Source organism: Lactobacillus taiwanensis (assembly GCF_017894345.1).
Taxonomy (GTDB): Bacteria; Bacillota; Bacilli; order Lactobacillales; family Lactobacillaceae; genus Lactobacillus; species Lactobacillus taiwanensis.
This window is the reverse complement of sequence record NZ_CP059276.1, coordinates 230686-288356: the sequence shown is the minus strand read 5'-3', so window position 1 is coordinate 288356 and position 57671 is coordinate 230686. Positions and strand designations below refer to the sequence as shown.

49 protein-coding genes, 2 pseudogenes, 2 riboswitches and 1 other annotated feature (2 of these 54 only partly in view) are annotated in these 57671 nt (G+C 34.4%); of the genes and pseudogenes, 15 read left to right on the top strand and 36 right to left on the bottom strand.

What is annotated here, in order from left to right:
- Both H1A07_RS01370 and H1A07_RS01365 read right to left on the bottom strand, forming a co-directional pair.
- A protein-coding gene (locus tag H1A07_RS01370) for a hypothetical protein (RefSeq protein WP_210145160.1) crosses the window boundary here: on the bottom strand, positions 1–241 show its 5' portion. The gene continues 23 nt to the left of window position 1, outside the view; only the first 241 of its 264 coding nucleotides appear in the window; it begins with the start codon at positions 239–241; its stop codon lies beyond the left edge, outside the window.
- A gap of 67 nt (positions 242–308) precedes the next feature.
- The gene (locus H1A07_RS01365; protein WP_210145159.1) at positions 309–1490 is read right to left on the bottom strand and encodes an AEC family transporter; all 1182 of its coding nucleotides are present in this window, start codon (positions 1488–1490) and stop codon (positions 309–311) included.
- A 348-nt stretch (positions 1491–1838) separates the two neighbouring features.
- Here H1A07_RS01365 and oxc point away from each other — a divergent pair, with 348 nt between their 5' ends.
- The 3 genes from oxc (at position 1839) to H1A07_RS01350 (ending at position 5651) form a co-directional block, all read left to right on the top strand.
- Positions 1839–3575, top strand: a complete 1737-nt coding sequence (gene oxc / locus H1A07_RS01360; protein WP_004898837.1) for an oxalyl-CoA decarboxylase — start codon at positions 1839–1841, stop codon at positions 3573–3575.
- Between the two features lie 5 nt (positions 3576–3580).
- On the top strand, positions 3581–4939 hold the full coding sequence (gene frc / locus H1A07_RS01355; RefSeq protein WP_210145158.1) for a formyl-CoA transferase: 1359 nt from the start codon (positions 3581–3583) through the stop codon (positions 4937–4939).
- Between the two features lie 199 nt (positions 4940–5138).
- Entirely contained in the window at positions 5139–5651 is a 513-nt protein-coding gene (locus H1A07_RS01350) for a hypothetical protein (RefSeq protein ID WP_057718026.1), read from the top strand.
- Positions 5652–5760: 109 nt separating this feature from the next.
- Here H1A07_RS01350 and H1A07_RS10080 read toward each other — a convergent pair whose 3' ends face one another.
- On the bottom strand, positions 5761–5976 hold the full coding sequence (locus tag H1A07_RS10080) for a hypothetical protein (protein WP_235499834.1): 216 nt from the start codon (positions 5974–5976) through the stop codon (positions 5761–5763).
- Between the two features lie 146 nt (positions 5977–6122).
- The gene (locus tag H1A07_RS10075; protein WP_244974149.1) at positions 6123–6779 is read right to left on the bottom strand and encodes a YncE family protein; all 657 of its coding nucleotides are present in this window, start codon (positions 6777–6779) and stop codon (positions 6123–6125) included.
- Between the two features lie 291 nt (positions 6780–7070).
- Between H1A07_RS10075 and H1A07_RS01340 the strand changes: the two are divergent.
- A pseudogene (locus tag H1A07_RS01340) lies at positions 7071–7576 on the top strand (GNAT family N-acetyltransferase).
- Between the two features lie 65 nt (positions 7577–7641).
- Here H1A07_RS01340 and H1A07_RS01335 read toward each other — a convergent pair.
- Together H1A07_RS01335 and H1A07_RS01330 are read right to left on the bottom strand one after the other, a co-directional pair.
- Positions 7642–8859 carry a metal-dependent hydrolase family protein gene (locus tag H1A07_RS01335; protein WP_210145157.1) on the bottom strand — a complete coding sequence of 406 codons (1218 nt, stop codon included), beginning with the start codon at positions 8857–8859 and terminating at the stop codon, positions 7642–7644.
- 12 nt (positions 8860–8871) lie between these two features.
- Positions 8872–10500 (bottom strand): peptide ABC transporter substrate-binding protein, encoded by a 1629-nt coding sequence (locus H1A07_RS01330; protein ID WP_210145156.1) that lies wholly within the window; start codon positions 10498–10500, stop codon positions 8872–8874.
- Positions 10501–10562: 62 nt separating this feature from the next.
- Positions 10563–10807 (bottom strand) — a binding site (T-box leader).
- Positions 10808–11186: 379 nt separating this feature from the next.
- On the opposite strand from H1A07_RS01330, the gene H1A07_RS01325 reads away from it, so the two are divergent.
- Positions 11187–12098 (top strand): prenyltransferase, encoded by a 912-nt coding sequence (locus H1A07_RS01325; RefSeq protein ID WP_210145155.1) that lies wholly within the window; start codon positions 11187–11189, stop codon positions 12096–12098.
- Between the two features lie 53 nt (positions 12099–12151).
- Here the strand turns inward: H1A07_RS01325 and H1A07_RS01320 are convergent.
- Both H1A07_RS01320 and H1A07_RS01315 read right to left on the bottom strand, forming a co-directional pair.
- Positions 12152–12564, bottom strand: a pseudogene (locus H1A07_RS01320) (YjdF family protein).
- Positions 12565–12728: 164 nt separating this feature from the next.
- On the bottom strand, positions 12729–14501 hold the full coding sequence (locus H1A07_RS01315) for a DHA2 family efflux MFS transporter permease subunit (protein WP_210145154.1): 1773 nt from the start codon (positions 14499–14501) through the stop codon (positions 12729–12731).
- A 176-nt stretch (positions 14502–14677) separates the two neighbouring features.
- On the opposite strand from H1A07_RS01315, the gene H1A07_RS01310 reads away from it, so the two are divergent.
- Together H1A07_RS01310 and H1A07_RS01305 are read left to right on the top strand one after the other, a co-directional pair.
- Complete coding sequence (locus tag H1A07_RS01310) at positions 14678–15247, top strand: TetR/AcrR family transcriptional regulator (RefSeq protein ID WP_210145153.1); 570 nt, start codon at positions 14678–14680, stop codon at positions 15245–15247.
- Positions 15248–15392: 145 nt separating this feature from the next.
- Complete coding sequence (locus H1A07_RS01305) at positions 15393–15485, top strand: putative holin-like toxin (RefSeq protein WP_080558334.1); 93 nt, start codon at positions 15393–15395, stop codon at positions 15483–15485.
- A gap of 159 nt (positions 15486–15644) precedes the next feature.
- Here H1A07_RS01305 and H1A07_RS01300 read toward each other — a convergent pair whose 3' ends face one another.
- Together H1A07_RS01300 and H1A07_RS01295 are read right to left on the bottom strand one after the other, a co-directional pair.
- Positions 15645–16154 carry a YbhB/YbcL family Raf kinase inhibitor-like protein gene (locus H1A07_RS01300; RefSeq protein WP_210145152.1) on the bottom strand — a complete coding sequence of 170 codons (510 nt, stop codon included), beginning with the start codon at positions 16152–16154 and terminating at the stop codon, positions 15645–15647.
- Positions 16155–16315: 161 nt separating this feature from the next.
- Positions 16316–16948 (bottom strand): TetR/AcrR family transcriptional regulator, encoded by a 633-nt coding sequence (locus tag H1A07_RS01295; RefSeq protein WP_210145151.1) that lies wholly within the window; start codon positions 16946–16948, stop codon positions 16316–16318.
- Between the two features lie 206 nt (positions 16949–17154).
- Between H1A07_RS01295 and H1A07_RS01290 the strand changes: the two genes are divergently transcribed.
- Positions 17155–17547 carry a hypothetical protein gene (locus H1A07_RS01290; RefSeq protein WP_210145150.1) on the top strand — a complete coding sequence of 131 codons (393 nt, stop codon included), beginning with the start codon at positions 17155–17157 and terminating at the stop codon, positions 17545–17547.
- Positions 17548–18019: 472 nt separating this feature from the next.
- On the opposite strand, the gene H1A07_RS01285 is transcribed toward H1A07_RS01290, so the two are convergent.
- Positions 18020–19045 carry a zinc-binding alcohol dehydrogenase family protein gene (locus H1A07_RS01285; protein WP_210145149.1) on the bottom strand — a complete coding sequence of 342 codons (1026 nt, stop codon included), beginning with the start codon at positions 19043–19045 and terminating at the stop codon, positions 18020–18022.
- A gap of 147 nt (positions 19046–19192) precedes the next feature.
- Here H1A07_RS01285 and H1A07_RS01280 point away from each other — a divergent pair, with 147 nt between their 5' ends.
- Positions 19193–19528 carry a winged helix-turn-helix transcriptional regulator gene (locus H1A07_RS01280; RefSeq protein WP_210145148.1) on the top strand — a complete coding sequence of 112 codons (336 nt, stop codon included), beginning with the start codon at positions 19193–19195 and terminating at the stop codon, positions 19526–19528.
- 244 nt (positions 19529–19772) lie between these two features.
- On the opposite strand, the gene guaA is transcribed toward H1A07_RS01280, so the two are convergent.
- Positions 19773–21326, bottom strand: a complete 1554-nt coding sequence (gene guaA, locus H1A07_RS01275) for a glutamine-hydrolyzing GMP synthase (RefSeq protein WP_210145147.1) — start codon at positions 21324–21326, stop codon at positions 19773–19775.
- A gap of 187 nt (positions 21327–21513) precedes the next feature.
- Here guaA and H1A07_RS01270 point away from each other — a divergent pair, with 187 nt between their 5' ends.
- The 3 genes from H1A07_RS01270 (at position 21514) to H1A07_RS01260 (ending at position 24411) form a co-directional block, all read left to right on the top strand.
- Positions 21514–22290: a beta-carotene 15,15'-monooxygenase gene (locus tag H1A07_RS01270; protein ID WP_210145146.1), complete on the top strand. Its 777-nt coding sequence runs from the start codon at positions 21514–21516 to the stop codon at positions 22288–22290.
- A 43-nt stretch (positions 22291–22333) separates the two neighbouring features.
- Positions 22334–22432: riboswitch (purine riboswitch) on the top strand.
- Between the two features lie 71 nt (positions 22433–22503).
- Complete coding sequence (locus H1A07_RS01265; protein WP_210145145.1) at positions 22504–23079, top strand: xanthine phosphoribosyltransferase; 576 nt, start codon at positions 22504–22506, stop codon at positions 23077–23079.
- Positions 23080–23082: 3 nt separating this feature from the next.
- Positions 23083–24411: a nucleobase:cation symporter-2 family protein gene (locus tag H1A07_RS01260; RefSeq protein WP_210145144.1), complete on the top strand. Its 1329-nt coding sequence runs from the start codon at positions 23083–23085 to the stop codon at positions 24409–24411.
- A 93-nt stretch (positions 24412–24504) separates the two neighbouring features.
- Here H1A07_RS01260 and H1A07_RS01255 read toward each other — a convergent pair whose 3' ends face one another.
- From H1A07_RS01255 to lysA, 7 genes are read right to left on the bottom strand one after another with little or no spacing between them, the layout of a single operon-like run.
- A complete protein-coding gene (locus H1A07_RS01255; RefSeq protein WP_210145143.1) occupies positions 24505–25563 on the bottom strand; it encodes an aspartate-semialdehyde dehydrogenase in 1059 nt (352 codons plus the stop codon).
- Complete coding sequence (locus H1A07_RS01250; protein WP_094503334.1) at positions 25556–26740, bottom strand: aminotransferase class I/II-fold pyridoxal phosphate-dependent enzyme; 1185 nt, start codon at positions 26738–26740, stop codon at positions 25556–25558. Before H1A07_RS01250 ends, H1A07_RS01255 begins: the two co-directional genes overlap by 8 nt.
- 15 nt (positions 26741–26755) lie before the next feature.
- A complete protein-coding gene (gene dapB / locus H1A07_RS01245; protein ID WP_210145142.1) occupies positions 26756–27535 on the bottom strand; it encodes a 4-hydroxy-tetrahydrodipicolinate reductase in 780 nt (259 codons plus the stop codon).
- Positions 27528–28466, bottom strand: a complete 939-nt coding sequence (gene dapA, locus H1A07_RS01240; RefSeq protein WP_210145141.1) for a 4-hydroxy-tetrahydrodipicolinate synthase — start codon at positions 28464–28466, stop codon at positions 27528–27530. The genes dapB and dapA overlap by 8 nt, the downstream gene beginning before the upstream one ends.
- 2 nt (positions 28467–28468) lie before the next feature.
- Positions 28469–29617, bottom strand: a complete 1149-nt coding sequence (locus H1A07_RS01235) for an N-acetyldiaminopimelate deacetylase (RefSeq protein ID WP_153938826.1) — start codon at positions 29615–29617, stop codon at positions 28469–28471.
- A gap of 2 nt (positions 29618–29619) precedes the next feature.
- On the bottom strand, positions 29620–30330 hold the full coding sequence (gene dapD / locus H1A07_RS01230) for a 2,3,4,5-tetrahydropyridine-2,6-dicarboxylate N-acetyltransferase (protein ID WP_094498920.1): 711 nt from the start codon (positions 30328–30330) through the stop codon (positions 29620–29622).
- A gap of 18 nt (positions 30331–30348) precedes the next feature.
- Positions 30349–31653 carry a diaminopimelate decarboxylase gene (gene lysA, locus H1A07_RS01225; protein WP_210145140.1) on the bottom strand — a complete coding sequence of 435 codons (1305 nt, stop codon included), beginning with the start codon at positions 31651–31653 and terminating at the stop codon, positions 30349–30351.
- A 93-nt stretch (positions 31654–31746) separates the two neighbouring features.
- A riboswitch (Lysine riboswitch) is annotated at positions 31747–31928 on the bottom strand.
- A 155-nt stretch (positions 31929–32083) separates the two neighbouring features.
- Here lysA and H1A07_RS01220 point away from each other — a divergent pair.
- On the top strand, positions 32084–33436 hold the full coding sequence (locus H1A07_RS01220) for an aspartate kinase (RefSeq protein WP_210145139.1): 1353 nt from the start codon (positions 32084–32086) through the stop codon (positions 33434–33436).
- 15 nt (positions 33437–33451) lie between these two features.
- On the top strand, positions 33452–34453 hold the full coding sequence (gene dapF, locus H1A07_RS01215) for a diaminopimelate epimerase (RefSeq protein WP_210145138.1): 1002 nt from the start codon (positions 33452–33454) through the stop codon (positions 34451–34453).
- A 190-nt stretch (positions 34454–34643) separates the two neighbouring features.
- Here the strand turns inward: dapF and H1A07_RS01210 are convergent, their stop codons facing one another.
- The 4 genes from H1A07_RS01210 to H1A07_RS01195 form a co-directional block, all read right to left on the bottom strand.
- A complete protein-coding gene (locus tag H1A07_RS01210; protein ID WP_057718054.1) occupies positions 34644–35909 on the bottom strand; it encodes a UDP-N-acetylglucosamine 1-carboxyvinyltransferase in 1266 nt (421 codons plus the stop codon).
- A gap of 133 nt (positions 35910–36042) precedes the next feature.
- Positions 36043–37665 (bottom strand): CTP synthase, encoded by a 1623-nt coding sequence (locus H1A07_RS01205; protein ID WP_210145137.1) that lies wholly within the window; start codon positions 37663–37665, stop codon positions 36043–36045.
- Positions 37666–37795: 130 nt separating this feature from the next.
- Positions 37796–38338, bottom strand: a complete 543-nt coding sequence (rpoE, locus tag H1A07_RS01200; protein WP_057718056.1) for a DNA-directed RNA polymerase subunit delta — start codon at positions 38336–38338, stop codon at positions 37796–37798.
- Positions 38339–38386: 48 nt separating this feature from the next.
- Positions 38387–38806 (bottom strand): YwiB family protein, encoded by a 420-nt coding sequence (locus H1A07_RS01195; RefSeq protein ID WP_210145136.1) that lies wholly within the window; start codon positions 38804–38806, stop codon positions 38387–38389.
- Between the two features lie 113 nt (positions 38807–38919).
- Here H1A07_RS01195 and H1A07_RS01190 point away from each other — a divergent pair, with 113 nt between their 5' ends.
- A complete protein-coding gene (locus tag H1A07_RS01190) occupies positions 38920–40284 on the top strand; it encodes an HD domain-containing protein (RefSeq protein WP_094498914.1) in 1365 nt (454 codons plus the stop codon).
- A 39-nt stretch (positions 40285–40323) separates the two neighbouring features.
- Here the strand turns inward: H1A07_RS01190 and H1A07_RS01185 are convergent, their stop codons facing one another.
- The 13 genes from H1A07_RS01185 to purR form a co-directional block, all read right to left on the bottom strand.
- The gene (locus tag H1A07_RS01185) at positions 40324–41940 is read right to left on the bottom strand and encodes a glycoside hydrolase family 13 protein (RefSeq protein WP_210145135.1); all 1617 of its coding nucleotides are present in this window, start codon (positions 41938–41940) and stop codon (positions 40324–40326) included.
- 69 nt (positions 41941–42009) lie between these two features.
- Positions 42010–42867, bottom strand: coding sequence for a sugar ABC transporter permease (locus H1A07_RS01180; RefSeq protein WP_210145134.1), 858 nt, complete (start codon positions 42865–42867; stop codon positions 42010–42012).
- Between the two features lie 2 nt (positions 42868–42869).
- Complete coding sequence (locus H1A07_RS01175; protein ID WP_210145133.1) at positions 42870–44225, bottom strand: carbohydrate ABC transporter permease; 1356 nt, start codon at positions 44223–44225, stop codon at positions 42870–42872.
- A gap of 36 nt (positions 44226–44261) precedes the next feature.
- Entirely contained in the window at positions 44262–45479 is a 1218-nt protein-coding gene (locus H1A07_RS01170) for an extracellular solute-binding protein (RefSeq protein ID WP_210145132.1), read from the bottom strand.
- 112 nt (positions 45480–45591) lie between these two features.
- Entirely contained in the window at positions 45592–46695 is a 1104-nt protein-coding gene (locus H1A07_RS01165; RefSeq protein ID WP_057718063.1) for an ABC transporter ATP-binding protein, read from the bottom strand.
- Between the two features lie 20 nt (positions 46696–46715).
- The gene (gene pgmB, locus H1A07_RS01160) at positions 46716–47378 is read right to left on the bottom strand and encodes a beta-phosphoglucomutase (RefSeq protein ID WP_210145131.1); all 663 of its coding nucleotides are present in this window, start codon (positions 47376–47378) and stop codon (positions 46716–46718) included.
- On the bottom strand, positions 47363–49633 hold the full coding sequence (locus H1A07_RS01155; RefSeq protein ID WP_210145130.1) for a glycoside hydrolase family 65 protein: 2271 nt from the start codon (positions 49631–49633) through the stop codon (positions 47363–47365). Before H1A07_RS01155 ends, pgmB begins: the two co-directional genes overlap by 16 nt.
- A gap of 152 nt (positions 49634–49785) precedes the next feature.
- The gene (locus H1A07_RS01150; protein WP_210145129.1) at positions 49786–51510 is read right to left on the bottom strand and encodes a glycoside hydrolase family 13 protein; all 1725 of its coding nucleotides are present in this window, start codon (positions 51508–51510) and stop codon (positions 49786–49788) included.
- 19 nt (positions 51511–51529) lie between these two features.
- Positions 51530–53185, bottom strand: coding sequence for an alpha-glucosidase (locus H1A07_RS01145; protein WP_210145128.1), 1656 nt, complete (start codon positions 53183–53185; stop codon positions 51530–51532).
- 104 nt (positions 53186–53289) lie between these two features.
- Positions 53290–54234, bottom strand: coding sequence for a LacI family DNA-binding transcriptional regulator (locus tag H1A07_RS01140; RefSeq protein WP_210145127.1), 945 nt, complete (start codon positions 54232–54234; stop codon positions 53290–53292).
- A gap of 151 nt (positions 54235–54385) precedes the next feature.
- Positions 54386–55357 carry a ribose-phosphate diphosphokinase gene (locus tag H1A07_RS01135; RefSeq protein ID WP_004898715.1) on the bottom strand — a complete coding sequence of 324 codons (972 nt, stop codon included), beginning with the start codon at positions 55355–55357 and terminating at the stop codon, positions 54386–54388.
- 109 nt (positions 55358–55466) lie between these two features.
- Positions 55467–56852: a bifunctional UDP-N-acetylglucosamine diphosphorylase/glucosamine-1-phosphate N-acetyltransferase GlmU gene (gene glmU, locus H1A07_RS01130; RefSeq protein WP_210145126.1), complete on the bottom strand. Its 1386-nt coding sequence runs from the start codon at positions 56850–56852 to the stop codon at positions 55467–55469.
- 48 nt (positions 56853–56900) lie between these two features.
- Positions 56901–57671: the 3' portion of a pur operon repressor gene (gene purR / locus H1A07_RS01125; RefSeq protein ID WP_210145125.1), read on the bottom strand. The gene runs 66 nt beyond the window's last position; 771 of the gene's 837 nt are visible here — the last part of the coding sequence; the start codon falls outside the window, past its right edge — the gene reads right to left on this strand; it ends in the stop codon at positions 56901–56903.

Here is a 57671-nt window from a genome sequence, read left to right as displayed (position 1 = left end):
TATTACTTCTAGGAAATTCTATTTTTTGCAATTTTTTTATTCTTTTTAAAACTTCTGCTTCAGTCAAATTATTCCAAACAATTTTGTAATAGCCATTTTCAACAACTCGAAAATTATCCCCATTCTTTTCCACAAGAATGCTGCGATCCTTTTTATAAGTTAAAAATTTAAGTTTGTTACCATTACTCATCTTTCGCAATTCAATTCGTAAAAGTTTCAATAAATTTTTATTATCAATCATTTTTTATTCCTAACAAAAAGAGACAGATTATCTTCCTGTCTCTTAATTATATATACAAAAATTTTCTTTAAAACATATGTGCCAAGATTGGTAATAGCCAAATCCAGAAAATACAGCTTACTGCAAAGAATACAGTTGAAACTGCGACTGAACTTGCACCTTCCTTAACATAAATGTTGTAGCGACTAGAAATAATAATTCCAGAAAATGCTGGTGGCAAACCAGTTGCCAAACAAAGCATTGAAATCTTAGTAGGATCAGATCCCATACCACAGATATAAGCAGCTGCAACAATTACTGCAGGTGTTAAGAATAATCTGAAGAATGTGTTCCAGATAACTTCTTTATCAATTGAGAACTTAACTGTAGATAATGCCAAACCTGCTGCTAAGACGGCAACACCAGCGTTAGCCTTAGCAATTAAATCAAAAGTTGGAGCCCAAGAAGTTGGAATTCTAATACCAATTAAAACTAAAATAACTGCAATCAATGGAGCAGCAGCAACTGGTTGCTTAATTGCATTAATAACAGACTTCAAAGTTGGATTCATTGACTTATGAGGCTCATCTGCATGATCAGCAATTTCTGCTCGAGCTAAATCAATTTCACGCTCTATACCTTTTTCTTTCAAGGCCTTTGCTTCAGCATCAGTAACCGGAATACCATCAGGAATAGTCACCATAACCTTCTTTTTGGTTTTCTTTATGCCTTTGCCTTTTATATCCTCTACTTCTACTTTTGTTCCCTTATTATTAGGATTTGAAGTTGCCTGCTTCTTAGTAGCTGCCTGTCCTTTATTAATTAGTGCTAATCCTAAAGGAATAGTAATTGCATTAACTACAATAGATACAATACCAATAACTAAGTTAGTCGTTGCATTATTTCCATAAATAGGGTCCAAAACAGCAAAACCAAGGAATCCAATTGTTGGAGAACCTGCAATCAAGGCACAAACTGCAGCTTGTTGCGTAGTTCTGTGGAACAACAATTTATCTAAGTAGTAGCTCAACATAAATAGACCTACCACACCAACAATAGAAATTAACGTTAATATGATATCTTGCGCAAACATTTTTCTGGTAGCTTTAACAATTGAAATGAATAAAGCTGCTGGTAATGCGATATCAAGAACCAATTTGTTTAGTCCTTGTCTCTGATCATTATCAAAAAAGTAAAACTTTCCGCAGAGATAACCTAGTAACATAATCACCAAAATTGGGATTATGTCGTTAATTAGGATACTAATCATCTCTAAACCTCTCTTATAATCAGTTCACGGTAAATATTCCTGACGAAATCTTCTTCATCATATAAATATAACCTTAATATAAAAATTAGCAAGCAAAAATTTCCGTATTCAATTAAATTAATTATTTAAATTACGATTTATTTGAGTATCAATTTATGAATTAATATCATAGAGAGCTTATTAAAAATAATATATATTTAAAAAGCAATTTTCCCTATATATAAAAAATTTTTTATCTTTTTTCTTGCTAAACCATTCAAAAAAGTCTATAAATTAACTGAACCCATTCTCATTAAGGGACGGCGTTCTTATATAATAAAAAATTATCATTACCATGGAGGTTACGTTATGGTAGATGACTCTTTAAATAGAACCGGTGCCAGTTTATTAATTGACGCTTTACAAAAAAATGGTATTAATAACCTATACGGGGTTGTGGGGATTCCAATTACAGATTTAGCAAGATTAGCTGAATTAAGGGGAATGAAGTATTATGGCTTTCGTCGCGAAGACTCGGCCGTAAATGCTGCCGCAGCTGCAGGATTTTTAACCAAAAATCCTGGTGTAGCAATGACTGTATCGGCTCCAGGATTTTTGAATGGACTAACTGCCTTAGCTCAAGCTACTAAAAACTGTTTTCCATTAATTATGATCTCAGGATCTTCAGAACGTCATATTATTGACTTATCTCAAGGTGATTACGAAGGATTAGATCAATATAACGTTGCTAAACCTTTCTGTAAGAAAGCTTATCGTGTTGATAGAGCTCAAGATGTTGGTTTAGCAGTTGCACGTGCAATTCGTACTGCAGTTTCTGGTAGACCTGGTGGTGTTTACCTTGACTTACCAGCTGACACTATCGCTCAACTTAATGATGATCTTGGTGAAAAGAACATGGGTGTTTACAAGTTAGTTGACCCAGCTCCATTACAAGAGCCAAGTGATGACGCAATTAATCGTGCCGTTGATATCATCAAACAAGCTAAGAAGCCTTTAATCATTCTTGGCAAAGGTGCTGCTTATGATAGAACTGAAAAACAAGTTCAAGAATTGATTAACAAGACTGATATTCCATTTTTGCCAATGTCCATGGCTAAAGGTGTTGTGCCTGATGACGATAAGCACTCTGCATCTGCAGCTCGTTCATTATCATTAAAGGGTGCCGACGTTGTTATTCTAATTGGTGCTAGATTAAACTGGATGCTTTCATACGGAAACGCACCACAATTCAACCCAGATGCTAAATTCATTCAATTAGACATTGATGCAACTCAATTTGATTCTGCACAAAAGATCTCTGCCCCACTTCAAGGTGACTTAACCTCTATCTTAAACAAATTAGTTCCAGCTCTTACTGCAACTGGATATAAGACCCCTTCCGACTGGCTTGATGCAATTGCTCAAGATACTGCAAAGAATGATGCTAAGTTTGCTAAGAGAATTAAAGCTGGCGAAACTAACCCAGAATTCGGTTACTATGGTGCTATTGAACCAATTAATGACTACTTCCAAGAACACCCTGATACTTATCTGGTAAGTGAAGGTGCTAACACACTTGATATTGGTCGTGACATGATCGGTATGAAACTTCCTCGTCATAGACTTGATACTGGTACTTGGGGAGTTATGGGCGTTGGCATGGGTTATGCTATCGCAACTGCTATTGAAACTGGCAAACATGTTGTTGCCTTAGATGGTGATAGTGCTTTTGGTTTTGACGGTATGGATGTTGAAACAATGTGCCGCTACAATCTCCCAATTACTGTTGTAGTTATTAACAACGGTGGTATTTACAACGGTGTTGATAATGTTGTTCCTGATCAATTAGGTCCAACTACCCTTGATCCAACTGCTAGATACGATTTAATTGCTAAAGCTTTTGGCGGTGACAATTACTACGTAACTAATTATCAAGAAATGAAAGATACTTTTGCTACAGCTGTTGAATCTGGTCGTCCAAGTATCATTAATGTTCAAATTGATCCATCAATGGGTAAAGAATCTGGTCACATTGGCAATTTGAACCCATCCTTAAACTTAAAGCCGCTTGAAGAAGCTGAACAAGAAAAAATTGATAAGGAGTAATTAAAATGAGTGAAAATGAAAAAAACGAACAAAATGAATATGCTCCATTAAAAGGAATTAAAGTCATCGACTGGACTCAAGTACAATCTGGTCCTTCATGTACGCAACTTTTAGCATGGTTAGGTGCTGAAGTTATTAAAATTGAACGTACTGACACTGGTGACCCAACTAGAAACGAATTACTTGATATTAAAGATTCTTGGAGTCTTTACTTCTTACAATTAAACGCAAACAAGAAGTCTTTAACTGTTGATATCAAGGCTCCAGAAGGTAAGAAGATTATGTACGACTTAATTAAGAAAGCCGACGTATTCGTAGAAAACATTGCTCCTGGTTCTGCTGATAGAAATGGGTTTGGCTGGGATAAGCTTCATGAATTAAATCCTAAATTAATTTATGCTTCATTAAAAGGTTTCAACCAAGGTTCACGTTTTGAAAACGTTAAAGCTTTTGAACCAGTTGCTCAATCTGCTGGTGGTGCTGCCTCTGCTACTGGTTGGAACAAGGGGCCTAACAACGTTCCTACTCAATCAGCTGCTGCTTTAGGTGATTCAAACACTGGTATGCACTTAGCTATTGGTATTTTGGCAGCTTTACTTCAACGTGAACATACTGGTGAAGGTACTTTTGTTTACCAATCAATGCAAGACGCTGTATTAAACCTTTGCCGTATTAAATTACGTGACCAAATCATGTTAGATAACTTAGGTGCTCTTCCTCACTATGCAGTCTATCCTGACTGGAAATGGGGCAAAGCAATTCCTCGTGCTGAAAACACTGAAGGTGGTCAAGTTATTGGCTGGACTTACAAGGCCAAAGGTTGGGAAACTGATCCTAACGCTTACGTTTACATTGTTATTCAAAACGAAAACAAGAATTGGGATAAACTTTGCGAAGCAATGGGTCACCCAGAATGGGAAACTGATCCAAGATTTGTTGATTGGCAACACCGTCAATTACACAAAGAAGAACTTTACCCACTAATCGAAGAATACACAAAGCAATACGATAAATACACTCTAACTAAAGAACTTGGTGCTGCTGGTGTTCCTGTTGGTCCTGTTCTTGACTGGCATGAACTTGAAAACGATCCAGACTTAAACAAGGATGGCGCTATCGTTACTATCAATCAAGGCGGTAATCGTGGCGACTTTAAGACCATCGGTTTACCATTTACTCTTTCAAACTACAAGCCAGTTTACGATAAGGCTCCTGACCTAGGTGAGAACAACAAAGAAATTTTGTCTAAGTTAGGTTATGACCCAGATCAAATCGAAGATTTAGTTAACAAAGGCGTTATTTCTAAGGCTAAAGGTCCTAAGAATCCACGCGTTAAAGTAATTATTGATGGTAAAGAACAATAATTAATATTTGAATACATACAATAAAAAGCGGTTAGAATTGATTTCTAACTGCTTTTTATTGTATCAATTGTTTCCAAATTTTAATAAAGATTAACTAATTTTATAATTCATTAAAACCTTGACTTAATCACTATACTTTCTTTTAAAATGTAGCTATAATATCATTCAGATATAAATAAAAGAGGTGGATATTTTAGTCATGAAGGATAATTATACAATTGACCATGATATGTATCTTATGAATCATAAAAATGGCGATGTTCTAAAGGTAACTGTTGATAATAAAGATAAGTCATTAAAGAATTTGCAGCTTTATCGTCAAGATGGCCTTGGAAATTACTACTATGACAAAAATTCGCAGTTAAAGCATCAAGATAATTTAGCCACTAAAAAAGACATTGTTAAGGCAAGTAAAGAAATTGGTGCACATAATACCCACCATATCGATAAGTGGCATCACAAAGTTAAGCCAGTATACAATGCTGAACATAAAATCACTGACTTTGAACCAAAACTAGCCTTAGAGCATCACACTAAGATTAAAAATGCCAAAAGATATCTGCGTCATTTGAATCATCATCATGCAGATTTCTTATTTAGAGCTAATAAAGGATTGTTAAGACAACCTTTAAATTATCTCAAAGATGCAATTTACACTGACCGTAATAAAGAAATGGTTATTGCACATAAGGTACATAAGATTGCTAAATAGCAAAAATCCCAATGAAATGTATAAAAGCATTTCGTTGGGATTTTTTGTTAATTATAAACTAATTCTCCGTGCATTCATATTTTTTACACTAAAATTGATACATATCCTACTATTTTTCAGAAATTATGCCATCATTATATTTAACTTTTAGCTTAATAACCCGATCCATATGGACCAAGTTAGGATTTTGCCGATACAAAGCTGTCGCAGATTCAAATAACAGATACACTTCTCCATCTTTACCAATAATCTGCTCTAAATATGGCGGTAAAATAATAGTCTTATCGGCTTGATTTAAATCAAGATTATAGTTTGGTTTGTTCAACTTATTTCTAAAAACTAGCAGCTGAGAATTGAAATCGCCATATGACTCAGATAATAAAATATCTTTTCTATCAAAACTAATTCCTTGTATTTGAGAATAGGTTGACCAATTTTCATCCGGAATAGCTAAATCATTCTCATTCTTATCTATTTAAATAAGCCCTTTTTGTTTAATTTATAGCCAAAAAGTTGACCGCCATGAATTTTATCAAAATATCCTACATAGATTTTATTTTTATGATATGTCAAATAAGATGTTTTTAAAGGTGCTGCTAGATTAGTCCCATGTTTAAATTTAATAGGTCTTTTCTGCTTTTTGAAATTATATCTCTCTAATTCCTTTAAATTCAATGATTGAACCTGAGCACGTTGATATTGATTAATTGTTGCAACCCATAGTCTATCGTGATCATCATCATAAGTAATACCACCTACATGATCAATATTATTCAGGGCAATAGTTTTTATAAAACGTCCAGTTTTAAAATCTAAGATCCATAGAACTGAATCAAATGTTTTACTTTTACTATAAGCTGAAATAATCAAATATTTATGATGAATTATAGCTAATCCTTGTGGATCCATGTCATATGCTATTCCAGGCCGACCTCGATTGGGCGGAGTATATTTAATAGCAGCAGATTGAATTAGTCCCGGAATCACATAAAAGATAGGCTTTTGCTTAAAATTCAAATTTTTATAGACATCAGGATAAGTTTCAAATAGTACTGATTTGAAATCCTTAGTAGAATAAGCTGCAGGACGAGTACTAGTATTGGCAACTAACGCGGGCTGCGATTTCATAGAGGGATGACGGCGCACTTCTTTCTTTTTATAATTAGTCCAAAGTATAAAAAATATTACACATGAAGTTAAAATGATCATTAAAATAATCCAACAATAACGCCTTTTGGATATATTTTTATTTAACACCCAATATCCCTCACTTTAGTTTAATAGTCTTTATTACCTATTCTAAAATATTCTTTTCTTACTATCATTTTAATATGCTGATTCATGTTAGAATCTAAAGAGTTTAATTTAACTTTATAATCGGCACAAATCTTTCAAAATAAATATGAGGCTTAATTAATTATGATCGAAATCAAAAAAATAACTGTAAATAATAAAAACGATATTAACTTACCCAATCAACCATTCAAAATTTGGGGCAAATTAATTCCAAGTCTTAATAATGGAAAATGGGATTACAAAATTCAGAAGTTTGCCAAAATATCTCAATAATGTTTTCCAAATGAAAATTATCAATATAATTCAAATTTAATTTATATTGGTGCTTATGATAATAGCCGTTACATCGGACTAGCTATTTTTAGTAAATCTATGTTTAATTACTTATTTAGATGACCTAAAAATTGATATAGATTACCGCAGACGTCATATCGGTAGTCAATTAATTGAAACTGGCCTAAGCGAAGCAAAACAGCTAAATTTACATAATCGCTCAAGATAATACCCTATCAGCTTGTCTTTCTTATTTAAATAATAAGTTTGAAATTGGCGGCTTCAACAATCGCAATTATCGCGGAACTGCTCAAGAAAGAAAAGCAGATATCTATTTTTATCGAGATTGTAAATAAAATTTAATGAAATAACAGTATAAAAAAGAGTCCGCATTTGCGAGCCCTTTTTTATAGTCGGATTTCTAAAATTTTCTTACACCATGTTGATATACCATTTTATCTTTTTGTTCAACAGCATTTACATTTTCAAGTGGATTTTCTTTTAAAACTAAAAAATCAGCGTATTTTCCTTCTTCAAGAGATCCATACTCATCATCAATCTTCAATAATTCTGCCGATCCTAGTCCTCCTGCACGAAGAGCTTGATAATTAGTAGCACCTGCACGTACTAATTCAGTCAATTCTTTTGCTGTATTTTCAAGTGGATTCTTGAACGTACCTGCGTCTGTTCCCAAAGCTAGTTTTACGCCAGCTTTAATAGCTTTACCAACATGTGCATAAAACGCATCTACATGCTGACACATTTTTTGATATGAAAAGTCTGTCATCTTCCCTTTACCATAAACTGCAATTTGATGACCAGCAATTAAAGTTGGCGATAAAAATGTTCCTTGTTTTTTCATAAGATCAATATCTTCATCACTAACATAAAAGCCATGTTCAATTGAATCTACGCCAGCAACCACAGCATAGTGAATACCTAGCTTGCCTTCTGCATGAGCGCACACAGTCATATGCTTAGAATGCGCCTCTTCTACCGCTGTCCTCATCTCTTCTAAAGATAATTCCGTATCATCGATTTGATCACCTTGAGACATAATGCCACCAGTTGCCATTAACTTAATATTTTTGGCTCCCTTTTTAAATTGTTCACGGACAGCCTTACGAACATCATCAGCTGAATTAACAAGGTGAGAATAATTAGGCGTACCATGATCATATTCTGGGGTTCCCAAAGGTCGATCAGAATGTCCACCTAAAATAGAAACTGGCATTCCTGCTGGTTTCATCCCTGGACCTTCGAATGGAAAATCTTTTCGAATATTATTTAATTTTACATCCACATCATAAGGAGAACCACATCCCCGAAGATATGTAACTCCTCCTCTAAGTCCATTTTTTAAATCTTCTAATGCTTTATATGTGATCAAGGCCTCTGTTTCAGGATAATGATATTTACTTACGTTAACATAACCAACATGAGTATGCGCATTAATTAACCCAGACATAACATATTGTTTTTTCAGATCTACATGATGTTCAACAGAATCCTCCATTTTTCCCGAACCAAGCGCCAATAACTTGCCGCTTTCATTATCGACCGTAAACCAAGCATTTTCTAGTAATTTATCTTCAATACCTACAAATAGATTACAATTTATAAAAGCAGTTTTTGTCATCTTTTCCTCCATTTATTTAGTTACATAAGTGTCTTTAAAGTTAAATTTCCCAAGTGAAAAGCCTAAATCATGTACGTTTTGTCTTACCATCCAAGCTTGACCATCATGAAATAGTGGAGTTAGTGGTTGTTCATTGTCTAATACTTGTTCTGCTTTAACTAAATATTGCAATCTCTTATTAACGTTCATTTCTTTACTTGATAGATCTAATAAATGATCATATTGCTTGTTAGACCATTTACCAAAGTTATAATTTTGTCCAGTTGCCATTACACTAAGCATTGCATAAGGATCAGTAAACGCAGGATTTAAACCAGTATAGTCTACATCATAATCCCTATTAAGCATCTTACTTACTCTCGTAGTTTTTGGCATTGATTGAACATGAACTTCTACTTTATCACCAAAACTATTCTCAAATTGACTTTGCACATATTCTAAAACTTTTTTAGAAAGATCATCGTCATCCCCACCTAAAGTGAATTCAACTTTTGATTTGCCAAGTTCCTTTAATCCTTTGTTAAGCAAATTACGTGCTTCTTTTTTATTAAAATCAGTATACTTACTTGTAGCTTTCTTCTTTGCAAAATAATCATTGAAGTTTACACCATTAACAGTCTCTTGTGGACCTGTAAAAGTTGTAGCAACAGTATTTGCACCACCAATAGTAGAGGCTAGCTCTTTACGGTTTAAGGCCATTGAAAATGCTCTTCTTAAATTGACATTAGCCATGTCCTTATTTTTTGAAACATTGTAAGTTAAATATTCAGTTCTATCTAGTTTAAATACTCGGTATCCTGCTTGATGCTTTAATTGCTTGGATGCTTGCGTATCAAGAAATGCACCATCTAGCTTTCCACCTTGATAAAGATTGTAGTCAGTTGAAGGTGTTTTAATTACTGTGTAATTAACAGTATTTAATTTAACATCCTTTTTATCCCAGTAATAATTATTCTTTTTTAGTTTCCAGCTAAGATTTGTACCAGTCCATCCATCACTAACAAATGGACCATTATAAAGCATATACTTAGATGCAGTCCCATATTTTGAACCATACTTCTGAACTGCCTTTTCACTAACTGGATTCCAACTTGAAGCTGTCAATGTCTTAAAGTATGGAACGGGATGAGTCAAGTGAACTACCAAAGTATGTTTATCTTTTGCTTCTACTCCTAAAGAACTTGGATCTTTTTTCCCTGTCACAACTTCTTTGGCATTCTCAACTGCTTGATAATTATTTTGTTGCTGTGATTGAGTCTTAGGATCCATCATTCTTCTTAACGAATAAACAAAATCTTGCGCTGTAACAGACTCACCGTTGCTCCATTTAGCATTTTTTCTTAACTTAAACGTCCAAGTAAGTCCATCCTTACTTGCAGTTGAAGTTGTAGCCACGCCTGGCTTTACCTTTCCTTTATTATCTACACGATTTAATCCTTCAAATACATTTCCAGCTTGTTCTCCACTAGCTGTATCAACCATTTTATTCTGGTCTAAAGTTTGTACTTCTGAAGTTGTCATCCATGATAAAGATTTTTCATATTCTTTTGTATTATTTTTTCCATTAGAACAAGCAGTACAGAGTGTTGCCGCGCTCGCCATCATTGCTCCACTTGTCAAAACTTTCATCCACTTTTTCATACTAATATCCCCCTCGGATTAGCTAAGATAAACAAAAAACGCCCTACTAGATCAACTTGATCTAATAGGGCGTTTATTACGCGGTACCACCTATTCTTCGTTAGCAAAAAATACTAACCTCATGCACGTGCGGCCAATCAAATGATTAGCGATACGTCGCCGCTATAAAGGGCGGCCCCTGAAAATACTAATTGTCGTACTTTCCGCTCAAAGGTGATTTTCACGTAAAACTCGGCCGTCTTCTCACACCAAACGAAGATTCTCTGAAGACCACATTTCATGTTACTTTCCTTATCAAAGCTAAACTGTTATTTTTGTTAAAAATAATAATATCAAAAACAAATTATATGTCAATATAAATTTAATAAAAAAATAATTTTAATGTCATTTAGATATTCTCTCGTTTCTTTCGATTAACTATGTAAATACAAATTCTTTTTAGTAATTGTGGACGTTTTTTATTTTATAACGAAGTATTTGATTTCTGTTTCTTGCTTTTTCAATTAATCTCATACTTTGTGATATTTCTACTTATAAATCTATTCAGAATAGTCGCAAGTGCTTCCGCTATCCAAACTTTAGATTATCTTTCTGGTAGGTTCCCTTCATAATAATGTAAAGTATTTTTTCAACTAAGCAAAATTTATATTATAATTTTAAGTAATCACTATTTAAGGTAATTACTTATGAAAAAATACTCTATAATTCAAAAATTTAACGCACTTGTTCAAATACAAACAATTATCATTTCAGCCTTACCATATATTATCGGCTCATTAATGGCTAGTTATTATTATCATCATTTTAATTTAGTCTATTGGCTTTGGCTTTTTATAGCCGTAATTTCTTTTCATTTAGCCGTTAATGGTCATAATCAATATACTGATTATCTTCGCTATAAGAAAAATCACGTTACCAGTTACAATAACATTTTAGAAAAATTCGACATTTCTCGAAAATGGGCTAGAAATGTAATTATCTTATTAATTCTTGTTTCTGCCACTATTGGTATCATACTAAGCTTTAAAGTTGGCTGGATAATTCTTTTAATTGGTTTCTTCAGCTACTTAATTGGTTATTGTTACTCAGGCGGCTCTTATCCTATTTTAAAAACTCCCTTCGGCGAACCAGCTTCTGGGATTACAATGGGTTATAACATCACGCTTTTGGGGCTCTATATCAACATTTACAATATTCATCCCTTTGATGATTTTTTCTGGGCTAAGGCAATAATTGTTGCCTGCCCGGCGATATTTGTAATTGCTAATGTAATGCTAGCCAATAATATTTGTGACATGGAAGAAGATGTTAAAATTGGTCGTAAAACTCTTCCATATTATATTGGTCATAAGAATGCTTTGATTGTTTTATGCACATATTACGCTTTAGCATATATCTTTTTAATTCTAACCATTGTCTTGCACTATCTCCCTACTCTTGCTTTATGCAGTTTACTTACCATTCCATTAGTTTATCATTCAACTAGAACCTTCGTTACGGATCCTCATAAAGAAACTACGTTTAAAGGAATTTTAATGAATGTTTTGTTAGTACTAGTCAGTGAAATCATCTTCTCGCTTATAGGATTAATATGGTAATAATTAATCTAAGCATAGTAAAAAGCTCGCAATTAATTGCGAGCTTTTGTTTATTAATGACCTCGATGTTTTTTTCGACGTTTAATTTGTTTTTGTAAAAAGCGCTCTTTTTGCATTTCACGTTTTTTATCTTTATTCATCTTTTTTCTAGTTATTTTCGATTTCTCAAATTGCTTTTTAAAGCTTGTTGAGCTTTAGTGCCAATTCCACGTTCCCGAACTTCTTTATGCGCTAATCTTTGAGCTCTTTTCGGGTTAATATGATGCATTACTTCCTTATCTCGAGTTGATTTGCTAAATTGTAAGTCAGAATAATGCTCATTCACCAAGTTAATTATTTTTGGCACCGTTGGCAATGAAGTTCCCATATTAACTTGAGCCACTTTATACTGAGTACCATCGAATTGTTCAAAAATCGCTTTATAGAATGGTTCATCAAAAATAATAGTTAATACACCTTTAATCATTATGTCCCCTCCTAAAAATAAGAGGAAAGAGGGACATCCTAGGAGGGAAGGTTACTGATATAAATAAATTATACATTCGGACTACCAACCGAATTGTGTTTTTACTTTCCTTAGATCAAATTATATTAAAATTAATTGCTATTATCAAAATAGTATCCCTACCACTAGTTACTGGCTTCTTTTCGATCTGCAAACCAACATAAAGGCAACCAAATAATCGTTAATAAACTAGTTAGGATGAACACCTGCGCAAAAGCATTTGCAAGTTCATTATTCTTCTTAGCTTGAATTTTATTTAACGCAGAGATCAATTGTTGCTTTTGAGCCAATAATTTAACAGCTATTCCTATTTTTCTTTGTCCTTTACTTAAAGTATTTATACTTTGCTTTAATTGAGGTACTGGTAATACACCTAATTTTTCGGTTCCATGATTTAGCTTTTGACTCGCTAAATATAATTTTCTATAAGCCGTTCCTTTCTCTGGTATTGGTAAATTAGCCGTATCTTTAGCAGCTTGCCTTATTTTAACTTTCATCTGCTTTTGCTTACTATTTATCTTATTATCATTTTTTGAGTTTTTAAAAACTAAGCTAATCTGTTGTCGAGCCACTTTTTTAACTTCTGGAGAAAGATTTTTCTTATGAATTTGAGTATATGCAGTTTCTCGAATATTATTTTTAGCACTTACTACGTTATTATTAAGTACAGTCACTAATAATGCCATTCCTATCGCTTGACCAACATATCTAGCAGCATTAACTACCCCAGATCCAATACCAGTTTTTTCGACTGGTAAATATTTAACTGATGAAGTTAAGGCTATAGCAGTAAAGCCAAGTCCTATACCAATGATAATATTACAACTAACAATGATATCCTGGTTAGTATTGATTTTAATCATACCTAGCATTGCTAGGCCACCCGCAGTAACAACTAAGCCGATTCCAATTAACATCCTAGCACTAATAGTTCTATACATTTTTGTTGCTAGAGGCATCCCTATTGCGATGGCTAATGATGCTGGAATAATTAAATAAGCTGAATGTAATGCTGAATAGTTTTTAACGTTTTGCAAGAAGTAGTTCAAAATTAAGGATGGTCCTATAATTGCAAAACCAAAAACCATATAGATGATACAAGAAGCTGAAAAAGTCTTCTCTTTAAATAAATTTAAATTAACAATAGGTGATTGAACCTTCACTTCTACCATGATGAATAATATTAAGCTAATCAAACTTCCAACAAAACATCCAACAATAATATTTGAATTCCAGCCATACTCTCTACCCTCTAGTAAGCCAAAACATAGTGAACCCATAAATCCGGTTAAAAAGATCACTCCTAGCCAATCGACAGATTTACTAATTGACTCATCATATGATTCATTTGTTCCAAGCAAAATTAGTAAGAAAGCAATAAGTGAAATTGGAATATTAATTCCAAAAATCCAATGATAACTTTGATAGTTAATGATTACCCCACCTATTGCAGGTCCACCAGCGGCAGCTAATGCGCTAAATGCTCCCATTAACGCAGTAATTTTACTAGTATTTGCTTTTCCAAATAACTCAATACCCATTGGTAAAACAATAGGCGTTAAAATTGCTCCTCCTATTCCCTGAAAGAAACGATAAGCGATTAACAACTTTAACGAGTCTGCTGTCATACAAGCAAAAGAAAATCCGCCAAAGATAATAACTCCCAACAACATAATCTTTTTACGACCAAAAATATCTGCTAATTTTGATGCAGTAATAATAAATGCTGCCATTGCTAAAACATAGATTGTAGCAACCCAACTAGTATCTGTTAATCCGGTTTTTAAGTCTTTCATAATGTCGGGTAAAGCAATATTAACAATTGTTGCATCTAATGCTCCCATGAACATTGCAAGTATTAAACCAATAAAGCCAATAATTTTTCTTGTTTTTGACATTGTCTATTCCTCCCGTTTTAACTCTGTCATTTACAGTTAAAAATTATTGACACACGTGTGACATTAACTGTAATATCACCATACAAAGAAATTTTTTATTTGACAATAGATTCAGTGAAAACTTAAATTATGTCTCACTTTAAATAGAAGTGTGTCAAAATTAGGAGTAATAGGCGATGACAAATAGAATGTCCAAGCAAAATAAAGAAAAAATTTTAAAAAGCTTTTTTAAACTATTAGAGGAAAAACCATATTCTGAAATTACGATTGTGGATATTTCGATTGATGCAAGTGTGTCACGAAAGACCTTTTATCGTTTATTTAAAAATAAAGAAAATTTATTAAATACATATATTGATCAGATACTTAATGATTGGATTACTTATGCTAATAAAGAGAATCCTCAAAATTATGAAGATCTAATCACTTTACTTTTTGAATTTTGGAAACGATACATTCCTCAATTAACTATTTTAGTTAATGCAAATCTATCGCCGGTAATTTTAAACAAATTCAATTCTATTTTTCCACAGTACTTCATGGATTTTCATAACCAGCATCCCTCTATTTCTTACCCAGGCAACGAATATGAATCAATCCAAATGAAATATATTGCTCTTTTAAGTGTTGGTAGTTTATGGAATGCATTTTCTACTTGGTTAATCAATCCTACTGAAATCTCACTATCTAATTTAGCTGCTTTGGCCAAGAACAATTTTTTGTACACAAAAAGCCCGCGAAATTAATCGCGAGCTTTTTGACTAATCCATATTCTGTTGCAAACAAATTTTCGTTATAATTATATCCGCAGAAAGTTTTATGAGCGGTGGCTGTTTTTCCTCCTGGAGGTGAGTCCTATGGACCGACATCAATCAGAAAGGGTTCAGCCACATGAGCGTGTACGAGGCTATCTCGTTAATGCTGTTGTTTGGTACTTTTGTGTTAGCTTTGCTAACATATATCGACAACCACAACAAAAAATAAAAAACGCCGCTCAATTCATAACTTTGGCAGGTTTATTGAGTAGGCGCATGTCAACTTTATAACTTTAGCCGCCGCTCTTAAAGCGGGCTGCATGGGAGATCTTCGGATCTCCCTTTTTCTTTATCTAAATTATAGCATATTTATTAGTAACTTTGACTTTTACTTTGCTCTACTTGGAACTGAAATAGTCGCACTATCAATTATATGACCTTCCATTTTATGCAAAAAGTCGTTTAACCAATAGCCTTTTTTTAGATCAAGTTTTGTATCTAATGCATACACGGTTAAAGTGTAATAGTGCGTTTTATCAGGAGGCATCGGACCTGTATAGCCTTCAACTGGGCCAGAATTTTCACCTAAAAACCTGCTAATATTGCTATTATTTCCTTGGACGAAATCAAGGCTGGTATTCTTAGAATGACTAATATTAGCTGGAACATCTTGAACCGGAAGATTGGCAGCTAACCAGTGAATCCAAGTAAATCCACAGACTGGAACTGAATCAAAATCTCTAAAATATACAGCTAAAGTTTTTGCATTATCAGGTGCATCAGTAATGAAAATTGGGAAAGATCTACTAGGCTTTCCTTCAATCTTTTGATCAGCATTGGCAAATTTACTGTAGCAATCTAGAATAAACCCATTCATAGTTGGAATTTCGATTTTCATTGACGTATCCCCTAAAACTATGTTTTTAATTATTAGTCTTCTCATGCTACTTCCTATTTAAGTACAATTATTTCTCAATTGCCAACAAAACTACTTAATTCAATGCTTTAGCCAGTTATCGTGGAGTTCAGCCTAATATACTGTAAATTATTTTGTTGTCTCTATTTTTTATTTATATTCATAGAAGCTACTGGTGACTCACGTAAAAATGTAAGTATACTCTGACGAACGTCATATGGAGCTAATCTATCACTGTATTCAAGCAAAACTCTTACCATGCCAATGATACTATGTACAAATACCTGCACACTAATCATCATTCTCATTTGCCCTTTTTCGTCCATTTTTAACTCATCAATATTTTTCATCTGGCTCATACGCTTCATAATTTCCTCACAACCAGTCTGGAAAATCATATTATAAAAACGCGTATCTCCATTATCCGATAACAAGACTTGTATTTCTTTTTTATGTGCATAACAAAACTCAATGGTATTTTTTGTTGCATTTAAAATAGTTTCTAACTGATCTTCAAAAGGTGTATCTAAATCAAGCTCTCCTAGTGAATCACGATCTTTTTCAACATTTTTTAGATACTCTGCAACAAAGTTATCTTCTGTATCTCTTAGTAGATCATTGACATCTGAATAATATTGATAAAACGTTCTAGTACTTACGCCAGCTTTATCAATAATATCTTTTACTTTTAGCTCATGCACACTCTTATTTTCTAAGCAGCCTAAAAGAGCAGCAATTAAATTATTCTTTGTATTCTGTACTCTAATATCACTCAAACTTGTTCCTCACTTCTCTTTCCTAGATATTTATCATCTGTAACTTTCTTTTACTTAATTATTAAAAATATTATATCAAAAGTAAAATAACTTTTTACTTTTGATATAAAAAATTTTTCTTTTTCAACTTAGTTAATATTCATTGTTTTTACTTTTTTCAATTTATATACTTTAGGTGCTACAGTTAGAACAGGAATTGATATACGATGATTAATTTAAACAACAATGATTATCAAATTAGTAAAAAAGATAAAAAATTACTTAGACAATTTGAAAAACAAGTATTAAATTCTCAAATTTTATATCCTTTTCATCCGATTAGACATATCAATTGCGAATTTTTTCACTTTATTAAAAGTTCCGGAAAAGATCTATTAATTGATTTCGTTATGCAGCCACAAAAACGTAATTTGATTTTTTCAGAGCTACTATTTATTAGCTACAAATACTTAACTAAAGTTAGATACGGCATTGACGACTATTTCCTTAGAAAAAATTGGGTTAATCTGATTAATGTTTCATACACCAACGACATTATTACTAATGTCTCATCTTTCCTAACTAAGATCGATGAAGCAAATAAGCTTGAGTTTAATTAAATATTATAAAAAGCCTATTAAATCTGAAGTGCCATAGAAAAGTTAGCAGAACACAGAGTTAGGAAAGGAAATCGTCTTCTTCAAAGATTCAATCGACACAGTGAATGATATTCTGATAACCAAAGAATCAATACTTTTATATCAATACTAACTAAACTAATCGACTCTCTTTCATAAAAAGTCTAATATGAGTCATGAGGAAATAACGGTTAGACCGTTAGCTAATTAAGATATTAGTTAAGATTGGTTATAGAAAAAAAGCTCCAACAAAAGTTGGGGCTTTTTTGCTTAGTGTATTTTACGCTAGGTTTGCAAACATATAGTGATTAACACAACTAAAAATAATTAAAATGCTATTTACTGTTTTTATTAATTTCTACCAGTCTAGCATTAGTCTTAAAAAAGCAAAAAAAGGCCCCTAGCTTGTAAACTAAGGGTCACTGGCAAACAATTAATGCTTGTAAGAACTATCTTAATTATTCTCCCAGTCAGAAACCACAACTTTTCCAGTCATGTGACCACTTTCCACTAATTTATGAGCCTTGCGTAAATTTGTTGCATTCAAAGGTGTTAATGACTTAGTCATAGTGCATCTAAGTTTACCACTATCTAACATTTGCGCGATTTTGTCTAAAATATCATGCTGAGTAATCATATCATCTGTTTGATAATAGGATTTTGTATACATCCATTCCCATGAAAAGTGTGCTTTCTTTTTAGTTAACAATCTCAAATTAATTAGACGATGGTTTTCAGTAATTGAAACAATGTGTCCTTCAGGCTTAATTAATTCACACATTTCTTTCCAGTGACCATCTAAATCTTTTAATTCCAAAATATAATCAACATACTTGAAACCTAATTTTCTCACTTGTTTTACCAAATCTTCACGGTGATTTACTACATAATCAGCACCATGATCTTGTGTCCATTTGATACTGTCTGGGCGAGATGCAGTAGCAATAACTGTTAGCCCTGCTAAATGTGCTAGTTGAGTTGCAACAGACCCTACTCCTCCAGCACCATTAATAATTAAAATTGTTTTATGTTGATTATTCTCTTGATTCCAGGTTAAATCCATTTGTTCAAATAAGGCTTCGTACGCGGTAAGAGAGGTTAAAGGCATTGCGGCTGCTTCATTATCTTTTAAAGTTTCTGGAGCATGACCACCTATTCTTTTATCAACCAGTTGATACTCACTATCACTACCTGAGCGAATAAATGAACCTGCATAAAATACACGATCACCAGGTTTAAAAAGGCTAACCTTAGATCCTACTTCTTCAACTACACCACATGCATCCCAGCCAATTACTTTTGGAGTCTTTAAAACTGAATGTCCTCCTTTTCTTACTCCAATATCTACTGGATTGACTGATACTGCATTTACTTTTACCAGCAAATCATGTCCCTTAGCAGTAGGCTTTTTCATTTCAAAGTCAATCAGGCTTTCAGGATCATCAATTTTCAAATGTTTTTTAAATCCAATTGCTTTCATTTTTATCTCCTTTTCTATTTACTAATTAATTGTAAGTGTAATATAAATAAAAACAAGAAGTGAATTTTTTCTTACTAAGTAACAAATTCTTCCCTAGCTCGATCCAATATAAAGATTTAAAATGAATTATTATATCGAGGTGAGAGAATGCCACATCATATTTATAATTGTGCCGAAGGTTGTCCTGTTGAAAGCACACTTCAAATTATCTCAGGCAAATGGAAAAGCGTAATTATCTATCATTTAATCAAAGAAAAGAACTGTCGCTTCAATGAATTGCAGAAGTTGATGCCTAATTGTTCAAGACGAATGTTATCACTGCAATTAAAAGAATTAGAAAACGATCAAATTATTGCTACAACGATCTTTCCAACCGTGCCGCCTAAAACCAGTTATCAATTAACATCATTAGGTAAAACTCTTACTCCATTAATTCTAGAAATGGAAAAATGGGGAAATAGGTATAATCAATTACATGAATAAAAGCCCTTAGTTTTTATACTAAAGGCTTCTTATTTTGGCATACTTTGGCAAACATGATACTTCTTCGAATCAAATATCATCTTCTCCAATTACTGCTATTACAAAGGTTTTACCATGCATCCCTATTTATATTTTTGGCATACATTTTGGCATACAACCTTATCTTTTTTTATTATTTTTGAGCTGGTTTCATTCCTTAAAATGCTTTTAAATCAAGGTTTACCATTCAAATTACATTGTCCGCTTATTCCCATTCAATAGTGGAAGGTGGCTTACTGGTAATATCGTAAACTACGCGATTAATGTGGTCACATTCATCTACAATTCTAGTAGAAATCTTGCTCAAAACATCCCATGGTAATTTAGCAAAATCAGCAGTCATACCATCAATTGAAGTTACGGCACGAATACCGATGGTGTAGTCATAAGTACGGCCATCCCCCATAACACCAACTGAACGAATACCTGGAAGAACAGTGAAATATTGCCAAACATCTTCTTGAAGTCCTGCTTTTTTAATTTCATCACGTAAAATTGCATCACTTTCGCGCACAATCTTAAGCTTATCCTCAGTAACTTCGCCAAGAACGCGAATTCCAAGACCTGGTCCTGGGAATGGTTGACGCCATACTAAATCATGCGGAATGCCTAATTTTTCGCCAAGAACGCGAACTTCATCCTTGAAAAGCTTACGAAGTGGCTCAATCAATTCAAAATGCATGTCTTTAGGAAGTCCACCAACATTGTGATGAGATTTGATTGTTTGTGCAGTATTAGTACCTGACTCAATGACATCCGTATATAAAGTACCTTGAGCTAAGAAATCAACATCCTTTAACTTCTTAGCTTCTTCATTGAAGACCTCAATAAATTCCTTACCAATGATCTTACGCTTTTGTTCAGGATCAGTTACTCCCTTGAGTTCGTTCAAGAAACGTTCTTGTGCGTTAACGCGAATAATGTTAACTCCAAGATCCTTATTCAAAGCTTTCATTACTTGATCGCCTTCATCTTTACGAAGCATCCCGTGATCAACAAAGATTGCAGTTAACTGATCACCAATTGCTTTATGGAGTAGAGTTGCCGTAACACTTGAATCTACCCCACCAGAAAGTCCCAAGATAACTTTCTTATCGCCAACTTTTTGACGAATTTCGTCAACTTGCATATCAATAAAGTCATCCATAGTCCAGTTAGCTTTCGCACCACAAACTTTAAAAGCGAAGTTCTTTAAAATATCTAAACCATATTCTGAATTACGAACTTCAGCATGAAATTGAATACCATAGAATTTCTTTTCATCATTGGCTATTGCAGAAATTGGACAATTCTTACTCTTTGCAGTAACCGTAAAACCTTCTGGAGCCTTAGTTACTAAATCTCCATGACTCATCCAAACGTATTGTTCTTTAGGCAAACCTTCAAATAACACTGCATCGGAATCCGTTACTTCAATATCAGCACGACCATATTCTGAATTATCAGCTTTTTCAACGTTGCCACCTAGGTCATAACTCATTAATTGCATCCCGTAACAAATACCCAAAATTGGAATGCCAAGCTTAAAAATTTCAGGATCAACTTTTAATGCACCATCATCATAAACACTGTTTGGTCCACCAGAAAAAATGATTCCCTTTGGATTCATTTTCTTGATCTTATCAATGCTTAAATCATGTGGTAAAAGTTCTGAATAAATACCAAAGTCACGGATTCGACGAGTAATCAATTGGTTATATTGACTACCAAAATCAAGAACAATAATCTTGTCAAAATCGTTTAGATTAGTCTTAGACACAATTTTCTCCTTCCAAAAAATAATTCATCCTTATTTACTAGAAACTTTACTAAGAAAAATTCAATTGGTCAATCATTAATTTATAATTTAATTTCACAAGCATTAAAATATCGTTCTCATAGTCTGTTATATAAAATTAAAGTAAAACTATATTACTTCAGCTTTATATACAAAAGAGGTGACTTTTATGTCTGAAAGAGATTATCTATCTCAGTCTTCTGTTCAAGAATTCTTAACTGCAAGAAAACGTAGCTCAACTTTTATTGCTACTGGAGTGATGCTTTGTATTTTTTCACCGATCACTTTATTGCTTTTAATTAGTCTAACCAAATTAGGTACTCTAACTTCATCCATCAACTTTGCAACCGGAATTGGAGTAATTGCTATACTAGTTCTCGTTGCCATCGCTGCTGCCTGCTTTATTGCCGGTAATTACTGGCTAAAAGTAAACGAAAATTATGAATATGAAGATTGTAATCTTTCTGAGGAATTGCATAAAAAAATTCTCAAGGAAAGTAGAGATTACGAAAACAAACACTGCATCTTTAAAATTATTGGTATCGCTTTTTGTATTCTGTCTGCTATTCCTCTTATGAGTGGTGCTTTATTCACTGATGCTCTCTCCAATAGTCGATTAGATGATTTTATGACTGGTCTTTCTTCAATTACAATTTTTCTTGTTGGTATTGGTGTCTTTTTCTTGGTTAAAACTAATATTGTTCACGATAGTTTTAATATTATTTTGCAAATAGATGATTATACTACAGAGAAAAAAGCTAGCAAAAAAGTCATTGAAAAATATACAAGCATTTATTGGATGATAATTGCTTTTATCTACTTAACCTACAGCTTTCTGAGCAATAACTGGCAACAAAGCTGGGTTATTTGGCCACTCGCAGGCGTGGCATATGGAATTTTCGAAGCAATTTTATCTTTAAAAAAGAAAAAGGCAATTTCAGAGTAACAGCTTCTAAAAAGCTACTTGTGTTCGGAAAATGATTCTGCTACACTCTAAATATCAAAATATCTATATATCGTCGTAATAAGGTCGACAGTTTCTACCCGGAACCAATTAATTCTGGACTATAGGTAATCGATGTCATAAGTAGCAGTACAAAGGACTTCTTTTACCCTAATTCACGGGTAGAAGGGGTCTTTTTTATGCAGGAGGAATAAATTGAAATTACTTGAGGAACGGATTCGCAAAGATGGAGAGGTATTGGATGGAAGCGTTTTAAAAATTAACTCTTTTCTTAATCATCAAGTCGATCCGGAACTTATGATGCAAGTAGGCAAAGAATTTAAGCGTTTATTTGAAAATGAAAAGATCACTAAAGTTCTTACTTGCGAAGCTTCAGGAATTGCACCTGGTATCATGGCAGCTTATCAATTGGGCGTTCCAATGATTTTTGCAAGAAAGAAAAAGCCATCTACTCTCAACGATGCTGTTTATTGGGCAGACGTATTTTCTTATACCAAAAAAGTTAATAACAAAATTTGTGTTGAAAAGAAATTTTTAAGTAGTGATGACCATTTATTAATTATTGACGATTTCTTAGCACATGGTGAAGCTGTTAAGGGAATGCTTAATATTGCCAAACAAGCAGATGCATCTGTAGCAGGTGTCGGCGTAGTGGTAGCTAAAGAGTTTCAAGGTGGTAGTGACTGGGTTAAAGAACATGGTTATCGTCTTGAAGCCTTAGCTAGAATTGCCCACTTTGAGAATAATCAAGTGTATTTTGTAGGAGAATAATAAATGAAGCATATGCAAGTTAACCACAAAAAAGCAGCTCTATTAGGTTTGCAGCACTTATTAGCAATGTACTCAGGAGCGATTGCAGTTCCTCTTTTAATTGGAACAGCTTTAAAATTCAACTCCACACAAATGACTTATCTAGTTTCAATTGATATTTTCATGTGTGGTTTAGCCACTGCGCTACAGCTCTTCCGTAACCGTTACTTTGGAATTGGCTTGCCAGTTGTCTTAGGATGTGCAATTCAAGCAGTTGCTCCTCTTCAAATGATTGGTAAAAAATTTACTATCGGTGCAATGTACGGTGCTATTATTGTAGCCGGTATTTTCGTATTTTTAGTTGCTGGTTATTTTTCAAAAATAAAGAAACTCTTTCCGCCCGTTGTAACAGGAAGTTTAATCACAGTTATCGGGCTTTCCTTAATTCCAGTTTCTATTCAAAATCTTGGTGGCGGTAATTCTGCAGCTAAAAATTTTGGTGATCCTAAAAATCTTTTAACTGGCTTTATAACTGTAGCAATTATTCTTGCCCTTCAAGTTTGGGGAAAAGGATTTATCAAATCCATCGCTGTTTTAGTGGGGTTAATTGCAGGAACTTTAATTGCAAGTACACTTGGGATGGTATCACTAACACCAGTTGCACAAGCTTCTTGGTTCCACTTACCTCAACCTTTTTACTTTGGAATGCCACAGTTTGAGTGGTCATCTAGTTTAACAATGATCATTATTGCTCTCGTTTCAATGGTTGAATCTACTGGAGTATTCTTTGCTATTGGTGATTTACTCCACAAAGATATCACAAGCGATGACCTCAAAAAAGGTTATCGTGCTGAAGGGCTCGCACAGATCCTTGGCGGAATCTTTAACACATTCCCCTACACTACTTTTTCACAAAATGTTGGTTTACTTGAATTATCAGGTATCACTACTAAAAGACCTATTTACTGGGCATCAGGCTTTTTAATGTTAATGGGATTATTGCCAAAATTTGGTGCCTTAGTAACTATTATTCCAAACTCTGTTTTGGGCGGAGCAATGTTAGTAATGTTTACTATGATTGCCGTTCAAGGGATGCGGATGCTTAAACGCGTTGATTTTGAGGATACTCGCAATATTTTAATCGTTGCTATTTCAATTGGCCTCGGCTTAGGCGTTACTGTTTATCCACAAGTTTTCCAAGCTTTACCTGAAACTGTTCAGTTACTCCTCGGAAATGGTATTGTTGTAGCTAGTTTAAGTGCTACTATCCTCAACCTATTATTTAAAGGAAAATCCGGTTTAGAAGAACAACATATCCCTGCTGCACCAGAAAAGATTGAAATACAACATTAATTAACAAAGTCTTAATATCCCCTCTAGGGTGTATATCTATAAATAAAAAGATTCGAGAAAATATCCTCGAATCTTTTCTATTGCTATTTTAGTTTATACTAAGTTCATTTTTACCAAATATTCTGCATTTTCAACAGTATTCCATGCAGCGCCTTTCAACAAGTTGTCCGCAACTACCCACATATTAAAAGCACCCTTATTTTCATAGTCAGGTCTTATCCGGCCAACAAATGTATCACGTGATCCTTCCGCAGTAATCGGCTGTGGATATATTTGATTCTTAATATCATCTTGCAAAACAACCCCTGGAAAATCTGCAATTGTATTCATAATATCTTGCGCAGTAGCAGTTTCATCTTCCACTGTAAAGTAAACACTTTCTCCATGCGCAATCGGTACTGGAACACGAACACAAGTAGCAGTCACCTTAATATCTTGCGAATTCATGTCATTAAGCATAATCTTCTTAGTTTCATGAATCATTTTCCATTCTTCATGAGAATAACCGTTATCTTCTAAAACATCAATTTGTGGTAACAAGTTAAATGCTAAAGGATAATGTTTTTTATCACCTTTAGTTGGTAAAATTTTTGCACCGTTTTGCATATCTTTACCATCTAAATAATCTTGAGTTTCCCTTTTTAATTCTTCAATTGCAGCTTGTCCAGCACCAGAAGCTGCTTGATAAGTAGAAACAATGATTTGTTTCAAGCCAAACTTTCTACGTACTGGTTCAAGTGCCATTACCATTTGAATAGTTGAACAGTTAGGATTAGCAATAATGCCATGGTGATTTTTTAAGGCTTCTGGATTAACTTCTGGTACTACTAATGGTACATCTTCATCCATTCTAAAAGCACTAGTATTATCAACACAAACCGCTCCACGTTTAACTGCTTCTGGCAAGAACTTTTTAGAAACTCCACCACCAGCTGATGATAAAACTAAGTCTATTCCATCAAAAGATTCTGGAGTAGTTTCTTCAACAGTTAATTCTTGATCTCTAAATTTAAGTACTGTTCCAGCTGATCTAGATGAAGCAAGCAATTTAACGCTTTTAACTGGAATCGTTGACTGAGCTAATTGTTCAATCATTCTTCTACCAACAGCACCCGTAGCACCTAAAATCGCAACATTATATTCTTTAGTCATCTTCATTATCCTCTTTCAAAAATTCGCTAATCCTTTTCATAGCAATACGTAAGCTATCATCTGACGAAGCATATGATAAACGTACATATCCTTCGCCACCTGGTCCAAAAGCACTACCAGGAGTAACTCCAACTTTTTTCTTAAAAGCTAAATCAAGTGCAAATTGCATATCATCTTTACCATATTTTGCTGGAATTTTAGCAAAAATATAAAACGCTCCTTGTGGATTAACAACATCAAAACCGAGATTGGTTAATTCATTAAATACAAATTTACGTCTTTTTTCATAAATTTTTCGATATTTTTCAACGTCTTCGTATCCATTATTTAATGCTTCAATAGCGGCAGCTTGAGAAGAATCAGTTGTTGTAGTTACCATCAATCCATGAACTTTACTTACTTGTTCCATTACCTTCTTAGGGCCAGCAATATAACCTAAACGATAACCAGTCATTGCATGAGATTTTGATAAACCTGAAATATATAAAGCACGCTCAGGAATTTCAGTAGCAATTGAATAATGATCAACGCCGTAGGTTAAAGAACTATAGATTTCATCGGTAATTACATAGAGGTGATATTTTCTAATAATCTGAGCTAGCTGTTTAATTTCTTCCTTTGTATATTCAACTCCAGTGGGGTTAGTAGGATAATTCAAGATAATCGCTTTTATATTAGGCTCTGTTTTAAGGGTCGTTTCTAATTTTTCAGCCGTCAATTTAAAATTATCGGCAGCAGTATTTACAAGTGAATATTGCACGCCTGCCAAGTTGGCAACAGGCCAATATAAAGAAAAGACTGGTGTTGGTACTAAAATTTTATCTTCGGGATTAAGCAGAGTAAAAATAGCTGCATTAATTGCTTCAGTAGCTCCAACTGTTGCTACAATCTCACTTTCGGGATCATATTTAATTTGAATTTTTTGCGCTAAAAAATTACTGATAGCTTCCAAAAGCTCCTTTTTTCCTTTTTGAGGAGCATAATGTGAATCATTATTTTCAATACTTTCAATTGCGGCTTGTTTCACGTGTTCTGGCGTATTTAAATCTGGCTCACCCAAAGTTAACTTAATAATACCTGGGATTTTTGAAACTTTATTATCAAAAATTCTAATTCCTGATGGCTTTAAATTCTGAACTTTTTCACTAAAATGAAGATCATTAGCTAATTCTGGCATTTTAGTCCTCACAATCTATAAAATATTCTCTAACCCAATTACCAGTTCATTCAAAGCTGATACCTTTTCAAGAGCAACTTTTACCCCACTCATAAATGATTCACGGTCGAAAGAATCTTGTCTGATCGTTAAAGCTTCACCATTTCCTCCAAACAGTACCTGTTCATGAGCAATATATCCTGGTAAGCGCACTGAATGAATCTTAATTCCTTGATAATCACCACCGCGAACATTTTTTAAACTTTCAACTTCATCAGGAGCTGTTTCATGTTCAGGACGATTTTCTGCAATTAACTTTGCGGTACTTAAGGCAGTACCGGACGGAGCATCTTTTTTATCTGCATGATGCATTTCAATAATTTCCACATCTGGAAAGTATTTTGCTGCTTCTTTAGCAAATTTCATCAATAAAACTGCTGACATTCCAAAGTTAGGCGCAATTAACCCGCCTACTTGCTCTTTTCTAGATAAAGCAAGTAATTCTGTTTCTTGATCATCACTTAACCCGGTAGTACCAACAACCGGCGAAATATGATAGTTTAGCGCAAATTTAACATTTTCATATACTGCAGTTGGTGTTGTAAAATCAATCCAAATATCAGCTATGTCTTCTGGAATTTCACTTATCTGTTTAAAAATTTGAGCATCTTTTGGTAGAGAATATTTTTCTGGATCATTTTTTGCTATCGGACTAAGACCTGCTACGATTTCAAAATCTTCCATTTTATTTACCAAATTAACGGCTTTTTGTCCCATTGCGCCGGTAAAACCTGCAATTAATACTTTTTTAGTCATCTTTTTCAACTTCTTTTCCTAAATCCAGTGCTAATTTATTCATCAATGCATCATCACTTAACCCTAATTTTTGAGCAAGGATAACTTTTTCTTCATTATTTAAACTAACTAATGGTAAACGGCAATCTCCAGTATTAAATCCTTGCGCATTTAATACTGCTTTAACTGGCGACGGTGATGGATACATAAAAAGAGCTGCCATTTTTGGTGTAAGCCAGCGTTGTAATCGAGCAGCTTCAGGATAATTACCTGCATATAGGTTATCGTACATTTTTCTCATTTGTTTTGAATAAATATGAGAAGCAACTGAAACAACCCCATTAGCCCCAAGCAATCGAGCAGTTAAAGCTTGACTATCTTCACCAGTAAAGACTTGGAAGTCACTATCTTTGTGGTCAATAATATATTCCAATTCTTCTAAACTTGCACATTGCTTAATTCCCTTAATATTTTCTACATGAGAAAGTTGTACAATCGTTTCTTGATTCATCTTTACACCAGTTCGACCAGGGATATTGTAAATTAAAATTGGTAGATTTACATTTTCTGCTACTGCCGTAAAGTGAGCTACCATACTACGTTGATTAGGTTTGTTATATGGCGGTACCACGATCAAGGCATAGTCTATCCCCTTAATTTTAGCCACTTCATTGGTAAAAGCAACTGTTTCAGCTGTATTATTACTTCCAGTCCCAGCAATCACTGGTACTCGTCCATTAACAATTTCACCAAACTTTGTGTAAAGTTCAATTTTTTCATCATGAGACAATTCAGGTGTTTCACCTGTCGTACCACCAATGACAAAACCATTAGTACCTTGATTAATTAAATAATTGGTTAACTTTTTCAAGCTATCAAAATTAATTTTTTCATTTTCACCAAATGGTGTCACAATAGCCGTTAACAAATCAGCATCCCTTAATCTTGTCATTTTTAATTCTCCATTCTATTAATCAAAAATCCCTTAACTGCGTCAACTCCGCGCATAATGCTCTTTTCATTAGGTGTTAAAGTAGCTGAATGAAGTTCTGAATCATCTTCTACTCCCAGCCAAAACATTACGCCTGGAAACTTAGCCAATAAAAAGCCAAAATCTTCTCCTGTCATTGCTGGTGGAGTTTCAATGTATTTAACTTCAGGATTATTTTTCATATATGAAATAAACTTTTTAGTTAATTCAGGATCGTTCTCAACTGGCCAATAACCGCCTTGATTTAATTTCAACTTTACTTCCATATTGTAGCTGCGAGCAATTCCCTGACATATATCTCTTAAACGATCATCAATTTCTAGAATCATTTTTTGAGTTAACCCCCGAATAGTGCCCTCAATACGTGTATGACCTGCAATTACATTTCGAATCGTTCCTGCTTCAACCTTACCCAAAGTGATAACACCACTTTGAATAGGATCAATACTACGCGAAATAATTGTCTGGATTTGCATAATTAAACTAGCACTTGCTACTACGGTATCATTAGCATTTTGTGGAAAAGCAGCATGTCCACTTTTACCATTTACATCAATATTAACTTCTGTTGTTCCAGCAAATAAAGTTCCTATCCGACAGCCAATTGCGCCCGCTGGTAAATTAGGATTATCATGCAATCCATAGAATTCATCAGGTTTAAATTGATCATGAAAGATTCCTAGTTCATAAGCCTTTTTACCGCCGCTCTCACTTTCTTCAGCTGGCTGAAAAAAGAACAATAAATTATCTTGGGGTTGATTTTCACTAAAATAACTCAAAAGTCCTAAGGCAACTGTCATATGAATATCATGTCCACAAGCATGCATTATATTTGAATGTTTTGAGGAATATGATAGGCCTGTCTTTTCAGTTACAGGTAAAGCATCAATATCTGTACGATAACCAATTGTTCGCTTAGGATTACTTCCTTTAACCAAGACTAATATTGCCGTTGGTAATTTTTGGGGAATCTCTATTTCTAAATAGTCTTGTTTTAATTGATCAATAATACTTAAAAGATAATCATGAGTTTGAAATTCTTTTAGCGCAAGTTCAGGAATTTGATGTAAATGCCGTCTAATTTCAATTAATTCTGCTTCACTTAAAATCATCTTTATATCTTTCTTAAATTATCTTCAAGGCCCGTTTTACTTTTAGTCTTTTCGTCAATATTTTTAATAAACTTAGCAGGCACTCCGGCCACCATTGTATGAGGAGCAACATCATGCGTTACAATTGCACCAGCTGCAATTACTGCACCTTCACCCACATGAACGCCTTCAATTACAACAGCGTTTGCGCCAATTAAAACATTATCGTCAATTCTGACTGGTTGAGCTGAAGCTGGTTCAATTACACCCGCAAGCACGGCATTTGCACCTATATGACAGTGCTTACCAACAATTGCACGTCCACCTAAAACAGCACCCATATCAATCATTGAGTTATCACCAATTTCAGCACCAATATTGATAATGGCACCCATCATAATGACTGCATTTGCACCAATTTCAACTTGATCACGAATAATTGCTCCTGGTTCAATGCGAGCATTAAACTTTTTCAAATCAAGCAAGGGAACAGCGGAATTTCTAGCATCATTTTCAATCACATAGTCGACTATTTTATCTTTATTATTATCTAAGACTGTCTTAACTATTTTCCAGTCTCCAAAAATCACACCACTATGATCTTCAATAAATGTTTGAATACCTTCAGGAAATTCAATTTCACTTAATTGTCCTTTAAGATATACCTTAACAGGGGTCTTTTTAGGAGCATTGCCAATGTAGTTGATAATACTTTGTGCATCTAATTTCGTCATATTAATCTCTTTTCTAAATTAAACATTATAGCTTTGGTCTAAATAAACTAGATCTACTAAAGACTCACGTTTAATTACAACTTGAGCCTGACCATTTTCAGCAAATACAACTGCTGGTCGAGGATTTCGATTATAATTTGAAGCCATTGAATAACCATAAGCACCTGTATCTAGCATCGCTAAAATATCTCCTGGCTTTACATCTGGAAGTTCTGCATCAGCCAAAATATCTCCAGACTCACAATATTTACCAGCAAGGTGAACCTTTTGAATAGTCTTTTTTCTAGGATCATTAGCTAAAATAGCTTCATATTTTGCTTGATAAAGTGCAGGACGAATATTGTCGCCCATTCCTCCATCAACTGCTAAATAAGGAATAAGGCCAGGAACATCTTTCCTACTGCCTACTGTATATAAATTGTATCCAGCCGGACCAACAATTGAACGTCCGGGTTCAATATCAATCTCAGGAATTGGAAAATTATTTTTAGCAGCTTCACTTTTAATTGTTTTAATGATTGCTTTAACAAATTCTTCTGGCTTTAATGGATGATCTTCAGCAACATATTTAATCCCAAAACCGCCACCCACATTAATAACTTGGGCAGTATAGTCATGTTTCTCACGCCAAGAAACTGCAATTTCGATTAGTTTGGACGCTGCCATTTCAAAGCCATTCAACTCAAAAATTTGTGAACCAATATGAGCATGTAATCCAAGCATGTGCATTCGCGGATTAGCTAAAACTTTTTCTAAGGCCAAATCTGCTTGACCAGATTCAATGTCAAAACCAAATTTGCTATCAACTTGACCGGTTTGGTCATATTCATGAGTATGAGCTGAAATTCCTGGCGTAACTCTAAGCATGACATTAATCTCACTATTATTTTCTTCTAGCACTTCATTAAGTAAGTCAATCTCATAAAAATTATCAATCATAATCTTGCCCACATGATTTTTTACGGCCATTTCTAATTCTGCTTTAGACTTATTATTGCCATGAAAACTAACACGCTCCATTGGAAAGCCAGCCTTTAGTGCTGTATAAAGTTCTCCAGCAGATACAACATCCGTAGATGCACCTTCTTCACTTGCTACTTGATACATTGCAATTGCCGCAAAGGCTTTGCTGGCATAGCTCACAGCATAATCAACTTGTTCTTCTTCAAAAACTTTCTTAAAAGCTCTAATTTGATGACGAATTTGATTAACATCGTACACAACAAGTGGTGTCCCGTATTCTCTAGCTAAATCTATACTATCTACACCACCAATAGTTAAATGACCTACTTGATTAATTTGATTTGTTACTTGCGAGTTCATCTTTCTACCTACATTTCTAAAAAAGTAGAAGCGCTAACAAAAAAGTCCATTGTTTGCGCTAAACAAACAATGGACTAAAAAAGCTTTTAATCTTATGATCGATAGCGCTCCGCGAATTTTGATTTTCGCGACAGTTTGCAGTCTCTTAAACTACAACCCAGCAAATAATATTTCGGCAAGATATTATCACTTCGGCAACTTTCCCTTTCACAATTAATCATAGTTTTGCCAAACTCATAATTGCTACTATTGTCAGTTGCGCCTCTTCGAATTTAATTAAATTGTATATTTTATTAAAAACACAGTCAAGCTTTTACATGAATCTTTAATTTTAATTGCAAGTTTTAAAAATAATGTTAAACTTGCAATTAAAATATTTTAACTAAAGCTATCAAAAATAGTTTTAAATAAATCTAAAGGAAGTAGTAATGTGAAAGTAGTAAAATTTGGTGGCAGTTCACTAGCTACCGGAAAGAGCGTCAATCAAGCAATTAATATTATTTTAGCCGATCCTAGTCGGCAAGTAATGGTAGTCTCCGCACCAGGTAAAAGAAAAAACTCCGATACCAAAGTTACCGATCTTTTAATCAAATATGCTAAAAAAGTTCTTAATCATGAGGATTTCAAACAAATCGTAGATGAGATTTTTAGTCGTTATCAAGATATTGGTAAATATTTTCAAGTTGAAGATAAAGAACTTGAGCAACTTAAAAATGCTTTATTATCCTTACCAACACAAATTTATCCAACTGATGATTATCTTATTGCTGCTTTCAAAGCTCATGGTGAACGCTTGAACGCTCGTTTGATTACAATGATCCTAAACAAAAAGGGGCTAAAAGCTAAATTTCTCGATCCTTTTGATGTCGGCCTAACTGTAACTGGCGAACCAAACGATGCTATTGTCAGTCCTGAAACCTATATCAATCTTGATAAAGTTGAGTTATCTTCAGAAGAATATATAGTCTTTCCTGGATTTTTTGGACTGACTCCTTCGGGACATATTGCAACTTTTTCTCGAGGTGGATCTGACATTACAGGAGCAATCTTAGCACGCGGATTACATGCTGATCTATACGAGAATTTCACTGATGTTAATGGAATATTTGCAGCTAATCCTAGCATTATTGAACATCCCGATTCAATTAAACAAATGACTTACCGTGAAATGCGAGAATTATCGTATGCTGGATTTTCGGTTTTTCATGATGAAGCTCTAATTCCTGCAATTGAAGGAAAAATTCCAATTAACGTAAAAAATACTAACGACCCTAAAAATGCAGGCACTTTAATTGTTCCTAATCAAAAATTTAAACCGACTAATCCAGTGACGGGCGTAGCCAGCCAAAAACACTTCTCTGCTCTTTACTTGCATAAATACTTACTCAATAAAGAAGCTGGCTTTACGTTACGAATTTTGCAAATACTTTATAAACACAATATTCCATATGAACACATGCCTTCTGGAATTGATGACATTACTATTATTTTCAATCGTCAATTTTTAAATGATCAACTAATTGATTTAATTTGCAATGAAATTCAATCTTTAATTAATCCTGATCAACTAGAATGGATTGATGACTACGCTATTATCATGGTCGTTGGAGAAGGTATGAAATATCAAGAGGGCATTAGTGCGCAAATTCTTTCTGCACTTAATGAGCAAAACATTTCCCCACAAATGATTAATCAAGGGGCTTCTCAAATTTCAATTATGATTGGTACTAAAAAAGAAGAAGCCGATCAAGTTGTTAAAACTATTTATAAGCAATTTTTCTAGAAAGGATGATTTCCCATGACTACTTTATACAAGGTTCACGGTTCTCAAAATCATTTCTTTATTCTTGACCAAACTGAACTTAATACTCCTCTTTCTGAATCAGAATTAATTGCATTAACTAAAAAAATAACCAATCCACAAAATGGCCTTTTAAATGGAGCCGATGGGGTTTTAGTTATTAATAAGGCAACTAGAGATGGTGCTTTGGCGCAAATGCGGGTAATTAATGCCGATGGTAGTGAGGCATCAATGTGTGGTAATGGCCTTAGAACGGTAGCGCGTTATCTATCAGAAAAATATCATCAAGATAGTTTTTTAGTTGATACGATGAATTCTAATTTACGCGTTCGAAAATATGATGATTTAGCGGTAGGAGTACATGCTTTTGCCGTTGAAATCTCACCTGTCTTATTTAATAAAGAAGCATTACCCTTTCAAAATTTGGGTCATGATCGAATTATTGATCAATATTTACCAGAGATTTATCCGGGATTGCGTTTTACATCGCTAGCTGTTCCCAACCCTCACTTGATTAGTTTTATGAATCAAGCACAAATTGAAAGTAATATTTTAAAAGAGGTTGGCGAATATTTAAACAATGAGAATCCTTATTTTAGTGATGGGGTTAATGTTAATTTTGTCCAAATTATTGGTGAAAATCAGTTGTTTGTCCGTACATATGAACGCGGTGTTGGCTTTACTAATGCTTGCGGTACAGGAATGTCGGCAAGTTCCTTAGCTTTTTGTTTAACACATCCTAAGAAAGGCATTTTTAATCAAAAAATTGATGTATACAATCCTGGAGGAAAAGTTCAAACTATTGTTCATCACGAAAATCATCACTACTGGATTGAATTAATTGGTAATGCAACTTTTACTGATCAAATTGAGATTAGTGAGTCCGATTTACATCAAGCAGAATTTGCTAATGTCAAAGTCAAAAGTACTGATGAGGAAAAATATTATCAACAATTTAGTAACCATCTGCCACTCTTTAATAATTTACAAGCAAATTAAGATATTTCACTTTTTTTAAATTCGAAAATTATTTAATAATCAACAAAAAAACTATGAATTACCAAAATGATAATTCACAGTTTTTACTTACTTAAATTAATCCTACGATCAAATAATTGAACCATTTCATCAGTTAAATTATGCGCGATAAAGATTATCGTTGCAGGTTTTTATTATTAGAAATTTAATCTTAAACATCAATTACAGATACTTCTGCACCTAATTGACGCAATTTTTGTTCGATTCTATCATAACCACGCAAAATATTACCTGCGTTCGAAATAATAGTCTCACCATCAGCCATTAAGCCAGCGAGCATCAAACAAGCTCCTGCCCTAATTTCACCAGCACTAACATGCGCCCCATGTAAGTGATGTGTTGGATGAACTAAAATAATATTATCTTCAACATGAATATTGGCACCCATCTTTTGAAGTTCAGGAATATGTCCTACTCGCTTAGGATAGATCTGATCAATTACTACACCTTCACCAGTTTTAGCTGTTAAAAGAAGCGGAGTAACTGGTTGCTGCAAATCAGTTGCAAAACCTGGATAAACGTCAGTTCTAACCTGAACCATCTTTAAGTCACCTGCTGGATACACATAAAGTGAATCTTCATCAGAGTCAATTACTACACCCATTTCCTCTACTTTTGCCAAGTACGAATCAAGGTGTTCTTCAATGATATTATGAATTCTAATTCCATCACCAATACATGCAGCTAAAGCCACGTAGGTTCCAGCTTCAATTCGATCGGGGATAATAGTATGGGGAGTTTGAGCTTTTAACTCTTCCACTCCCTCAATTCGAATCACATCAGTACCAGCACCACGAATAACGGCTCCCATATTATTTAAAAATGTCGCTAAATCAATAATTTCAGGCTCTTTAGCTGCATTTTCAATAACGGTTTGACCCTTAGCCATAACGCTAGCCATAATTATGTTCATTGTTGCGCCTACAGAAGGCATCTTTAAATGAATTTTTGCACCACGAAGCCCAGTTTTAGGGGCTGTAATAATAATTTGATCATTTTCATTCTCAACAGTTGCGCCTAATGCCTCAAAGCCCTTAATGTGTTGATCGATAGGACGAGGTCCAATATCGTCGCCTCCTGGGAAGCCCACCACAGCTTTGCCAAAACGACCTAACAATGCGCCCATAAAGTAGTAAGAGGCTCTCAAGCTCTTAATCTTTCCTGCTGGAAGAGGACTACGCTTAATGTCATCTGGATTTATTCGTAAAGTAGTTTCGTGAAAATCACACTTTACATCCATTTCACTAAGTAGATCCATCAAATTATCTACATCAGCAATTCGCGGAACCCCTTCTAGGGTAACAGGAGTCCGCGAAAGTATTGACGCTGGAATTAATGCTACAGTAGAATTTTTAGCTCCACCGATCCATACGTCGCCCTTCAAGGGCTTTCCACCATGAATAATCATCTGTTTCATTGGGGAAACAATCCTTTTCTCTATTTGTAATACCCAAATGTATCACAAAATATATTAAATGAAAAACGTAAAAAAAACAAGAGAACCCGTATATTATGACTCTCCTGTTACCGAAATTTAATTTTTGAAAAGCCTAATTAAAATGTTGTGCTGGAAGACCACTTGCTGCACCAATAAAAGCTTTGAACAAACCTTCTGGTCTTTGTGGACGACTCAAAAATTCTGGGTGATATTGAGCTGCAATAAAGAACTTTTTATCTGGAATTTCAATAATTTCTACCAAGTGGTTGTCTGGAGAAACACCGGAGAAGACCATGCCTGCTTTTTCAAATGCTTCACGATATTCATTATTGAATTCATAACGGTGACGGTGTCTTTCTTGAATGACATCTTGATCATCGTAAGCAGCGCGAGTCTTAGTACCCTTCTTCAATGTAGCTGGGTACAAACCTAAACGAAGAGTTCCACCGATATTTTCTTCATCACGCTTGTCAGCCATGATATCGATAATATTATCCTTAGTTTCTGGATCAGCTTCTGCGCTATTTGCATCTTTTAATCCAAGTACATTTCTAGCAAATTCAACACTTGCCATTTGCATTCCCAAGCAGATACCTAAGAATGGAATATCATGTTCACGAGCATACTTAATCGAGGTAATCATTCCTTCAAGGCCACGAGTACCAAAACCACCAGGCACAATTAAACCATCTGAATCCTTCATAATGTCTGCAATGTTATCTTCAGTAATGTCTTCTGCTTGGACCTTATTAACTTTAATCTTGGTATCGTATAAGTAACCTGCGTGTTGCAAAGCATCAGTAACTGAAATATACGCATCTTCAAGTTCTACATACTTACCTACTAAAGTAATTGTAGTCTCATGCTTTAAGTTCTTTGCACGTTCATCAAGTTTCTTCCAAGCTTCCATATCTGCTTCTGGTTTTGGACTTTCTAAGTGAAGGAAATCGCAAACCTTTTGATCCATGCCTTGAGATTGGAAAGCAAGTGGTAAATCAAAAAGTGAAGGAGCATCAATTGATTCAATAATACGATCTACTGGAACATCAGTAAAAGTAGAAATTTTATTCTTCAATTCTTGTGCTACTGGCTTTTCAGCTCTTAAAACAAGCATGTTAGGCTGAATACCAATACTTCTTAATTCAGCAACAGAGTGTTGAGTTGGCTTAGTCTTCATTTCATGAGCTGCGTGAAGATAAGGTACTAAAGTACAGTGAATGTACATTACATTTTCTTCACCAACTTCACGACGCATTTGACGAATTGCTTCCATAAATGGCGTTGATTCAATATCACCTACAGTCCCACCAATTTCAGAGATAATAACATCTGAATCAGTTGTTAAGGCAGCACGCATGATTTTTTTCTTAATCATATCAGTAATATGTGGAATCACTTGTACAGTTGCACCATGATAATCACCGCGACGTTCTTTATCAAGCACTTCTTGATAAATTTTACCAGTAGTAACATTAGAATATTTACTTGTTCTAACATCAACAATTCTTTCGTAGTGACCTAGATCAAGGTCAGCTTCGGTACCATCATCAGTTACATAAACTTCACCGTGTTGATATGGATTCATTGTACCTGGATCGATGTTGATATAAGGATCGAACTTTTGCATAGTAACTTTTAAACCACGATTTTTAAGTAAACGTCCTAAACTTGAAGCTGAAATACCTTTACCTAGTGATGAAACAACTCCACCAGTTACAAAAATATACTTTGTCATGCCGTGCTTCCTCTCTTTTCTTTAAATTATTCATTAAAATCAAAAAAAGCTCCCAAATACATGGGAGCTTAATTGCACATAGAGTGCCCATACAAAATACTAAAGGGAAATTCTCTTTCCGTCAAGTACTTTACTCATCATCGTCATCAAGATCATCTTGGTGAAGCTCAGATAATTGACCTTCAATTCCGTCATCTAATTCATTGTCATCGGCATCGTCTAGATCATCATCTGAATAGTCATCTTCATTGTTGTCGTCTTCCTCAACGTCCAAATCTTCATCTTCTGGATCATCAGAATCGTAGTCGATAATATCATCATCGTCAGAATCACCAATAAATGCATTAACTTTCTTATGGTGCTTCTTACGTGGCGCATCTTCTTCATCTTCTGGATGGTTTACTTCTTCATCAACAGATTCATATGGGAACCAAGAACGCAATGCCCAAACATTATCACCCATTGAAATGAATTCACCATCAGTGTTCATATCAGTGTAAAATTGTGGCAAACGTTCACGAATTTCTTCGTCACTCTTACCCAGAAAGTTCTGGACGGCGTTAACGATATCAGCAAAGGCCATCCGCTTGCCGCTATCTTGTAAAATTGCACGAGCAACTTCGATCATTGACAATTCGTCTTTATTTTGACCTTTAAAATCATCTAACCCCACAGTGGCACGTCCTTTCACGTAATCAAGTTATCTAAATTTGCTAAAGATTTATTCTATTATATCAATCTTTATTGCATAGTTACCTACTAAGTATAGACCAGAAAAGAGATCATATTCAACTTTTAGTTGCATCTTTCCTGGAGAAATTTCAGAAAAATCCAATTTATTAGTTAAAGATTCTAAATTCATTTGCTTACCAGCAGCTATAACTTTACATTTTCTTTTTTCTCCTGGCTCAAACTTCATTAATGTATGATCACCTTTAATGTCGCCTCGCTGCATCACAAGCTCATGCGGTTTAACCAATAATTTTACTCCAACGTCGCCTTCTTTATTTTTTTCATCATATTTTATACGCCAATCATCACCAATTCTTTCGATTGATCCTAAACCGTCTCTTTCAAAAACTGCTGATTCATCTTCTTGATGAATCTCACTAGTAATCTTAATTTCAACTTCCTTACTCATTATTTTCACCTTCATCCATACTAAGATAGCCTTAAAGTAGCATTATTGTTATAATCAAGTTAATTATAAGTTAACAGATTTATTTTATTATCCGAGAAAATAGTATAAGAAAAATGAAAAAATTTCAAAGTAAAAAATTGGATCATGAAAAAGTAGTACGCGATCCAGTTCACAGCTATATTCATGTAAAAGATAAAGTTATTTTAGATATTATTAATTCAAAAGAATTTCAGCGCCTGCGTCGTATTAAACAATTAGGACCTGCTTCCTATGTCTTTCAAGGTGCAACACATACACGCTTTGAACATAACCTAGGGGTATATGAATTAACACGCAGAATTTGTGATATTTTTGAAGAAAAATATCCAAGTAAAGAACCTGGAGACGGATTATGGGATCCAAGCGAAAGATTATTAGCTGAATGTGCGGCACTTCTTCATGACATTGGTCACGGTCCTTATTCTCACACCTTTGAACATCTCTTTGGTACTAACCATGAAAAAATGGGCCAACAAATCATTACTGACAAAAATACCGAAGTTAATCAAGCATTAAGACAAGTAGGTCCTAACTTTCCAGAATTAGTTGCTAGCGTTATTGCTAAAACTTATCCTAACCCTCAAGTAGTTAAATTGATTTCAAGTCAAGCTGATGCTGACAGAATGGACTACCTACTTCGAGACGCTTATTTTACTGGTGTTACTTATGGTAGTTTTGATCTAACCAGAATTTTAGAAGTTATTCGACCTTACCGTGATGGTATTTGCTTTACAGACAAAGGAATTCACGCTGTAGAAGACTATATCATTAGTCGCTACCAAATGTATCAACAAGTGTACTTTCATCGTGTAAACCGCTCTATGGAGGTTATTCTCCATCATTTACTTGAAAGAGCTCAAATCATTTATGAAGAAGGAAAACTTCAAGTTACACCTCAACTAGAAGCTTTTCTAAAAAGAGATTGGACTCTTGAAGATTATCTTAATTTAGATGACGGGGTAATGGAGACTAACTTCTTGTTATGGACTAATTCTGGTGACCAAATTCTAGCAGATCTTTCAAGCCGTTATTTATACCGCCACCCACTTGAAAGTGTCAAAATTAATGACGATACTAAGAATTTACTACCAAAACTTAAAAATCTAATTAAACAGGCAGGTTTTGATCCTAACTACTACACTGCAACTAATTCAGCCTTTGATGAACCTTATGACGCTTATAAACCAACTGGTAAAAATGCCCATAGTCCAATTGAAATTATGCAAACAGATGGTAGTTTAGTAGAACTGTCTGAATTAAGTCCATTAGTTAAATCATTAAATGGAACTTTACAAGGAGATGAACGTTTCTTCTTTCCAAAAGTAATGGTCAAAGAAACTGATGAACCACAAATTTTTGATCCGATTTATCAAGAATTTCAAAAGTATATTCGAAACAATACTTTGCGTTACTTAAGACGTCCTAATAAAAAGAAATAGATTAAAAAAGTGCATTGATTAAAATCAACGCACTTTTTATTATTCTCTAACTGCAAAAGCTTCATAAGGATTTAAAGTAATATTCTTTAGACTATCTCGCTTTTCATAATTACTAATTAAAACCTTTCTAAAATCGTTATCTAAATTAAAGTCTTGCTTCTTACCAGATAAGTTGGCAACAATCAGCCACTTTTCATCCCCCAACTTACGCCAAAAAGCTAAAACGTTATCACCAGTATTTTCAACTAATTCAAAATTTCCATCCACTACAATTGGATTTTCATGTCTAAGCTTAATTAGTTTTTTATATGTATAAAAAATAGACTCTGGATCAGATAAAGCTTCTTGGACATTAATATTTTTATAGTTGGGATTAACTTTAAGCCATGGTGTTCCACTAGTAAAACCTGCATTTTCTTTATTTGACCACTGCATTGGTCGTCTAGCGTTATCTCGTCCTTTGACATTAATTGACTTAATTAGGTCATCTTGCTCATAGCCTTGAGTCAGTCTTTCATGATACATATTGATACTTTCAATATCTTCGACTTCATCAATAGATGTAACAGGGCAATTTGTCATACCAATTTCTTCGCCATTATAAATGTACGGTGTTCCGTGCATTAAATGCAGTATAATTGCAAACATCTTTGCACTTTGAACACGATATTCTTTATCATTTCCCCAACGAGAAATTACTCTTGGAATATCATGATTTTCCCAAAATAAACTATTCCATGCATGATTAAAATCAATTTCTGTCTGCCACTTAACTAGAACTTTTTTCAATTCTCCTAGATCAAGAGCTCGTAAATCCCACTTTTCTTTACCAGCTTGTTGATCTAAACTTTGGTTTTCAAATTGAAAAACCATTGATAATTCATGGCGAGACGGATCAGAATATTCTTCTGCAATTTTTGGTGTCGCATTCCATGTTTCTCCCACAGTCATTAAGTCTTTTCCTGCAAAAGTATGTTCATTCATCTCTTTCAAATATGGATGAAGCATTAGTCCGTTTTCACGAATCTTTTTATCTGGATCTTTACCAATTAATTCAATGACATCCATTCTAAATCCGCCAATTCCTTTATCAATCCAGTAATTCATCATGTCGTAAATCTTATTTCTTAATTCTGGATTCTTCCAGTTTAAATCTGGTTGCTGATCCGCAAAAAAGTGTAAATAATACTGCCCAGTTTTATCATCAAATTTCCAAGCTGAGCCTGAAAAAGCTGATTTCAAATCATTTGGCTCATGTCCATCTACTGGATCACGCCAAATATAAAAATCACGATATGGGCTATTCTTACTTTTCTTTGATTCAATAAACCAAGGATGTTGATCAGAAGTGTGATTAACTACAAGGTCCATAACGATCCGTATACGATGTTTTTTAGCTTCTCTAATTAGATTATCCATATCCTCCATTGTTCCATATTGTGGATCGATTTTTTGATAGTCAGAAATATCATAGCCATTATCTACTCCAGGTGATAAATAAACTGGCGATAGCCAAATAGCATCAATACCCAATTTTTCTAAATATTCCAATCTTGAAATAATACCTGGAATATCTCCGATCCCATCACCATTACTGTCTTGAAAGGATTTTGGATAAACTTGATACACAACTGCTTTTTTCCACCAAGGTGTCATATTTTTCTCCTTAAAATAAAAAGCGTCCTGTTAAGACAGGACACTTTTTTCACATAAACTTTAATTTGATTAACCTTTATCAGCACCTGCTGTAATTCCGTTAACATAGAATTTTTGCATTACAATGAACAAAATCGTAATTGGGATCGCGATGATTACACATCCAGCAATAAACTGAGTAAAGAATTGTGCCATTGTACCCTTTGCTGAGTGAACCATGTTGTACAGTCCATAGGCAACAGTGTAGGTCTTCGGATTTCCTGAGGTAGAGAGGATAATACCTGAGAAAATGAAGTCTACCCATGGAGCCATGAACGAAGTAAGTGCAGTATAAACAATCATTGGCTTTGAAAGTGGTAGTCCAATATGAACAAATACTTGCCATTTGTTTGCTCCATCAATTTCAGCAGCCTCATCAATTGCTCGTGGCATTGTGTTAAAGAACCCTTTAGCAATGTAGAAACCAAGGCCAGCGCCACCAACATAAACTAAGATCAAACCACCAAGGTTTAGCATGTTCAATGCCTTTAAGATGTAGTACAAAGCAATCATGGACATAAAGCCAGGGAACATACCTAAAACTAAGGCAATTTGCAAAAACGGCTTACGGAAGCGAAAACGTAATCTTGATAATACGTAAGCAACCGCAATCGTTACAAAAGTTGATAAGGTAGCTGAGATAACAGCTACAAATAAAGTATTTAATACCCAGTTTACAAAGGGATATTGTGAGCTAGTAAGAATACCAACATAATTTTGCCAAGTAAATTTTTCTGGCCAAATTGTAGATACAAAGCCTGTGTTGTTGTATGAAAAACTTGCTAAAATGATCCAAATAATTGGGAAAATCCATAATACGGCTAGGATAGCTAATAGAACATATCTAAAAATTAAAGCAAATCTTCTTTGATTACTATAAGACTTCATTTTTAGCCCTCCTTGTACGCGTTAGTATGACGATATGCAATTAGTGAGAATGTAGCACTAATGATAAAGATCAAAATACCCAAAACAGCGGATGCATTGTAGCGTTGCTCTTGACCAAATGTCAAGTTATATAGCCAAGTTACAAGCAAGTCTGTCGAACCAGCACCATTGTAGTTATTGTTCATTGGTGCACCACCAGTTAACAAGTAGATAACATTAAAGTTGTTGATGTTACCAATAAATTGTTGTATCAAAGCTGGAGACATTACGAATAAAATTTGCGGGAATGTAATGTGATTAAAAATTTGTACTGGGCTTGCACCGTCAATACGAGCAGCTTCAATTTGATCTTGCGGTAAGTTTTGAATAATAGCTGTTGAAGTTAACATTGAGACTGGGATACCAATCCACATGTTAACTACAATAACTGTAATTCTAGCAATCAGAGGACTAGCCTGATTATCAATGAAGTGAATTGGGTGGCTAATCCAGCCCCAGTTCATAAGTAATGTATTCAATGGTCCTTGATAATCTAAGAATTGCGCCATCATTAGTAAAGATACAAACTGTGGAACAGCATAAACAATTATAAAAATTGTTCTCCATACATTCTTATGCTTGATTCCCTTTGATTCAATTAAAAGGGCAAGTAAAACACCAAAGAAGAAAGTAGTAGCAGTAGCAGCCACTGCCCAAATCAAAGTCCAGCCTAGCACTGGGAAGAAAGTGCCTGCTAGATCACCACTTAAGACATTTCCAAATGCTTGAAAACCAGTCCAGGAAAATCCAACTGAGTGTTGACGGTCATAGTTAGTAAATGCCATCGAAATCATGAAGACTGTAGGCAAAACCGTAAATAAGATAATTAGGACAATCGGAATCGTCATTAAGGTTGCATGTAATCTTTGGTCAAACAAAGATGCAATTTCTTCGTGATTAGTTGGAATGTGCTCATGTCTTTTTTCTAATAAGAATGTATGTTTATTAGATCTTAAATTAACGATATATAGGTAAATAAACCCAGCAACAATAAATAAAGCTAATATACCAAATAATAGAATTAACACTGAATTATCTGGCTGCTGAGTAATATATACTCCTTGAGCTTTATCAAATACAACGCGTTTACTTTTTATTGCACCTAAGTTACTTAGACCAGCAATTGAATGAATTCCACTTAAAAAGAACCAAATCAGAAATATAATTTCAGCAAATAAAAGCGAGAATCCCTTCAGCCATTGCCGATGTCTGAGGGCATTTAAGCCCATAATGAAGAAGGTTAACTTAGTTACTGCATCTCCATCTTTCCATGTTTCCTTTAACGTAACTGCAGGCGTAGCATGTTTTTTCTTAAACATAATTAATCAAACCTTTGCTTATGTGATTTTTCAAGATTATTCTTTCTTAGAAATATTCTTTTGTAGTTTAGCAAGCTTGCTCTTGTATTGTGATGGCTTAATCTTACCATCGTATGCACCACTAACAAGTGGAGCAGCATCGTTCCAGAAAATTGACATTTGTGGTAATTTTGGTTGAAGAACTGAGTAGCCTGGTTGAGTCATCTGTAATACAGCCTTAGCAACTGGATCGTTCTTAACTGCCGCAGTATTTTGAGCAGCGGTATTAACAGGAACTTCACCGGTATTCTTGTGAACAATTAATTGGTTTTCTTTATTTGTTAAGTATTTAGCTAAAATTGCAGCATTCTTAGCATTAGAAGTATGTGAGTTAACTGCGAAACATTCAACACCTAAGAAGGCTTCCATTTGCGCGGTCTTGCCACCAACTTCAATAGTTGGGTATGGAGCAACTCCTAAATTCTTACCCAAGATTTTCTTAATGTTAGCCGCATTCCATGGACCATCTAAGATAGCTTGAGCATTACCTTTCTTTAATTGGTTAAGCGCATTTGAAGTTTGCATAACTCCCTTATTATTCTTTTGTTCTGCATACCACTTCATTGCATTTACGCCATTTTGAGAATCAAAAGTTGAACCTTTGACATCTTCACCGTTGTTACCAAATAATTTGGTACCTGCTGAAAACATTACTGGCCACATTACATAAACATTTGTAAAGTCAGTTGCAACTACGCCTTTAGAAGTCAAAGTCTTCCAAGATTTAACATCTTCTGGTGAAAGTTTAGACTTATCATAGTAAACAGTTTGAGCTTGTTCTGCATATGGATATGCATAAAGCTTCCCTTTCCATTCGGCACCCTTATAAGCTTCTGAAACTGAATTATTCTTAATTGCTTTAGTATCAGATGGTGATAATGGGTTAATGTAACCCGAATCTGCCATTTGACCTAATTGATCATTTGGAACACTAAATACATCTGCAGCTTTTGATGGATCTTTACCAACATCGGTTTTAGCATTAGCTGATCCATTAGGATTTTGAGTAACTTTAACTTTAATATTAGGGTGTTCTTTTTCAAAATCTTTTACTACACCCTTATACCAACTAACACGTGCAGTATCTACCCAAAGAGTTAATTGCTTATCTGAGCTTTTTGATTCATTTAAATTAGAGCTCTTTCCACAAGCAGTTAATGAAATAGCTGATAGAGCTACTACACTACCTAAAGCTAATTTTTTCCATAACTTCATAATATTTCCTCCTAGCCATAACTGGCTAAATACATTTATTACAACTGTAAGCCAAGTTTCACACTCGTTGTAAACCTAACTAATATTTTGCAGAAGTGGCCTCTCCTCCAAATTAACGAATAGCATTCGTTGTATCTTTATCGAAGAAGTGGGCCTTATTAACATCAAACCCCATTCTTACTTTATCGCCGGGAGTATGGTAATCACGGGCATTTACAATGGCTACAAATTCTGTTCCATCAACTTTCTGATAAAGCTGAATGGTTGAACCAAGTAACTCTGAAACAACAACAGTTGATTCAACAACTGAATTAGGCCAAGTTTCAAGGAAAGCTTCCTCTGAATGAATATCTTCAGGACGAATACCAAAGACTAAGTCTTTATCTTCATATCCTTTTTCCCTAAGCATCTTAGCCTTACCTTCAGGAATTTCAATGTTCAATCCTTTACCATCGCTAATTCGGTTACCCTTAAAGTGAACGTTGAAGAAATTCATTTGAGGAGATCCGATAAAACCAGCTACGAACATATTCACTGGTGTATTGTAAACTTCTAGAGGTGTACCAATTTGTTGAACTTTACCCACCGACATAACTACTACCCGATCTGCTAAAGTCATGGCTTCAGTTTGATCGTGAGTAACATAAATCGTAGTAGTTCCCAAATTTTGGTGCAACTTAGCAATTTCAGCACGCATTGTGACACGTAATTTTGCATCCAAGTTTGATAATGGTTCATCCATTAAGAAGATCGGCGCATCCCGAACAATTGCTCGTCCTAAGGCAACACGCTGTCTTTGACCACCAGATAATTCAGATGGCTTTTTATCAAGATATTCTGATAAACCTAAAATATCTGCTGCATGCTTAACTCGCTTATCAATTTCATCTTTCTTATAATGACGAAGCTTTAATCCAAAAGCCATGTTGTCGTAAATGGACATATGAGGGTACAAAGCATAGTTTTGGAAAACCATGGCAATGTCTCTATCTTTTGGTGCAACGTCATTCATTACCTTATGGTCAATCTCTAAAGTACCTTTAGAAATATCTTCTAGACCAGCAACCATTCTCAAAGTAGTTGATTTACCACAACCAGATGGTCCAACAAAAACGATAAATTCCTTATCTTTGATATGTAAATCAAAGTCATTAACTGAATATTTATCATTTCCTTCGTACTTTTTATAGATATGGTTCAAATCTACCTCAACCATTCTCTTCCCCTACTTCCCTCTTATTTTTTATTAAAAACTGATTCAATTTCTGAAAGTTTCAATTCTTTAGTAGTTGGAACAATATAATCAGCCTCTTTCAAGACCTCTTTATTCCCAATTCCAACTGCAAATTGACCAGCACTTTTAATTGATTGAACACCGGCTTGAGCATCTTCAAAACTAATTACTTCGTCTGCATTCAAACCAGCCAATTCTTGTGCCTTTTCATAAATTTCTGGATCCGGTTTTCCGCGATGAAGTGTTGCTGGATCAACAATACCATCAAATTCATCCATAATTCCTAACTTTGTTAAAATCTTAGGCGCATTTTTTGAGGCAGAAGCAATAACCATTTTTAAATTTTGCTTCTTTGCATCACTAAGTAGTTCCGGAATACCTGGCAAAATATCTGCTGGTGTCATTTTTTCAACTTGTTCAACAAATTTAGTATTCTTTTCTGCTGCGAACTTTTCTTTTTCTGCTTCAGAATATTTATCTTCCTGATCGCCATATTTCAAGATCAAATTCAGTGAGTCCATTCTTGAAATACCCCTTAAGCTATCAAGTTGTTCATCAGTTAAGCTAATCCCTAATTCCTTAGCTAAATTGTTCCAAGCGGTTAAATGATAAACAGCTGAATTTGTTAAAACTCCATCCAAGTCAAAAATTAAGCCTTTAAGCATTCTGTTTCACCTTCTTTAAGTGCTACATTGTTGTCATTAACAAGAATTTCTAGATCTTCGCCTTTAAGTAAAGAAATCTTAGTTTCGTGATGGTCGACATAAACTTTAATCAATCGACCGCGATAATTAATCTTAAAACTGTAGTGATCCCAGTTATCCGGAATAAATGGCTTAAATTTTAATTGATCGTGATCATAACGCATCCCAGCAAATCCTTGAACAATTGCTAACCATGAACCGCTCATCGAAGTAATATGCAAACCATCAACGGTATCATTGTTGTAATTGTCTAAATCAAGTCTTGCAGTTCTCTCGTAAAGCTCAACAGCCTTATCTTTCTTGCCTAATTCAGCAGCTAAGACAGAGTGAATTGAAGGAGATAATGAACTTTCGTGAACCGTTAAAGGTTCATAGAAATCAAAGTTCTTTTCTTTTTGCTCTTTAGTGTAATTTTCTGGGAAGAAGTAAATTCCTTGTAAAACGTCAGCCTGTTTGATAAATGGTGATCTCAAAATCTTATCCCATGACCAGTGTTGGTTAATTGGTCTTTGATCTTCAATTTCACTTACTGGACGAATCTCTTTATCAAGAAAATCATCTTGTTGTAAGAAAATACCTAAATCTTTATCTTCTGGTAGATAAATCCTATCGACAATGTCTTGCCACTTTTCTTTTTCTTCTTCAGTAACATGTACTCTTTCTTGAGCTTCTTTAGTCGCAAGTGGTAAACGTTCTAGCGTATATTTCAAAAGCCATCTTGCCATGGTGTTTGTAAACCAGTTATTGTTAACATTATTTTCGTATTCATTTGGTCCAGTAACACCATGCATTACATACTTATTACGCCATTTAGACCAATGAACTCTGGCTGCCCAAAATCTTGCAGTTCCAACTAGGACATCCATACCTTCATTCTTAACATAGCTATCATCGCCAGTATATTCAGTGTACATTGCAATTGCATGTGGAATATCAGCATTTCTGTGGATTTCTTCAAAAGTAATTTCCCATTCGTTATGACATTCAATACCATTGAAAGTCACCATTGGGAACAAGGCACCTGGAAGGCCTTGTTCTTTAGCATTGTGATATGCTCCTGGTAATTGATTATGACGATATTGAAGAAGGGCTTTAGTAACGCTTGGGTTAGTGATTCCTAAGTACATTGGAACTATATAAGCCTCAGTATCCCAATAAGTAGCACCACCGTATTTTTCACCAGTAAATCCCTTAGGACCAACGTTCAAGCGTTCATCTTCACCGTAGTATGTCATGAACAATTGAGCAATATTAAATCTAATCCCCTGTTGTGCTGCTGCATCACCAGAAATTTCAACATCACTCATATTCCAACGTTTTTGCCATTCAGCAGTATGGTCGGCTAAGTTTTCTTCAAAGCTCTTTGATTGAAGCTTATTCATTAAATTTTCAGCAACACTTGCTTGATCTTTTTCTTCAACATCTCTACTTGTTATAACAATAACGTCTTTTTCAAGTTCGTAGCTTTGTCCCTCACTTAATTCAACTGAAAATTTTTCGCTTAACTTGGCTTCTTTAGTAGAAACTTCAGTTTGAATTAGTTCACCATTGTGGCGTAAAGATTCTTGAAGTAAAACTGTGAATTGTGGCACTTCATAAGGATTAGGCTTAGTTTTTACCTGGATAGCTTTTGTATCCTTATTCTCACCAAGTGGAATCCAGAAGCGTTCACCATAGTTACTATCTTCGTTAACAACTGTTCCATCTAAGCTAGCATCAAAATCAATCTTAGCCTTTCCTTCAAGTACTGTAGCTTTTACTTTAATTAAAGCAGCTTCTTTTTGTACAATATGGAGAAAACGTTCAAATTCAAATTTAATTTTGACATCTTTACCTTCATAGATAAAACTTCTTGAAAGAAGTCCTTGATGCATATCAAGTGATAATTCAAAATCACTAAATTTTACTTTGGCTAAATCAATTTTTTCACCGTTGACAGTGATCCCAATTCCAATAAAACTTGGAGCATTTGGTGTCTTACCGAAGTACTTCGGGTATCCATTCTTCCACCAACCAACAACTGTCTTATCTGGGAACCATACACCTGCTAAGTATGTTCCTTGAAGCGTGTCACCAGAGTAACCCTCCTCAAAGTTTCCTCTCATTCCCATATAGTCGTTACCAATTGCGGTAATACTTTCTTGTAACCTTTTATCTTTCTTGGAAAATTCATGTGTCGTTACTTTCCAAGGATCAACCTCAAAAATTCTCTTCATTATCCTTCTCCATCACTTTCGTGAAGTTTTTTATTTACAAATCTATTATCCAATTATTGAAAGCGCTTAACAATGTTTACTTTGATGTTACCGGTATCAAAAAATTATAAGAAAAAAAGCAGCATCTTATTGCTACTTTTTTTGTTCATATATTAAGCTTCAACCTCGATTAAAAAGCCATCTGGCACTAATACTCCCGATTTATAGTTCTGACTCAGTGCTGCTGTTTTATCAATTTTAATACCTTTTTTACCTGTGTTATAGTAGGCCTTTATTGTTTCTTTGCCTATTCGTTCAACTTTTAAGAGACCTTTTTCTGTTACCGTTAACTTAACAGTACCTTTATTTAAGGTATCACTATGATCTAGTCTGAATTTTACTAATTCATGGACTCTTTGCCATACTGGTCCTTCGAGCTTGCTCCAGTCCATTGGTTTGCGGCAATCCGGATCATTATCGCCGCTCATTCCCATCTCTGTCCCATAGTAAATACATGGCACTCCAGGTTGAACAAATTCATACGCAACTGCTTGTAAAGCTAAATCTTGATTTTCTTTTGCTAAAGTTAAAATTCTAGCCGTATCATGGGAATCGAGCATATTCATCATAGCCTGGTCAACCATATCAGGATACATCATTAGTTGATCAGTTAAGTGTTCACTTAGGTCTTTAGCATCCATTTTATGCTTGAAGAAATGATCTTCAATTTGTAAAGTATATGGATAATTCATGACACCTGTAAATTGATCTCCCTGAAGCCATGGACGAGCTGAATGCCATATTTCACCAACAATATAGAAATCAGGCTTTATTTTAACTAATTCGTCATGGAATCTCTTCCAGAAATGATGGTCAACTTCATTTGCAACATCTAGACGCCATGCATCAATATCAAAATATTTTACCCAGTAGGTCGCAATTTCTAATAAGAAGTCCTGTACTTCTGGGTTAGCCGTATTTAATTTAGGCATATGCTTTTCGAATGCAAAGGTTTCATACGGTGGATTTTTTTCACCTTTACTTGGGTCACGATAGGGTTCAACAGGATAGGAATTAATGTGGAACCAATCTTTAAAGCGTGATTTTTCGCCATTTTTAATTACATCTTGCCACTGCATCGATTGATCACCCAAGTGATTAAAGACCGCATCAAGCATAACTTTCATTCCATGCTTATGCGCTTCATTAACTACTTTTGCAAATAAATCCTTGTCTCCAAAAGCTGGATCTACTTGTAAATAGTCAATTGTGTCGTATTTATGATTAGAACTTGCCTTAAAAATTGGGCAGAAATATAGCCCCGTAACTCCTAATCTTTGTAAATCATCTAAATGATCTAAAACTCCTTGTAAGTCTCCACCATAAAAATCTTCTCTACCTGGATGATCTTGCGGACTCCACTCTTTAACATTTGCTGGGTCATTACTTTTATCACCATTAGCAAAACGCTCCGGAAAAATTTGATACCAAACAATGTCTTTAAGCCATTTTGGTGTTTTAATGCGATCAATATCATGGAAGTACGGAACTTTAAAATACATTCCATCTTCTCTTAATTTTTCATCGCTAAAGTTTTCAATACTACGGTCACCAAAAATTACATGACTTCCGTCTTTGCCAATCACTTCAAAAGTATATTTAATTCGGTGATATGGAGCAGTTAAGGTTGCTCCCCAGTAATCATTAACTTGACCACTACCTATTTTCTCCATTTCAAGTTCTTTAGCTTGTTTTGGTGGTAGATAGTTATCCGTGTAATGAACAATTACTTTTTCCACATCATCTTTTGCTGTATGAAGTCTAATTTTAACGTGTGAATGATCAATAATAAAACAATCTTCACTTTCAGTTCTATGTTTTAAAGCTGCAAGTTGCATATTTTATTCCTCAATCTTTTTAATTTTCTAATACTACTCCGGCATATGGTTCTAATCGTAATTTTCCTGCCGTTAAATAATATTCGCCAGCCGCTAACCTTTCACTACTAAATTCTTTTCCTACTTCAAGCTCAATTGGTTCTTGACTCAAAGAAACAGCAATAAGTGCTTTTTTGTCTTTTAAATTACGCTCATAGACATAGCTCCCATTTGACGTTGGCCATAAATAATAATTACCTTCTTGAAATAGTTGTTCTTTCTTCAAGCTAATAAGCTTTTTGTAAAAGTTAAACATACTACTATCATCTGCTATTTCATCAGCTGCATTTGTCTCATCAAGCTTTTTACCTTGAATCCAAGGTTCTCTATCTGTAAAGCCATTATTTCTTTCGTTATTCCATGGCATTGGTCCTCTAGCTGGGAGCTTATGAGTCTTACTTGCCATTAGCAAGGCTTCTTTTGTAGTCTTTCCTGCCTTTTCTGCACTCTTTACAAACTCTTTTACAGTATCATCTTGAAAATCATTTACATTTTCAAACTGTAGATTTCTCATCCCTAACTCTTCACCATAATAAATGATTGGAATACCGCATTGTAAGTACATCAACATAGCTAAACTTCTTGCTTGAGTATTATTTTTAGCAATCCTGGTTGCAAGCCTTGCCATATCATGATTATTCCAATAAAGGGTAGGTTTAGAAATTCCACTTAAGGTTTGTTGCCAAATAGTTTGATTTTGTTTAAATTTAACCCAATCCAATGGTTTAGGCTGATAATTACTCAAAAAACTAGGATCGACTTTGTTCTGATCTTCAGTAAAATATCTAAAAGTAATTACACTATCCATTAAGTGATTATCCTTATTTGTATAATCCACAGCTAAATTTACATTTGCACTTGCTGCTTCTCCTAAAAGTAATGCATCAGGATAATCTTGTTTTATTTCTTCACAAAATGGTCGCATCCATTTTTGAACTTGTGGTAAATTAGCAAAAAATGGTTCTGCAATTATTGGTTCTTTATCTTTGCTATCAACTGGAAAATTCTGTCTTAAATCTGCTTTTGCAATATGAATAAATGCATCTAGTCTTAATCCATCAATTCCCTTTTCTAACCAATATTTTGCAATCCCAGTCATTGCATGTCTAACTTCTGGATTATTCCAATTTAAATCAGGCATTCTTTTATCAAAAAGATGGAAATAAAATTGTCCGGTTCCTGCAGGATCCTTTTCCCAAACACTTCCTCCGAAAAAACTTCCCCAGTTATTTGGACGCTGATTGTTTCCTCCTGCAAAAATATAATAGTCACGATATATACTTTCTGGATTTTTTATAGCATCTTGAAACCAGGGATGCTGATCAGAAGTATGGTTCAATACAAAGTCCATAATTACATGAATCCCAGCCGCATGCATTTCCTTAATTAAGTTATCCATATCTTCCATTGTTCCCATCTTTGGATCAATAGCAAAATAATTCGACACATCATAACCATTATCTACTTGTGGAGAAACAAAAATTGGATTTAGCCAAACAGCATTGATTCCTAATTCCCTTAAATACGGTATTCTCTTTCTTATTCCATTTAAGTCACCAATACCGTCACTATTAGAATCTTGAAAAGACTTCGGATAAATTTGATAAATAATTGCTTGGTCATACCAATATCTCATAATAAACTTCCTCCATAGCTTTTATTTTAAACAATTATTTTAAGCGCTTACAATATGTTTTATATGTTACCGGTATCAAAAAAAGAAGCTGCGTTAACAGCTTTCTAATTTCTTGTAGATTCATTTTTTCTTAGTTCTGGCTCAATCAAGACTTCACCCTGCTGAGCTCCATCTTGTTTAATTTTTTGCAGAATCATGGCTGCTAAGAGTTCACCAAGCTTAAATAAATTTTGCTTAACTGTAGTTAACTTAGGATTTGAGACTTGATCTAAAAATACTCCATCAAAACCAATTACACCGAAATCTCTAGGAATATTCCCATTCTTTCTTTGGATAGCGCGTACTACACCAACTGCAATTCGATCACTGGCACAAATAAAGCACGTATTCGGCGCAAATTTTTTCCAATTACTAATAATTAACTTTTCAGCCAAACTACTATGATTTTGAATTCGAAAAATTTTAGGAATCATATTATGCTTTTGGAGTGTATTGATATAGCCCGCTTCTCTTGAATATTCAAATGGTTCTTTCTCATCAATTCCAATAAAAATAATTGATTGATAATTTTTATTGAGTGCATATTGTGTAGCTAACTGTTCACCTAATTTGTTATCTGTATCAATAAAATCATAACCGAAGCGATTTTCTCCAAATAAAACAAAAGGTTTATCTAATTGATCTAACCATTCTGCATCCGTTACTCGCCCCCCAGTTATAATGTAGCCGTCCCCTCCGCCAACATCCCTACCTGTGGCTAATTGAATTGCGTAGTGTTTTTTGCTCAGCCCTTTAGCAATTCCAAAAAGTAGATTCATATAGTATGGCTCGGTTGTATCAATATCTTCTAAAATTACCAGTTTAACCACATTAGTCCGATTATGAGCCAAAGCACTTGCAACTGAATTGGGATGATAATTCAATTGTTCCATTGCTTTTTCCACAATTTTTCTTAATTCTGGCGTCACTTGCTGCGGATGGTTAATAACCCGCGATACTGTCATCTTAGATACATTAGCTTTTTTTGCTACATCAGATAAAGTAGTCATATTCCTATAGTTCCCTCTTTAAAACTGTATAGTTTAATACTACCTTAATTATCCGATATATGTAAACGCTTTTCATATTTTTAAAATAAAGATATAGCTTTTATATGATAAAAACCAATATCTAAACAAATAGATATTGGTTCTTTATTACTTAATTATGGGATTGAAAACGAGTATTAAATAGTGGACTAACTGGCTTATGTTCTTGAATCAATTTAATTGCTTCACCCATCAATGGTCCTACAGAAACAATTTCAGCCTTAGATAAATCTTTTTCTTCAGGTTGGTTGATTGAATCAGTTAAGATTAATTTCTTAATTGGAGAATTATTTAAACGTTCAATTGCAGGTCCTGACAAAACAGCGTGTGTAGCTGAAGCATAAACCTCAGTTGCACCAGCATCCATTAAAGCTTGAGAAGCTAAAGTAATAGTACCAGCTGTATCAATCATGTCATCGATAATAATGGCACGCTTGCCTTTTACATCTCCAATGATGTTCATAACTTCAGCAACATTTGCTTTTGGACGACGTTTATCCACAATTGCAATTGGAGTCTTAAGAAATTCTGCTAACTTTCTTGCTCTGGTTACACCACCATGATCAGGCGAAACTACAACAGCATCTTTTTCTAAATCATGACTCAAGAAGTAGTCAGCAAGAAGTGGTGCACCCATTAAATTATCAACAGGGATATCAAAGAATCCTTGAATTTGTGGGGCGTGTAAATCAAGTGAAAGAACTCGATCAGCACCTGCTTTTTGAAGCATATCAGCTACTAACTTAGCTGTAATCGGCTCACGTGCACGGGTCTTTCTATCTTGACGTGCATATCCATAGTAAGGCATTACTAAGTTAACACTTCTAGCTGAAGCACGCTTAACAGCATCAATCATAATCAATAATTCCATTAAATTATCGTTTACTGGAGCTGAAGTTGATTGTACTAAGTAAACATCTTTACCACGAACTGATTCATCGATGTTAATTTGGATTTCACCATCACTGAAACGTTTAACATCAGACTTACCAAGCTTAACTCCTACTTTATCAGCAATTTTTTCTGCTAAAGGTTTATTAGAGTTGAGCGCAAAAATTTTAATTTCTTTGTCTAATTGAGACATAATTTCCTCCACCGAAAAATTACAATTCCATCTTTAATAATAGCAAAAAAATGCTACTTACGCTTGAAAATAGCAAAAAAAGAAGTTGTATTTAACAACTTCTTTTAATTTATTCCCAATCTTTATCTTTTGATAGCGGTAACTTGTGCCAGTAATCAGGTTTATTAGTCTGTCTACCTCTAGCAATTGCCATATCATACTTATCAACATCTTTAGTAATTGTTGAATCTGCTGCCACAAATGCATGATCAGCAATATTAACTGGGGCAATGATAGTAGCACCTGCTCCAATAAATGAATGATCGCCCACATTAGTATGAAACTTCTTAACACCATCGTAGTTAGAGAAGATAGTACCACAACCAATATTAATATCTTTACCTAAAGTTGCATCCCCAACATAAGTTAAGTGACCTACCTTACTATCTTCACCAATTTCAGCCTTCTTAATCTCAACAAAGTTACCAATATGAGCGCCTTTTCTAATGATAGCTTTAGGACGAAGGTGAGAGTTAGGTCCAATATCAGTATTATCATCCATTTGAGCTTCTTGAAGAGTTGAAGAAGTAATAATTACGTGATTGCCAATCTTAGAATCAATAATTCTTGAACTGTTAGTTATATAGCAGTTGCTACCAATTTCAGTCTTACCCTTGATAACAACGTTGCCTTCAATAACAGTATCATTACCGATCTTAACATCGCCATCAATATATGCTGTGTCAGGATCAATAAATGAAACACCATTCTTCATATGCTTTTCATTAATCCTTCTTTGCATAATCTTTGTTGCTTGAGCCAAAGCAATTCTATCATTAACACCCAAGCTTTCACTAAAGTCAGGCATTTCATAAGCACCAACTTTATGACCAGCTTTACGCATAATTTCTAAGACATCAGTTAAGTAATATTCGCCTTGAGCATTATCATTACCAACTTGTTTTAAAGCCTTAAATAATTCTTTATTATCAAAACAAAATACACCAGTATTAATTTCATCAACTGCTAGTTCTTCTGGAGTACCATCTTTTTGTTCAACAATTCTTAAGACATTTCCATCCTCATCACGAATAATACGTCCATAGCCAAATGGATTTGGTGCTTTCGCAGTTAAAACAGTTGCACTGTTTCCACTTTCTTCATGTTTTTTAAATAAGTTGTTAAAAGTTTCAGCAGTAAATAAAGGAGTATCACCAGTAGCAACTAAAGTTGAACCATCTAAGTTTTCTAATAAATCGCTGGCTGCCATAACGGCGTCTCCAGTACCTAGTTGCTTTTCTTGAAAAGCAAATTCTGATTGGCCTGCCAAAACATCTTTAACGCTAGCTGCACCATTGCCAACTACAGTAATAATCTTATCTGGATTCGTGCCTTTAGCAGCATTTACCACATGTTCTACCATAGTTTTACCACAAACCTTATGTAATACCTTGTAAAGTTGGGACTTCATGCGGGTACCTTTTCCAGCAGCTAAGATAACAACATACTTATTCATTAGTTTTATATCCCTTCAATTTTTTATATTTAAACACCTATCAGTATATCATTTTGGAAAGCGATTGAAGTCTGTCTGCTCTAAGAAATTCCCTGGTCTTACTTTGATTAGCTTTTTAGTTCTATCAACTTCTGTAATCTTTATTAAAGATTGATAGTCATCTACTACTTTTTGAGAAGCGTATTTTGTTTCACAAAGAACGCACATTCCAGCAACTGTTCCTTTAAATTCTTTAACTAGTTCTTCCATTCCAGTTAAAGTTCCGCCGCCCTTCATGAAGTCGTCCACAATTAATACATTGCTTCCTTCTGGGAGTAAGCGTTTAGCCAATTCCATTTTTTCAACTCGTTCACTTGAAGAAGCGACATAATTAACAGAGATCGTTGATCCTTCAGTAATCTTTGGTCTTCTTCTCACCATTACGAATGGGACGTTTAAAAAGCGACTAACTGCTTGGGCAATAGCTATTCCTTTAGTCTCAATTGTCATAACATAGTCAACATTGCTATAAGCATATTTAGTTGCAATTAATTGACCAATTTGACGTAAATCTTGTGGTGAGCCCAAAATATCAGACAAATAAACAAAATTTCCGGGTAAAATACGATCAGGATCCTCAATACGGTCAGCTAAATCATTAAGATAGTTTGTGGCCTCTTTTTTTCCTACAAAAGGAATATATCTCACTCCACCAGCAGCCCCTGCTACTGTCTCTAAAATTCCATTTTTATCATTAGCTAAAGTCTGACGTAAAATTGCCAAGTCTTCTGAAATTGAAGATTTAGCTGCGCCATAGCGATCTGCAAAAAACGGTAGTGC

Coding starts and splice junctions, on each gene's coding strand:
- H1A07_RS01365 (WP_210145159.1), bottom strand. CDS start 1,490: ATGATTAGTATCCTAATTAACGACATAATCCCAATTTTGGTGATTATG.
- dapF (WP_210145138.1), top strand. CDS start 33,452: ATGACTACTTTATACAAGGTTCACGGTTCTCAAAATCATTTCTTTATT.
- H1A07_RS01270 (WP_210145146.1), top strand. CDS start 21,514: ATGTCTGAAAGAGATTATCTATCTCAGTCTTCTGTTCAAGAATTCTTA.
- oxc (WP_004898837.1), top strand. CDS start 1,839: ATGGTAGATGACTCTTTAAATAGAACCGGTGCCAGTTTATTAATTGAC.
- H1A07_RS01165 (WP_057718063.1), bottom strand. CDS start 46,695: ATGGTTGAGGTAGATTTGAACCATATCTATAAAAAGTACGAAGGAAAT.
- H1A07_RS01210 (WP_057718054.1), bottom strand. CDS start 35,909: ATGAAACAGATGATTATTCATGGTGGAAAGCCCTTGAAGGGCGACGTA.
- dapA (WP_210145141.1), bottom strand. CDS start 28,466: ATGACAAGATTAAGGGATGCTGATTTGTTAACGGCTATTGTGACACCA.
- H1A07_RS01150 (WP_210145129.1), bottom strand. CDS start 51,510: ATGCAACTTGCAGCTTTAAAACATAGAACTGAAAGTGAAGATTGTTTT.
- H1A07_RS01195 (WP_210145136.1), bottom strand. CDS start 38,806: ATGAGTAAGGAAGTTGAAATTAAGATTACTAGTGAGATTCATCAAGAA.
- H1A07_RS01330 (WP_210145156.1), bottom strand. CDS start 10,500: ATGAAAAAGTGGATGAAAGTTTTGACAAGTGGAGCAATGATGGCGAGC.
- glmU (WP_210145126.1), bottom strand. CDS start 56,852: ATGAATAAGTATGTTGTTATCTTAGCTGCTGGAAAAGGTACCCGCATG.
- H1A07_RS01300 (WP_210145152.1), bottom strand. CDS start 16,154: ATGAAAATCGAAATTCCAACTATGAATGGGTTTATTCTAGATTGCTAC.
- lysA (WP_210145140.1), bottom strand. CDS start 31,653: ATGAACTCGCAAGTAACAAATCAAATTAATCAAGTAGGTCATTTAACT.
- H1A07_RS01250 (WP_094503334.1), bottom strand. CDS start 26,740: ATGCCAGAATTAGCTAATGATCTTCATTTTAGTGAAAAAGTTCAGAAT.
- H1A07_RS01140 (WP_210145127.1), bottom strand. CDS start 54,234: ATGACTACTTTATCTGATGTAGCAAAAAAAGCTAATGTATCTAAGATG.
- H1A07_RS01310 (WP_210145153.1), top strand. CDS start 14,678: ATGACAAATAGAATGTCCAAGCAAAATAAAGAAAAAATTTTAAAAAGC.
- H1A07_RS01290 (WP_210145150.1), top strand. CDS start 17,155: ATGATTAATTTAAACAACAATGATTATCAAATTAGTAAAAAAGATAAA.
- H1A07_RS01280 (WP_210145148.1), top strand. CDS start 19,193: ATGCCACATCATATTTATAATTGTGCCGAAGGTTGTCCTGTTGAAAGC.
- H1A07_RS01190 (WP_094498914.1), top strand. CDS start 38,920: ATGAAAAAATTTCAAAGTAAAAAATTGGATCATGAAAAAGTAGTACGC.
- H1A07_RS01235 (WP_153938826.1), bottom strand. CDS start 29,617: ATGATTTTAAGTGAAGCAGAATTAATTGAAATTAGACGGCATTTACAT.
- H1A07_RS01325 (WP_210145155.1), top strand. CDS start 11,187: ATGAAAAAATACTCTATAATTCAAAAATTTAACGCACTTGTTCAAATA.
- H1A07_RS10075 (WP_244974149.1), bottom strand. CDS start 6,779: ATGAAATCGCAGCCCGCGTTAGTTGCCAATACTAGTACTCGTCCTGCA.
- pgmB (WP_210145131.1), bottom strand. CDS start 47,378: ATGCTTAAAGGCTTAATTTTTGACTTGGATGGAGTTTTAACAAATTCA.
- H1A07_RS01180 (WP_210145134.1), bottom strand. CDS start 42,867: ATGAAGTCTTATAGTAATCAAAGAAGATTTGCTTTAATTTTTAGATAT.
- H1A07_RS01135 (WP_004898715.1), bottom strand. CDS start 55,357: ATGTCTCAATTAGACAAAGAAATTAAAATTTTTGCGCTCAACTCTAAT.
- H1A07_RS01335 (WP_210145157.1), bottom strand. CDS start 8,859: ATGACAAAAACTGCTTTTATAAATTGTAATCTATTTGTAGGTATTGAA.
- H1A07_RS01260 (WP_210145144.1), top strand. CDS start 23,083: ATGAAGCATATGCAAGTTAACCACAAAAAAGCAGCTCTATTAGGTTTG.
- frc (WP_210145158.1), top strand. CDS start 3,581: ATGAGTGAAAATGAAAAAAACGAACAAAATGAATATGCTCCATTAAAA.
- H1A07_RS01185 (WP_210145135.1), bottom strand. CDS start 41,940: ATGACACCTTGGTGGAAAAAAGCAGTTGTGTATCAAGTTTATCCAAAA.
- H1A07_RS01170 (WP_210145132.1), bottom strand. CDS start 45,479: ATGAAGTTATGGAAAAAATTAGCTTTAGGTAGTGTAGTAGCTCTATCA.
- H1A07_RS01175 (WP_210145133.1), bottom strand. CDS start 44,225: ATGTTTAAGAAAAAACATGCTACGCCTGCAGTTACGTTAAAGGAAACA.
- H1A07_RS01315 (WP_210145154.1), bottom strand. CDS start 14,501: ATGTCAAAAACAAGAAAAATTATTGGCTTTATTGGTTTAATACTTGCA.
- H1A07_RS01145 (WP_210145128.1), bottom strand. CDS start 53,185: ATGAGATATTGGTATGACCAAGCAATTATTTATCAAATTTATCCGAAG.
- dapD (WP_094498920.1), bottom strand. CDS start 30,330: ATGACGAAATTAGATGCACAAAGTATTATCAACTACATTGGCAATGCT.
- dapB (WP_210145142.1), bottom strand. CDS start 27,535: ATGACTAAAAAAGTATTAATTGCAGGTTTTACCGGCGCAATGGGACAA.
- H1A07_RS01205 (WP_210145137.1), bottom strand. CDS start 37,665: ATGACAAAGTATATTTTTGTAACTGGTGGAGTTGTTTCATCACTAGGT.
- H1A07_RS01155 (WP_210145130.1), bottom strand. CDS start 49,633: ATGAAGAGAATTTTTGAGGTTGATCCTTGGAAAGTAACGACACATGAA.
- H1A07_RS01350 (WP_057718026.1), top strand. CDS start 5,139: ATGAAGGATAATTATACAATTGACCATGATATGTATCTTATGAATCAT.
- H1A07_RS01285 (WP_210145149.1), bottom strand. CDS start 19,045: ATGAAAGCAATTGGATTTAAAAAACATTTGAAAATTGATGATCCTGAA.
- H1A07_RS01255 (WP_210145143.1), bottom strand. CDS start 25,563: ATGACTAAAGAATATAATGTTGCGATTTTAGGTGCTACGGGTGCTGTT.
- H1A07_RS01305 (WP_080558334.1), top strand. CDS start 15,393: ATGAGCGTGTACGAGGCTATCTCGTTAATGCTGTTGTTTGGTACTTTT.